Origin of the sequence: Pedobacter sp. PLR (assembly GCF_026239675.1) — a bacterium.
Taxonomy (GTDB): domain Bacteria; phylum Bacteroidota; class Bacteroidia; order Sphingobacteriales; family Sphingobacteriaceae; genus Pedobacter.
This window is the reverse complement of sequence record NZ_JAPIVQ010000002.1, coordinates 519,043-576,713: the sequence shown is the minus strand read 5'-3', so window position 1 is coordinate 576,713 and position 57,671 is coordinate 519,043. Positions and strand designations below refer to the sequence as shown.

52 protein-coding genes and 2 tRNA genes (2 of these 54 only partly in view) are annotated in these 57,671 nt (G+C 41.5%); 26 read left to right on the top strand and 28 right to left on the bottom strand.

Going from position 1 to position 57,671, the window contains the following annotated elements; genetic code table 11:
* On the bottom strand, positions 1–3,015 hold the 5' portion of the coding sequence (locus OQX61_RS06155) for an efflux RND transporter permease subunit (RefSeq protein WP_265840776.1). Its footprint begins 162 nt before the window's first position; only the first 3,015 of its 3,177 coding nucleotides appear in the window; it begins with the start codon at positions 3,013–3,015; its stop codon lies off the left edge, out of view.
* Positions 3,016–3,021: 6 nt separating this feature from the next.
* Positions 3,022–4,413 (bottom strand): TolC family protein, encoded by a 1,392-nt coding sequence (locus OQX61_RS06150; protein ID WP_265840775.1) that lies wholly within the window; start codon positions 4,411–4,413, stop codon positions 3,022–3,024.
* A gap of 102 nt (positions 4,414–4,515) precedes the next feature.
* On the opposite strand from OQX61_RS06150, the gene OQX61_RS06145 reads away from it, so the two are divergent.
* Positions 4,516–4,782, top strand: coding sequence for a hypothetical protein (locus OQX61_RS06145; protein ID WP_265840774.1), 267 nt, complete (start codon positions 4,516–4,518; stop codon positions 4,780–4,782).
* 188 nt (positions 4,783–4,970) lie between these two features.
* Here OQX61_RS06145 and OQX61_RS06140 read toward each other — a convergent pair whose 3' ends face one another.
* Complete coding sequence (locus OQX61_RS06140; RefSeq protein WP_265840773.1) at positions 4,971–5,423, bottom strand: DsrE family protein; 453 nt, start codon at positions 5,421–5,423, stop codon at positions 4,971–4,973.
* Between the two features lie 116 nt (positions 5,424–5,539).
* On the opposite strand from OQX61_RS06140, the gene OQX61_RS06135 reads away from it, so the two are divergent.
* Entirely contained in the window at positions 5,540–5,701 is a 162-nt protein-coding gene (locus OQX61_RS06135; protein ID WP_265840772.1) for a hypothetical protein, read from the top strand.
* 1 nt (position 5,702) lies between these two features.
* Entirely contained in the window at positions 5,703–6,611 is a 909-nt protein-coding gene (locus OQX61_RS06130; RefSeq protein WP_265840771.1) for a hypothetical protein, read from the top strand.
* 182 nt (positions 6,612–6,793) lie between these two features.
* Here the strand turns inward: OQX61_RS06130 and OQX61_RS06125 are convergent, their stop codons facing one another.
* From OQX61_RS06125 to OQX61_RS06110, 4 genes are all read right to left on the bottom strand, one after another.
* The gene (locus OQX61_RS06125) at positions 6,794–7,801 is read right to left on the bottom strand and encodes an LLM class flavin-dependent oxidoreductase (RefSeq protein ID WP_265840770.1); all 1,008 of its coding nucleotides are present in this window, start codon (positions 7,799–7,801) and stop codon (positions 6,794–6,796) included.
* An 87-nt stretch (positions 7,802–7,888) separates the two neighbouring features.
* On the bottom strand, positions 7,889–8,920 hold the full coding sequence (locus OQX61_RS06120) for a LacI family DNA-binding transcriptional regulator (RefSeq protein WP_265840769.1): 1,032 nt from the start codon (positions 8,918–8,920) through the stop codon (positions 7,889–7,891).
* Between the two features lie 145 nt (positions 8,921–9,065).
* Positions 9,066–9,138, bottom strand: a tRNA-Phe gene (locus OQX61_RS06115).
* A 429-nt stretch (positions 9,139–9,567) separates the two neighbouring features.
* A tRNA-Phe gene (locus tag OQX61_RS06110) sits at positions 9,568–9,640 on the bottom strand.
* 175 nt (positions 9,641–9,815) lie between these two features.
* Here OQX61_RS06110 and OQX61_RS06105 point away from each other — a divergent pair.
* The 3 genes from OQX61_RS06105 to OQX61_RS06095 are packed head-to-tail and all read left to right on the top strand — an operon-like array spanning position 9,816 to position 12,729.
* Entirely contained in the window at positions 9,816–11,111 is a 1,296-nt protein-coding gene (locus tag OQX61_RS06105) for a 4Fe-4S dicluster domain-containing protein (RefSeq protein ID WP_265840768.1), read from the top strand.
* Between the two features lie 30 nt (positions 11,112–11,141).
* Positions 11,142–11,942 (top strand): (Fe-S)-binding protein, encoded by an 801-nt coding sequence (locus OQX61_RS06100; protein WP_265840767.1) that lies wholly within the window; start codon positions 11,142–11,144, stop codon positions 11,940–11,942.
* Entirely contained in the window at positions 11,932–12,729 is a 798-nt protein-coding gene (locus OQX61_RS06095; RefSeq protein WP_265840766.1) for an MBL fold metallo-hydrolase, read from the top strand. Before OQX61_RS06100 ends, OQX61_RS06095 begins: the two co-directional genes overlap by 11 nt.
* On the opposite strand, the gene OQX61_RS06090 is transcribed toward OQX61_RS06095, so the two are convergent.
* Positions 12,695–13,180, bottom strand: coding sequence for a hypothetical protein (locus OQX61_RS06090; RefSeq protein ID WP_265840765.1), 486 nt, complete (start codon positions 13,178–13,180; stop codon positions 12,695–12,697). The genes OQX61_RS06095 and OQX61_RS06090 overlap by 35 nt on opposite strands.
* A gap of 48 nt (positions 13,181–13,228) precedes the next feature.
* Between OQX61_RS06090 and OQX61_RS06085 the strand changes: the two genes are divergently transcribed.
* Positions 13,229–13,708 (top strand): ABC transporter ATPase, encoded by a 480-nt coding sequence (locus OQX61_RS06085; RefSeq protein ID WP_265840764.1) that lies wholly within the window; start codon positions 13,229–13,231, stop codon positions 13,706–13,708.
* A gap of 54 nt (positions 13,709–13,762) precedes the next feature.
* Here the strand turns inward: OQX61_RS06085 and OQX61_RS06080 are convergent, their stop codons facing one another.
* From OQX61_RS06080 to rpsF, 5 genes are all read right to left on the bottom strand, one after another.
* Entirely contained in the window at positions 13,763–14,791 is a 1,029-nt protein-coding gene (locus OQX61_RS06080) for an isoaspartyl peptidase/L-asparaginase (protein WP_265840763.1), read from the bottom strand.
* A 76-nt stretch (positions 14,792–14,867) separates the two neighbouring features.
* Positions 14,868–15,590, bottom strand: a complete 723-nt coding sequence (gene mtgA, locus OQX61_RS06075; protein WP_265840762.1) for a monofunctional biosynthetic peptidoglycan transglycosylase — start codon at positions 15,588–15,590, stop codon at positions 14,868–14,870.
* A 110-nt stretch (positions 15,591–15,700) separates the two neighbouring features.
* Positions 15,701–16,144, bottom strand: coding sequence for a 50S ribosomal protein L9 (rplI, locus tag OQX61_RS06070; protein WP_265840761.1), 444 nt, complete (start codon positions 16,142–16,144; stop codon positions 15,701–15,703).
* A 10-nt stretch (positions 16,145–16,154) separates the two neighbouring features.
* Positions 16,155–16,418: a 30S ribosomal protein S18 gene (rpsR, locus tag OQX61_RS06065; protein ID WP_008244392.1), complete on the bottom strand. Its 264-nt coding sequence runs from the start codon at positions 16,416–16,418 to the stop codon at positions 16,155–16,157.
* Entirely contained in the window at positions 16,418–16,780 is a 363-nt protein-coding gene (rpsF, locus tag OQX61_RS06060) for a 30S ribosomal protein S6 (protein ID WP_062550348.1), read from the bottom strand. The genes rpsR and rpsF overlap by 1 nt, the downstream gene beginning before the upstream one ends.
* A 361-nt stretch (positions 16,781–17,141) precedes the next feature.
* Here rpsF and OQX61_RS06055 point away from each other — a divergent pair, with 361 nt between their 5' ends.
* Entirely contained in the window at positions 17,142–18,989 is a 1,848-nt protein-coding gene (locus OQX61_RS06055) for a DNA polymerase III subunit gamma/tau (protein WP_265840760.1), read from the top strand.
* Here OQX61_RS06055 and OQX61_RS06050 read toward each other — a convergent pair.
* Positions 18,967–19,389 carry a hypothetical protein gene (locus OQX61_RS06050; RefSeq protein WP_265840759.1) on the bottom strand — a complete coding sequence of 141 codons (423 nt, stop codon included), beginning with the start codon at positions 19,387–19,389 and terminating at the stop codon, positions 18,967–18,969. The two genes, OQX61_RS06055 and OQX61_RS06050, sit on opposite strands and share 23 nt — an antisense overlap.
* Positions 19,390–19,704: 315 nt before the next feature.
* Between OQX61_RS06050 and OQX61_RS06045 the strand changes: the two genes are divergently transcribed.
* Entirely contained in the window at positions 19,705–21,768 is a 2,064-nt protein-coding gene (locus OQX61_RS06045) for a TonB-dependent receptor (RefSeq protein WP_265840758.1), read from the top strand.
* A 65-nt stretch (positions 21,769–21,833) separates the two neighbouring features.
* Here OQX61_RS06045 and ssb read toward each other — a convergent pair whose 3' ends face one another.
* Positions 21,834–22,175 carry a single-stranded DNA-binding protein gene (gene ssb, locus OQX61_RS06040; RefSeq protein WP_265840757.1) on the bottom strand — a complete coding sequence of 114 codons (342 nt, stop codon included), beginning with the start codon at positions 22,173–22,175 and terminating at the stop codon, positions 21,834–21,836.
* 253 nt (positions 22,176–22,428) lie between these two features.
* On the opposite strand from ssb, the gene OQX61_RS06035 reads away from it, so the two are divergent.
* Complete coding sequence (locus tag OQX61_RS06035; protein ID WP_265840756.1) at positions 22,429–23,166, top strand: ThuA domain-containing protein; 738 nt, start codon at positions 22,429–22,431, stop codon at positions 23,164–23,166.
* Here the strand turns inward: OQX61_RS06035 and OQX61_RS06030 are convergent.
* The 3 genes from OQX61_RS06030 to OQX61_RS06020 form a co-directional block, all read right to left on the bottom strand.
* Complete coding sequence (locus OQX61_RS06030; protein ID WP_265840755.1) at positions 23,158–23,757, bottom strand: HPP family protein; 600 nt, start codon at positions 23,755–23,757, stop codon at positions 23,158–23,160. The two genes, OQX61_RS06035 and OQX61_RS06030, sit on opposite strands and share 9 nt — an antisense overlap.
* Positions 23,758–23,966: 209 nt before the next feature.
* Positions 23,967–24,617, bottom strand: coding sequence for an NAD(P)H-binding protein (locus OQX61_RS06025; RefSeq protein WP_265840754.1), 651 nt, complete (start codon positions 24,615–24,617; stop codon positions 23,967–23,969).
* A gap of 81 nt (positions 24,618–24,698) precedes the next feature.
* Positions 24,699–25,109, bottom strand: a complete 411-nt coding sequence (locus tag OQX61_RS06020) for an Rrf2 family transcriptional regulator (protein ID WP_265840753.1) — start codon at positions 25,107–25,109, stop codon at positions 24,699–24,701.
* A 108-nt stretch (positions 25,110–25,217) separates the two neighbouring features.
* Here OQX61_RS06020 and OQX61_RS06015 point away from each other — a divergent pair, with 108 nt between their 5' ends.
* The 4 genes from OQX61_RS06015 (at position 25,218) to OQX61_RS06000 (ending at position 30,275) form a co-directional block, all read left to right on the top strand.
* On the top strand, positions 25,218–26,261 hold the full coding sequence (locus OQX61_RS06015; protein ID WP_265840752.1) for a hypothetical protein: 1,044 nt from the start codon (positions 25,218–25,220) through the stop codon (positions 26,259–26,261).
* Between the two features lie 107 nt (positions 26,262–26,368).
* The gene (locus OQX61_RS06010; protein WP_265840751.1) at positions 26,369–28,684 is read left to right on the top strand and encodes a hypothetical protein; all 2,316 of its coding nucleotides are present in this window, start codon (positions 26,369–26,371) and stop codon (positions 28,682–28,684) included.
* Between the two features lie 23 nt (positions 28,685–28,707).
* A complete protein-coding gene (locus OQX61_RS06005) occupies positions 28,708–29,334 on the top strand; it encodes a winged helix DNA-binding protein (RefSeq protein WP_265840750.1) in 627 nt (208 codons plus the stop codon).
* 89 nt (positions 29,335–29,423) lie between these two features.
* Positions 29,424–30,275, top strand: coding sequence for a methylated-DNA--[protein]-cysteine S-methyltransferase (locus OQX61_RS06000; protein WP_265840749.1), 852 nt, complete (start codon positions 29,424–29,426; stop codon positions 30,273–30,275).
* On the opposite strand, the gene OQX61_RS05995 is transcribed toward OQX61_RS06000, so the two are convergent.
* A complete protein-coding gene (locus OQX61_RS05995) occupies positions 30,262–31,257 on the bottom strand; it encodes a DNA glycosylase (RefSeq protein WP_265840748.1) in 996 nt (331 codons plus the stop codon). The genes OQX61_RS06000 and OQX61_RS05995 overlap by 14 nt on opposite strands.
* A gap of 145 nt (positions 31,258–31,402) precedes the next feature.
* Between OQX61_RS05995 and OQX61_RS05990 the strand changes: the two genes are divergently transcribed.
* The 6 genes from OQX61_RS05990 to OQX61_RS05965 all read left to right on the top strand — a co-directional run bounded on the left by OQX61_RS05990 (position 31,403) and on the right by OQX61_RS05965 (position 42,403).
* Entirely contained in the window at positions 31,403–33,310 is a 1,908-nt protein-coding gene (locus OQX61_RS05990; RefSeq protein ID WP_265840747.1) for a 7TM diverse intracellular signaling domain-containing protein, read from the top strand.
* Between the two features lie 314 nt (positions 33,311–33,624).
* Positions 33,625–36,534, top strand: a complete 2,910-nt coding sequence (locus OQX61_RS05985; protein WP_265840746.1) for a TonB-dependent receptor — start codon at positions 33,625–33,627, stop codon at positions 36,532–36,534.
* A gap of 12 nt (positions 36,535–36,546) precedes the next feature.
* On the top strand, positions 36,547–37,974 hold the full coding sequence (locus OQX61_RS05980; protein ID WP_265840745.1) for a RagB/SusD family nutrient uptake outer membrane protein: 1,428 nt from the start codon (positions 36,547–36,549) through the stop codon (positions 37,972–37,974).
* Between the two features lie 50 nt (positions 37,975–38,024).
* Positions 38,025–40,325 carry a glycoside hydrolase family 3 N-terminal domain-containing protein gene (locus OQX61_RS05975; RefSeq protein WP_265840744.1) on the top strand — a complete coding sequence of 767 codons (2,301 nt, stop codon included), beginning with the start codon at positions 38,025–38,027 and terminating at the stop codon, positions 40,323–40,325.
* 18 nt (positions 40,326–40,343) lie between these two features.
* On the top strand, positions 40,344–41,771 hold the full coding sequence (locus OQX61_RS05970; RefSeq protein ID WP_265840743.1) for a glycoside hydrolase family 30 beta sandwich domain-containing protein: 1,428 nt from the start codon (positions 40,344–40,346) through the stop codon (positions 41,769–41,771).
* A gap of 143 nt (positions 41,772–41,914) precedes the next feature.
* Positions 41,915–42,403, top strand: a complete 489-nt coding sequence (locus tag OQX61_RS05965; protein WP_265840742.1) for a hypothetical protein — start codon at positions 41,915–41,917, stop codon at positions 42,401–42,403.
* 75 nt (positions 42,404–42,478) lie between these two features.
* Here OQX61_RS05965 and OQX61_RS05960 read toward each other — a convergent pair whose 3' ends face one another.
* Together OQX61_RS05960 and panB are read right to left on the bottom strand one after the other, a co-directional pair.
* Positions 42,479–43,165 carry an RluA family pseudouridine synthase gene (locus tag OQX61_RS05960; RefSeq protein WP_265840741.1) on the bottom strand — a complete coding sequence of 229 codons (687 nt, stop codon included), beginning with the start codon at positions 43,163–43,165 and terminating at the stop codon, positions 42,479–42,481.
* A gap of 57 nt (positions 43,166–43,222) precedes the next feature.
* A complete protein-coding gene (gene panB / locus OQX61_RS05955) occupies positions 43,223–44,038 on the bottom strand; it encodes a 3-methyl-2-oxobutanoate hydroxymethyltransferase (RefSeq protein ID WP_265840740.1) in 816 nt (271 codons plus the stop codon).
* A 285-nt stretch (positions 44,039–44,323) separates the two neighbouring features.
* Here panB and carA point away from each other — a divergent pair, with 285 nt between their 5' ends.
* The 6 genes from carA (at position 44,324) to OQX61_RS05925 (ending at position 50,488) form a co-directional block, all read left to right on the top strand.
* On the top strand, positions 44,324–45,436 hold the full coding sequence (carA, locus tag OQX61_RS05950; RefSeq protein ID WP_265840739.1) for a glutamine-hydrolyzing carbamoyl-phosphate synthase small subunit: 1,113 nt from the start codon (positions 44,324–44,326) through the stop codon (positions 45,434–45,436).
* A gap of 98 nt (positions 45,437–45,534) precedes the next feature.
* Positions 45,535–46,305: an ABC transporter ATP-binding protein gene (locus OQX61_RS05945; protein WP_265840738.1), complete on the top strand. Its 771-nt coding sequence runs from the start codon at positions 45,535–45,537 to the stop codon at positions 46,303–46,305.
* A 9-nt stretch (positions 46,306–46,314) separates the two neighbouring features.
* The gene (locus tag OQX61_RS05940; RefSeq protein ID WP_265840737.1) at positions 46,315–47,406 is read left to right on the top strand and encodes an ABC transporter permease; all 1,092 of its coding nucleotides are present in this window, start codon (positions 46,315–46,317) and stop codon (positions 47,404–47,406) included.
* A gap of 346 nt (positions 47,407–47,752) precedes the next feature.
* Complete coding sequence (gene aqpZ, locus OQX61_RS05935) at positions 47,753–48,436, top strand: aquaporin Z (RefSeq protein WP_265840736.1); 684 nt, start codon at positions 47,753–47,755, stop codon at positions 48,434–48,436.
* A 162-nt stretch (positions 48,437–48,598) separates the two neighbouring features.
* Positions 48,599–49,894 carry a phosphopyruvate hydratase gene (eno, locus tag OQX61_RS05930; protein WP_265840735.1) on the top strand — a complete coding sequence of 432 codons (1,296 nt, stop codon included), beginning with the start codon at positions 48,599–48,601 and terminating at the stop codon, positions 49,892–49,894.
* Between the two features lie 294 nt (positions 49,895–50,188).
* A complete protein-coding gene (locus OQX61_RS05925; RefSeq protein WP_265840734.1) occupies positions 50,189–50,488 on the top strand; it encodes a septum formation initiator family protein in 300 nt (99 codons plus the stop codon).
* 15 nt (positions 50,489–50,503) lie between these two features.
* On the opposite strand, the gene OQX61_RS05920 is transcribed toward OQX61_RS05925, so the two are convergent.
* From OQX61_RS05920 to OQX61_RS05890, 7 genes are all read right to left on the bottom strand, one after another.
* Positions 50,504–51,115 (bottom strand): trimeric intracellular cation channel family protein, encoded by a 612-nt coding sequence (locus OQX61_RS05920; RefSeq protein ID WP_265840733.1) that lies wholly within the window; start codon positions 51,113–51,115, stop codon positions 50,504–50,506.
* A 12-nt stretch (positions 51,116–51,127) separates the two neighbouring features.
* On the bottom strand, positions 51,128–53,212 hold the full coding sequence (locus OQX61_RS05915) for a hypothetical protein (protein ID WP_265840732.1): 2,085 nt from the start codon (positions 53,210–53,212) through the stop codon (positions 51,128–51,130).
* A gap of 275 nt (positions 53,213–53,487) precedes the next feature.
* Positions 53,488–54,231: a 3-oxoacyl-[acyl-carrier-protein] reductase gene (gene fabG / locus OQX61_RS05910; RefSeq protein WP_182957196.1), complete on the bottom strand. Its 744-nt coding sequence runs from the start codon at positions 54,229–54,231 to the stop codon at positions 53,488–53,490.
* A gap of 44 nt (positions 54,232–54,275) precedes the next feature.
* Positions 54,276–55,328: an agmatine deiminase family protein gene (locus OQX61_RS05905; RefSeq protein WP_265840731.1), complete on the bottom strand. Its 1,053-nt coding sequence runs from the start codon at positions 55,326–55,328 to the stop codon at positions 54,276–54,278.
* Positions 55,312–56,187 (bottom strand): carbon-nitrogen hydrolase, encoded by an 876-nt coding sequence (locus OQX61_RS05900; protein WP_265840730.1) that lies wholly within the window; start codon positions 56,185–56,187, stop codon positions 55,312–55,314. The genes OQX61_RS05905 and OQX61_RS05900 overlap by 17 nt, the downstream gene beginning before the upstream one ends.
* 81 nt (positions 56,188–56,268) lie before the next feature.
* Entirely contained in the window at positions 56,269–56,472 is a 204-nt protein-coding gene (locus tag OQX61_RS05895; RefSeq protein ID WP_265840729.1) for a cysteine-rich CWC family protein, read from the bottom strand.
* A gap of 526 nt (positions 56,473–56,998) precedes the next feature.
* Positions 56,999–57,671, bottom strand: the end of a protein-coding gene (locus OQX61_RS05890) for a ribonucleoside-diphosphate reductase subunit alpha (protein WP_265840728.1). The gene runs 1,706 nt beyond the window's last position; 673 of the gene's 2,379 nt are visible here — the last part of the coding sequence; the start codon falls outside the window, past its right edge — the gene reads right to left on this strand; its stop codon occupies positions 56,999–57,001.

Sequence of the window (57,671 nt, the reverse complement as noted above, 5' to 3'; positions counted from 1 at the left end):
CGGAGCAATTTGCTCTCCCCCTTCTCCCATACCAATCGCCATAGGCACCATTCCGGCAATCATCGCCATCGTAGTCATAATGATCGGACGTAAACGCGAAGAAGCGGCCAGTATTGCAGCCTGTCTTACGGTCATGCCATGCTTAAGCCGGTTTACTTCTGCCTGATTGATCATCAGCACCGCATTAGATACAGACACCCCAACCGACATGATAATCCCCATATAAGATTGAAGATTTAGCGTACTTCCCGAAGCCAGTAACATCAGCAAACTGCCACCAATCACCGCAGGAACGACCGCAAGGATCAATCCCGACAAAGCGAAAGACTGATAATAAGCGGTTAACATCAGGAAGATCACCACAATGGCTACTGCCAGTCCGGTTTGTAATCCAGACAAGGTTTCTTCCAGTAAAGGCATCAAACCTTCTGAGCTCACAATCACACCTCTAGGCGCCTCTCCAACCTTCTTCAAAACGTCCTCTACAGCTTTGGAAGCCGCTCCTAAATCTGCATCGTGCATATTTGCCAATACGGTTACATACCTGTTTGGCCCCTGACGGTTCACTTGTGCCGGTAATTTTACCATCTCCAATGTGGCCACATCTTCCAATACCGGACGCGGTTGTCCAGATTTAAGCGGCAAAGAACGCAGCTTATCCAAAGATTCCATATCCGGTTCCGGCACCTGAACCTGGACCTGGAATACCAGACCAGACTTCGGATCTACCCAAAGATTTTTATTGGTAAACCTCGTCGAGGAAGTTGCCATGGTTAAAGCTTTACTCACATCATCCATACTCAAACCAAATTGCGCTGCCAATTCCCGGTTTACATTAATTTGTACACTTGGATAATTGAGCGGTTCTGCAATCCGTACGTCTCTCAAGAAAGGAATGTTTTTCAATTCTTTTTCAATCTTTAGCGCATATTTCTCTGCACCTTTTACTTGTCCGGCGGCAACCTTAATCTGCACCGGGTTCATTGCCCCCTGGCTCATAATTTTCTCCACCAACTCCATCGGCTCGAAACTAATGCGAAGCTCCGGCAATTGTTTACCTACTTCTTTTCTAATCTGTTCTTTTAATCCGGCAATTGCCTTGTCATAGATCTTTTGATCAACCGACAATTGCAATACCGCTTCATGTGATGCACTGGTGAAAAGGAAAATCGGGTTAATAGCCATCGCAGAAGGCTGCATTCCCACAAATGCAGAGCTGATTTTCACAGAACCTTCCGGCATTTGTGCCTTCACAATGTTGGTCAGCTTTGCCAGATAATCTTCGGTAATCTCGAGTCTGCTACCTTCCGGAGCCAACATACGAATCTGAATATCCCCGCTATTACTTGCCGGCATAATGTCCGTACCAATCTGTTTACCGGAAATTCCGATCATCACCAGAACCAGGAAAGCGTACACGCCAATCACCGCAACCATGCGCTGCTGTCCGGCACGAATCAGTATCAGATAACGACGCTTAAACTTTTCAAACCTGGTCAGTTTCTTCTTGTGAAGACTAATCTTACGGTGTTGAAAAAGCTCCGGCTTCATTAGCCAGTTTGCCAGAATAGGCACAAAAGTCTGCGAAGCGATAAAAGAAGCAATCATCGCAAAGGCAACAGCCAGCGACAATGGCATAAACATATCTCTTGGAATTCCCGTCATCATAAAAGAAGGGATCAATACCGCAAGAATACAGAAAAGGATTAAGATTTTAGGAATAGAAATCTCTAATAAGGCATCCAGAATGGCCCTTTGTTTGGGCTTTTCCATTTCAAAATGCTGGTGTATATTTTCTATGGTTACTGTGGCTTCATCCACCAGAATCCCGATGGCGAGCGCCAGTCCACTGAGCGTCATCACATTGATGGTTTGCCCAAACATATAGAGCATAATCACTGCCGAAAGGATCGCAATCGGGATCGTCAGTACCACAATTAAGGCACCCCTGGAATCCCCAAGAAACAGGAATACCATTAATCCGGTCAATATCGCCCCTAAAACCCCTTCATGAATCAGGTTTTCTAAAGAGCGTTCAATATAACCCGATTGGTCAAATACATATTTTACATCTACATCTTCCGGTAATGCCGCTTTCAATTTAGGGATAGAAGCCTTTAGGTTTTCTACGACTTTAATCGTAGAAGCATCCGCTTTTTTAATGACAGGAAGGTAAACGGAGCGCTTGCCATTAATGACCGCATATCCTGTGGTTACATCTGCCGCATCCTCTACACTACCAATATCTTTCACAAATACGTTGGTACCTGAACCTGTTCTAATCGGAATATTCAAAAATTCTTCCGGCCCTGTGGCCATGGTATTTGAAGGACTCATCAGATTCTGATCGCCGATTCTTATATTTCCGGCAGGTGCAGGAAAGTTGTTCTTTGCAATGGCCATCGTCACTTCTTCTGCGGATAAACCGTAAGAAAGCATGAGTTCCGGATTTACTTTAACCACCATCGTACGGGCATTTCCACCAAAAGGTGCCGGCGCCGTTACGCCTGGAATGGTCACAAACATCGGTCTGATTTTAGTTAGTGCAAGGGTCTGCAACTCGGTAATAGAGCGCTGAGTACTTTCGAACACCAATTGTCCGATGGGCAGAGAACTACCATCAAACCGGACGACCTGCGGAGGCACTGCCCCGAGGGGCAGGAAACCCATAGCTCTGGCCACCTGTGCCGCAAGTTCTCCTGATGCCTGGGCCATATCCGTACCCGGATAAAAGGTCAGCTTCATCAAGGTGAATCCCTGCACACTTTTAAAGTCAATTCCTTTTACACCGGATACAAAAATGAGGACCTTTTGAAACTCATTGGCCATAAAGCCATCCATGTAAGCAGGGGTTAATCCGCCATAAGGCATGGCGATATAAATCACCGGCAACTCCACCTTTGGAAAAATATCTACATTGATATTCCTGATAGCGGTGAAGGAAAAATAGGCAATCGCCAGTACGGCGACCATTATTGTTAAAGGTTTTTTTAGCGCAAACCTGATCATATTCATAGTTTCTTATTTAAGTTGGTTGAACAGAAAACTGTAATCGCCGCTCAGTTCTGCTTTCGTATTGAGCTGCGTCCATAGCTCCTGATGAACTTCAATATTGCTTTTCTCTACCTGTTGTAATAAAGATTGAATTTGCAGGAGATCCGTCAGATTAATCAACCCGGCCTCATACCTCGACAAATACAGCTCATAGGCATCAGTCGTTTTGTGGACTGCCGATCCCGTTTTCGCTACCTGCTTAATCTGCGCCTGTATCCTGGAAGACACTGATTGCAGACTGGTATTCATTTGAAGTTTTTGTAGCTGATATCTGGATTGTGCGGCATCAATTTGCTTTTGAGCACGTTTCTTTTCTACCGAACCTGTATACAGGCCGGTTAAGTTCCAGCTCAGTCCAACACCAACAAGGTAATTTTGCGCCCCGTTGTTAAATCCGGATGCATAGTTATTTTGCACTGTCCCATCGGAATTAATTCCGGTGCCACGTGCAGAATATCCTGCCAGCAAGGAAATCGAAGGCAATTGTTTCTTGCCAATCACCTCTTTTTGCAGCTGCTGAACCATAAGTTGTTTGTCCAGTGCTTGCAGAAAAGGATGCGTTGCGGCAACAGAATCCGGACTTTCCAAAGTAAATACCTTCCCCATATACTGTTTAAGCGGTACAACCTGCTCGCCAACCAATGTAGGGGCAAGTTCTTTGATGTTTACTTGTCCGGCCTGATACTTTCCGTTCCAATCTTCCTGCTGTGCCTGGGCCTGTAAATAAGCCGCAGCAGCCAATGCAGTATCCGCACCCGGCTTTAATCCAGCCTCTGCCAGACTCACCGACAGGTCAAGAATTTCCTTTACACGAACCGCATTTTTATCTGCCCAGTCCCTCCCGGAACTGGTATACAGCAGCTCCAGATAACGTCGGGTAGTTTTAGCACGAAGTGACAGTTTGGAAGCATCGTAATTACTTTGTGCCTCCTGAACTTCATAACCCGCAGCCTCGATCTGCTTCTGCTGCTTACCAAACTGGGATATTTTCCAGTCCATTAATACAGAACCGAAACTGTTCATGGTGGTGCTGCCAGCTTCCTGCTGACCAGTGCCGCCAGTTCCACTCACATTAAAAACGCCTGGAACGGGAAAGAAAGCGCCACTAGTACCTTCAAAGGTGCCTAATGAGTTTTGTAATTGTAATTGAACCGTTGGGATTGCGGCATTGCGCAATTCCTTTTTCCGGTATTCGGATTCACCTATCTTCGCCTGCTTTTCAGTTAGCGATGGGTATTGATCCGCTGTCAATTCCCACAATCGGGAAAGAGAAAGTTCTTTATGCTGTTGCGAATATCCGCTGATACCTGTTAGCATCAACAACATACCCGTCAAATAAAGAGGAGTCTTCTTCATCATCAATAATTAAAATTCGTAGAAATAAAGTAATTGGGCGTAAGCTCAGAAAGAGTTACACCAGCGAGATGAACAGCGGGATTCTATATTAGGAAAAGCCTGTTTTTGAGAAACAGGGGAACCGGAGAACCGGAAGGAACCAAACCTGAAGGTACTCTTGAAAGTTTGTCTTTCTTAAGAGACAATACAGACAACAGAAAGGCTGGCAACAGAAAAAATAACATCAGGGCCGATGACGACTTCTGGATCATGCTCTGCTTAAAAATGGATTTTCCATCTTCGGAAGGTAGCGCCACCGCACAAGAAAAAGCGATATCTGTAGTCAGTAAATCTCTTGAAGACAAGATTTTATTGAGCTTCATCGCCGTATGACTGACAGGGCTAACTTCCGTAAAAAAAGATTGAAGGCCTTTTCTCACAGCACACGCAGAAAGTAGAAAACAGCCCATAAGTACAAATAGCAGCAAAGACTTACCTTTGCCGGCATTTTGATCGATTATGGGTTTTATTAATTTATGCATGTGCTGCAAACATAGCCTTTTTTAGGCTTACAAAAAAAGTTAAGGGTGAACAATCGCCCAGCCTTCTGCCTGACGGAGAATAATTTCACCATTGCCGGAAGGCACAAAACTAATGAAATCAAACAGTTCAGATTTATCGATTTTTCGCTCTTTCAACGTGTTTTCACATTGTGCTAATACCACTCCTTTAGCTTGTAAAGCCTTTAATGTGGCTTCATAACTGTTATTTTTATTGTAAACAGCTACGCCATCACCAAACACAATCAGCTCCACCTCCAGTTTACCTTTCAGGCGGGGATCTTCCAATGCATTTTTTATGTTACGTAAGCAGCCATTGATCCTTTTTTCTTCTCCGTTGTTTAAAACATATAAAGCTTTATAATGCTTTTTTGTTGCTTTTGCACCAGTAAAAACCGGTGTACTTTGAGCCATTGCAGGGGTTAAAAACGCGCTACATACAAATAAGGACAGGATCATAAGGAGATTTCTCATGTTGAATTTGGTTAAGGATTTAGAATCGCAATATATGTTTTTTAATGGGCCGGATCAAAATCCAGAGCCAGGGAGATTTTATATCTTTGGCCTGTTATACACAAAACCAATAGGTTATGACCCACAAAATAAAGATTCTGGATAAATTCAAGTTTACAGATCAGGAAACGTTAGCCCTGATCAATAATTTAATAAATTCATTAACAGAGTTGGTTAAAGGAAATCTTCCTCCGGAAGAATTATTACCAGCCCCCTCTTCTTTAAGTAACAAAACGTAATATGCCTGCTAAACGACTCACCGGCCTTTCTATTTTATTTCTTTTATTCAGCTCCTCTTTACTGCTTTTCTTCAGTTCCTGTGCTAATGAAGACCAGCAGGATAAACATCCGGAAATAAAGTACTTCCCGGAATTTAATACTTCAAATGCCAATACCCAACTGCAACAGCTCAGTAAGGAAGGAGAAGATGTGCGACGTGTCTATGTTTCCAGAGATAAAAAAAAATTGATCCTGATTGTAAGACCAGTAGAAAAATCACCTGCCGACAATTACTATTTCAGAGTTTACGATGAGTCCTTAAACCTGATTAAAGAAATCATCGAACCGGAATTAGATGGCTTATTTGGTCAGGATGACCTGGAAAATATTTATGCCGGTAAAGGATATTTTGAGCACAACACCTATCAATACCGACCAATTCAGCAATTACGAGTTACCGATAAACCAGGGAAAGACGGGAAGTTTATAGAAAAAGAGATGAAAACCTTTGAGCAGATGCTAAAAATCGGTGACACCCTACTTAGCTTCCAGCGAAAAGACTATAAAGGGAGCTTCTACTTCCTGAAAAAATCAGGAACAGTTTATCAAATCTTTTTTAAAGACTGTGCCTATTGCGAAGGCAAGTACAATGCGGCAGAGTCTGTCTCAGAATATCGTGCCGCAGACAATGGGGCTGATCAGGTATTCAAACCTTCGGAAAGAAGCTTACGCGGATGGATTCAAAAAGAGCCGCTATTCTATTACCAGCTAAAAAACGACCAGGGAACAATAGACTTTAAAATTAGCTATCCCAATGAAAACCTGTCCGCACAGCTTAAAAAAATCGACTTTGCCGGAAAACCTTTGCTCCTTTATCAATTACCTGGAAAAACATATACTACGCTTTATTTTTTCAAGGATGCTAATTAAAGTTCATCGGCATCCAAACAAAAAGGAACTCCCTTTTCAGCGAAAATCCCTGTAAAAGCAAAAACCACATAAAAAGAGGATAGGCTAAGACAAGGCCCTGGAGTAGTTCCTACCTCTTTTTATGCGGGTGTTAACACGCTTCCCTGCGAACTGTTTTTATCCGGGTAAATGGTGATTTTAAATTAAATACCTTTAAACACTTCCGAAAGCAATTGATAAGAGTTCAATCTTGCCTGATGATCGTAAATATGAGAAGTCGCCATAATCTCGTCTACCTGAGTCTGATCGAGAAACTGCTGAAGATCGTTCGCAATTGTCTCTTTAGTCCCTGTAAAAGTACAAGCCAACATCTGTCCGGCCTGCTCCTCTTCATATTCTGTCCACACTTCATCCATACTATCGACAGGAGGCTGTAAAAGCATACGTTTGCCAGTCACAATACCTCTGAACAACTGGTATAAAGAAGTTGCAATTTTATTAGCTTCTGCATCAGTATCCGCAGCCACCACATTAACGCAAGCCAATACGTAAGGTTCTTTTAAATACTCCGAAGGTTTAAAGTTTTGTCTGTAAATCTGAATGGCCGTCATGAACTGTGCGGGGGCAAAATGACTCGCAAAAGCATATGGTAAGCCTAGTGCAGCAGCCAAACGGGCACTATCGGTACTGGAACCAAGGATCCAGATCGGTATATCTAAACCTTCGCCGGGAATTGCTCTAACAGTGCTATTACAGTTTTCCGCAGAAAAATAAGCCTGAAGTTTCAATACATCCTGAGGAAAGCTATTGGCAGCATTCATTCTTTCGCCACGAATCGCCATTGCGGTAACCTGATCTGTACCAGGCGCTCTTCCTAATCCGAGGTCAATTCTACCCGGATATAAAGATTCCAGCGTACCAAACTGCTCAGCAATCACCAATGGAGAATGGTTAGGCAGCATAATCCCACCAGAACCTACTCTGATCGTCTTGGTTGCACCCGCAATATGTCCGATCACTACAGAAGTGGCAGAACTTGCCACACTAATCATATTGTGATGTTCGGCTAACCAGTATCGGTGATAGCCCCAGCTTTCCGCATGTTGCGCAAGGTCTGCACTATTTTTAAAAGTATCAGCAGGAGTTTTCCCCTCTATAACAGTCGCCAGATCCAATACTGAATATGGAATGGAAGTCAGTTCTTTCTTCATGTGAATTAAATAGACACAAAAGTACAACCAAATTGCTTCCGATATCAGCTGACTTGTGTGTTATGACTTTCAATTCACAAGTGGAGTTTAAGCCTCATCCTTTGCGAGCGTAGAGCCCCTCTCTATAAGATTTGATGAAATCTGTAATTTCGTTGTGGAGACCATATCCAACGGATTTCCTTTTATTTGGGCGAGTAAAAGATCAATCCCATATTTTGCGATTTGATAAACCGGCTGTTGAATCGTGGTAATTCCGGGAGGATAAAGACTAAAAATCTCCGTATCATCGAAACTGATGAAGGCCAGATCCTGAGGAATGCGCAAGTCCAGCTCTTTTACGCTGATAAGGCCCATTACCCCTAGATAATTAGTGGTAAACAGAATTGCGTCCATTGCTGGATGTGCTGCTATAAAAGATTTAATTTGCTGAATCCCGGCTGCTTTATCCGTCAGATAAGGCACTTTACAGATCAATTCCTTATCTTCTGTTATTCCATTCCTTCTCAATGCACCTTGATAGCCCATTAAACGTTCCTGCAATTGAACCAAATCCAGGTCTGAGGTCACCAAACCAATATTCCTATAGCCTCCTGTAATAAAACAACTGACCGCTTTATCCACGCTGTTATAATTGTCGACCAATACATGAGGGATGTTTAGTTCCGGGAAATACCCATCCACCAACACCACAGGCTTACCCTGATCAATAAGTTTCTGTACCTCGTCTTCCAACCCTTTTAAAGGAGTAATGATATAGCCGTCGACCAATTGTTGCGTCAGCATCCGGATCACATCCTTCCCTTTCTGAACATTATTATCTGTGCTGCAATAAATAATACGGTAGCCGGATTTTTCAGCCTCCGCCTCAATCACCTTACTCATTTCGCCGAAAAAAGGACCGCCAATGTTCTCCACCACCAGACCGATCACTTTAGACACGCCGGTACGCAGGCCGATAGCCATCCGATTGGGTTCATAACCTATCTCTTTGGCCGTATCCAGAATTTTCTTGCTGATTTCTTTACTAATATGCCCTTTGCCATTTAAAACAAATGAAACAGTAGTAATGGAAGTGTTGGTCAGTTTTGCGATGTCTTTAATAGAAACCTTTTTGCTCATCGTATTTATCATTAAAACCCCCTGTTATTTTTTATCATGACAAATTTCAGTGGATGAAAAGAATGATAAAATCTAAGGCTATGATAAATAACGCAAAAAAATCTATAAAACAAGAAAGCTCCAGATTTCTCTGAAGCTTTTGAAGTGGTGTGGGCCGGGATCGAACCGGCGACACAAGGATTTTCAGTCCTTTGCTCTACCGACTGAGCTACCGCACCGTTTTTAACATCTTGTCCCGTTGTTTGGGATTGCAAATGTAGGGTCTTTTTTTGAAAAACAAAATATTTTTTGAAAATACTTAAAGAAGTATAGGGCTTTAATTAAAAAAATGAGCCTAACCATTTATAAACTAGCGGCATCCGTTGGATAATGAATTTTTAAAAAAAAAGATGATTTGCTCATTCAGGCTTAACCTTCCTTTGTATATGAGTTCGACATCCGTTCGGATTGCACTTAAGATTGCTCCATATTTACAAGGACCTATCAGGGATTCATAAAATCTGACTACATCCCGAACGTTTGTTGAACTCATCCCGAAGGCAGCCTAAGCTATCAATATATTTTATGAGAATCCCGAAATAGCTAAAATCGAAATTTGAAAAGGGTATAAAACAAGAAAGCTCCAGATTCCTCTGAAGCTTTTGAAGTGGTGTGGGCCGGGATCGAACCGGCGACACAAGGATTTTCAGTCCTTTGCTCTACCGACTGAGCTACCGCACCGTTTAATAATCTTGTCCCTTATTTGGGATTGCAAATGTAGCATCTTTTTTTGTAAATCAAATATAAATCTTCTTTTTTTTATTTAAAAGCCAATAAACTTGCTTTTTATGCTTGCATAGTAATTTGTTTTGCGGTATTTCTTTTAACTTAGCAACACTATATCAGAATCAGAAAAATGGTGTTACAAATCCTATTTATAGCAATCACGCTGGCAGCAGTAGCCTTGTTCAGTTATAATTTAAAGAAAGTGATCCGCAACATCCGCATAGGAAAAGCGGCAGACCGAACTGATCAACCTCAAAAAAGGTTCATGACGATGGTCAAAGTAGCCCTCGGACAAACAAAAATGTTCTTCCGTCCGGTTCCTGCATTTCTCCATTTAATCGTCTACGCAGGCTTCATCATCATCAATATTGAAGTATTAGAGATCATGATCGACGGAGTTTTCGGTACTCACCGGATTTTTGGTGGTCTTGGTCCTGTCTACAACTTCTTAATTGGTTCTTTTGAAATCCTGGCTTTAGGCGTATGGCTGGGCTGCGTGGTGTTCCTGATCCGAAGAAACGTGCTCAAATTAAAAAGATTCAGTGGTGTCGAAATGACCAGCTGGCCCAGATCTGATGCCAACTATATCCTGATCACAGAGATCTTATTGATGACTGCCTTCTTATTAATGAACGCAGCAGATACAAAATTACAGGCTATGGGTGCCTCACATTATACGGCAGCAGGATCTTTTCCGGTGAGCCAATACCTCTCTAACCTTTTACCGAATTCGGAAGGAGCGCTTATTGCAATAGAAAGAGGCTGCTGGTGGTTCCACATCATCGGAATTTTAGCCTTCCTGAATTACCTACCCTACTCGAAACACTTCCATATCCTGTTTGCTTTTCCAAATACTTATTTCTCCAATCTGGAGCCTAAGGGGGAATTCACCAATATGCAGAGTGTTACCAATGAGGTCAAAGCAATGCTGGATCCTTCATTCAGCCCTCCGGAAGCTGAGGCAGGTAAGTTTGGCGCTAAAGATGTGAACGATCTGAGCTGGGTGAACCTGATGAATGCATATACCTGTACTGAATGTGGCAGATGTACTTCGGTATGTCCGGCAAACATCACCGGAAAGTTATTGTCTCCAAGAAAAATCATGATGGATACCCGCGACCGTTTAGAGGAAGTAGGAAAAAATATAGATAAAACCGGAAACGGGTTTGATGATGGAAAGTCATTGATTGACTCGTATATCAGCAGAGAAGAAATATGGGCCTGTACTAGCTGTAATGCCTGTACACAAGCCTGTCCAATCAACATTGACCCATTGTCTATCATTACCGAACTGAGAAGATATGCAGTGATGGAAGAGTCGCAGGCTCCGGCCAGCATCAATGCCATGCTGGGTAACATTGAAAACAATGGTGCACCATGGAAATACTCTCCGGCAGACAGGTTGAACTGGGCCAAAGAAAGTTAATCAAAATATTAAATCTGATATTGAGCTAAGATGAGCGAGCAACTAAATTTTGAAGTGCCTACAATGGCAGAAATGATAGCGAAAGGCGAAGAACCGGAAATCCTTTTTTGGGTAGGTTGTGCAGGTAGTTATGATGAAAGAGCGCAAAAGACCACTCGTGATATATGTAAAATCCTACACCATGTAGGTATCAAATATGCCGTTCTGGGAACGGAAGAAAGTTGTACCGGAGATCCGGCGAAACGCGCAGGGAATGAATTCCTGTTCCAGATGCAGGCCATGACCAATATAGAGGTCCTGAATGGCTACAATATCAAAAAGATTGTAACCGGATGCCCGCATTGCTTCAATACCATTAAAAACGAGTACCCGGGATTAGGTGGTAGTTACGAAGTGATTCACCATACTCAACTGATACAGGACCTGATCAACGATGGAAAACTCAAAGCAGAAGGCGGAGAGAGTTTCAAAGGTAAAAAGATCACTTACCATGACCCTTGCTATTTAGGTCGTGGAAACGATGTATATGAGGCCCCACGTAAGGCACTGGAAGTGCTTGATGCACAATTGGTGGAAATGAAACGCTGTAAGTCTAATGGATTATGCTGTGGTGCCGGTGGTGCACAGATGTTCAAAGAGCCTGAAAAAGGAAATAAAGACATCAATATCGAAAGAATTGAAGAGGCTTTGGAAACCCAGCCACAGGTAATTGCAGCTTCTTGTCCTTTCTGCATGACCATGCTTAGTGATGGCGTTAAAATGAAAGATCAGGATAAAAATGTACAGGTGTTAGACATTGCAGAAATCACGGCCAGAGCGAATGGCTTATAATCAACTTTCTATTGCCTCTTTAAATTCAGGCAGTAATGGCAATTGCTATTATGTGGGCAACGACGAGGATGCGATTCTTGTAGATGCCGGACTATCTTGCCGGGAGACAGAAAAGAGAATGTCAAGATTAGGTTTGAGCATGGATAAAGTGAGAGCGATTTTTATTTCTCATGAGCATACCGACCATATCAAAGGGCTGTCCGTGATTTCTAAAAAGTTCAATTTACCGGTGTACCTTACCACAGGCACTTTAAATGGCTGTAAGTTTGACCTTAGAACCGATTTAATCAGACCTTTACCAGCTCATCAGGCTATTGTTGTGGGAAACCTATCCATCATTGGTTTCCCTAAAATACATGATGCTTCGGAACCTTATAGCTTTATGGTTTCCTATGGGGAGACTAATATCGGTGTCTTTACGGATCTTGGAGCCGTTTGTGAACAGTTGACGCATTATTTTCAAAAGTGTCATGCTGCTTTTCTGGAAGCTAATTACGATGATGATTTATTGAGTAAAAGCGCTTATCCTTATTTCCTAAAGCAAAGAATCAGCGGAGGAAGAGGTCACTTGTCCAACAAACAGGCATTGGAGTTGTTTACAGCGCATAAACCCGCGTTCATGAGTCACTTACTCCTTTCACATCTTTCAAAAGATAATAACTGTCCGGATCTGGTAGCTAACCTGTTTAAGGAACACGCCAGGGAGACAGAGATTATTGTGGCCTCCAGGTATGTAGAAACCCCAGTATACACTATTTCTGAACCTGTAGCTGTTGGTTCATTTTAATCAGCCGCGAGGAGAGTTCTGATAAATCCTGTGCTTCGATTTTTTTGGTGGGGATGACCATAAAAGAAGCCATGCTGTCTACATCTCCATCCTTTTTATCATTATACGTTTGTACGATTACATCCTCGCCTTTGGTGAGGAAAAACAACCTTCCTGTGGTGTCCGTCCCGGCATAATCTAAACTTTTAAATTTCATGAGGTTAAAAGAGAAATACTCCACTTTTCCGCTGGCAAAAAAACGTTTATAACGACAGAACCCACTGTTGGTAACATTAAGTTCGTACCGCGTGACTTCCTGATTTTCCGCAGTATGGTCGTACAACTCAGTCAGCTTTTTCTGAAGATAAACAAGTTCCTCATCCAGAAAGGATTGCACCTTGAAAGCCATAAAAATCAGGCATGATAATACCCAGAGGCATATTTTCAAGTTTAATGTAAACTTTTTCATCATGATCACGTTTTAGAGAAATCAATTTAAATAAATTACTAAATTTGAGGTATGTCTTTTTCTCCACAATCAAAAGTTTGGGTATACCAAAGCAACCGTCCATTTACGGAAACTGAAGCCAATACCATTCAGCAAAAACTGAATGATTTTACGGCACAATGGAAAGCGCATGGCCATCAGTTAGCAGCCAAAGCATCCGTACTTTATAACTTCTTTATTGTATTTACAGTAGATGAAGCCAATGCAGGCGCAACGGGATGTTCTATTGATGCTTCCGTAAGGGTAGTAAAAGAAATCGAACAGGAATACGGGATTGATCTTTTCAACAGGTTCAACATGGCTTATAAGATCGAAGATCAGATCATTGTAACCAATAAAGAAGATTTTGAAACACTGGTGAGTATTAAGAAGGTCACTCCGGAGACGATTGTTTTCAACAATATGGTACAGACTCTGGAAGAATTCCAAACGAAATGGGAAGTTCCTTTTGAACAAAGCTGGCATAGCAAGGTGTTTGCACACTTGCTATAACCAACAAATAAAATATAATGATCCACCACCCGGTTTTAATTAACGGGTGGTTTTTTATTTATAGATGAATACTTCTATTTTTCCATCCGCAGTAACGGTACCACGATACATGCCTGCGGTATTGAAAGGCATAGCGACATGTCCTTGCTGATCCATCGCAATTAAACCACCATCACCACCCATTTTACCGACCTTTTCCATTGCTGCCTTTGAAGCCTCGGCCACGGTCATCTTTTTATATTCCATCATGGCTGAAATATCATAGGCTACCACATTTCTGATGTAGAACTCTCCCCAACCGGTACATGAAATTCCTGCAGTAGCATTGTTCGCATAAGTACCTGCGCCTATAATAGGAGAATCTCCTACCCTGCCGTATTTTTTATTGGTCATGCCACCTGTAGAAGTTCCGGCAGCAAGATTCCCTGCTTTATCCAGGGCTACAGCACCAACGGTACCGAATTTATAGTCTTTGTTCAGAGTACCTAATTTCTCTGTCTTCTTATTGCCATGATCCAGCACCGTCTTTACAGAATCCTGTTGAATGGCTTTTTCTAAGCCTTCCCAACGTTCTTTGGTGAAGAAATATTTTGGGTCTACAATTTCTAATTTCGCTTGTTTTGCGAAAGCTTCGGCACCAGGCCCTACCATCATGACATGCTCAGATTTCTCCATCACTGCTCTTGCAGCACTGATCGGATTTTTAATGACGGTTACGCCGGCAACTGCACCGGCCATCAATGTTTTGCCATCCATTACTGCAGCATCCATTTCATTTCTGCCATCATGGGTAAACACAGCCCCTTTTCCTGCATTGAATAAAGGGGAATCTTCCATCACATGAATGGCTGTTTCTACTGCATCCAGACTTGATTTACCCGATTTAATGGCTTCATAACCGGCCCGTAGTGATTTGGTTAAATCCGCTATATAAGCTGCTTCCTTTTCCGGGGTCATGTTCTTTTTCAGGATGGTTCCAGCACCGCCATGAATCACCATTACATATTTCTGTTGTCCATAAACTGTACTGCAAAAAAGGAGCAGTAAGCAGGATAACAGGTAGTTTGTTTTAAATCTCTTCATGTTTATTAACGTATTTAATGGGTGATTCACATGGTAATTTATAGCACCTCTGGTATTTTATGACGGCAAAGACAGTCTAAAAATCAAGTGGACCTAACCTGCGCATGTTCTTCATGATCAGGTATTGTCTATGGCGAATATAAGGTGTAGCGTGTTTTGGGGACCAGCGGATTGGATTAGGGAAGCAAGCTGCGATCAATGCGGCCTGTGCTCTGCTCAATTTCCGGCAAGACTTTCCGTAATAAGCCTGTGAGGCTGCTTCTGCACCATAAATCCCATCCCCCATCTCTATTACATTGAGGTAAACTTCCAGAATTCGTTCTTTACTCCACAAAATTTCAATGAGTAGGGTAAAGTAAGCTTCAAAACCTTTACGAACCCAGGAACGGCCAGGCCATAGGAATACATTTTTTGCGGTTTGCTGAGAAATGGTACTCCCTCCTTTGATCTTTTTGCCTTTCTTATTACCAGCAAAGGCTTTTTCTATAGCTTTAACATCAAAACCGATATGTTTCAGAAAAAGCTGATCTTCGGCAGATACCGCAGCTCTTTTCATATTGTCGGAAATCTCGTCAAAGTCCACCCAGTCCTTTTCCATTTTATAAGGCTTACCGGCAGCTTTACGCTCAATATTCCTTTGGACCATTAATAAGGTGATAGGCGGATTCACAAAGCGGTAAAACAGCACCCACAGTACAGAAACCATCAAAAACCACAGGAATACTTTGGTGATGATGCTGGTAATCTTTTTAAATAAAGGGGATTTAGTTTTATTGGGAGTACGTTTCTTTGTTGCCATTACCCAAAGGTAATAAGATTGGGCAATTCCATATCTGTTGGTTGGAAAAAATGGCAATAAAAAAAGGGCTCTGATGAATCAGAACCCTTTTTTATATCGTGTAGATAAGATTACTCAGCTACTACTGCGAAAGGAACTTTAACTTTCACTTCTTTGTGTAAGTTTAAGTTAGCGATATATTCACCAACAAATTTAGGCTCAGTTTCGAAAGTAATACGGCGACGATCAACATCAAAACCTTGTTGTTTTAATGCGTCAGAAATCATGATAGTGTTTACTGCACCAAAAATCTTTCCTGTTTCACCAGCTTTAGCACCGATAGTTAACTTCACATCTACTAAACGTGCAGCGATACCATCAGCATCTTTCTTAATTTTATCTTGTTTAAAAGCAGCTTGTTTCAAGTTTTCTGCTAATACTTTTTTCGCTGAAGGAGTAGCCAACTGACCAAATCCTTGTGGGATTAAGTAGTTACGACCGTATCCTGGCTTTACATTAACGATATCGTCTTTCTCCCCTAGGGATTTGATATCTTGTTTTAAAATAATTTCCATTTCTCAGCTCCTATTTTAATTGGTCAGCAACAAAAGGTAACAAACCAATATGACGTGAGCGTTTTACCGCTTGTGCCACTTTGCGTTGGAATTTCAATGAAGTACCGGTTAAACGGCGAGGTAAAATTTTACCTTGATCATTGATGAACTTTAACAAAAAGTTTGCGTCTTTGTAATCAATATATTTAATTCCGTTCTTTTTGAAACGGCAATATTTTTTTCTGTTATCGTCCACTTTTGGAGCAGTAACATATTGTATTTGATCTTTAGCCATTATCCTGCAACCTCCTCTTTCTTAGGTTTTTTGTTAAAAGCACCACTGCGTTTCTTCTCATTATACGCAACCGCATGACGATCTAATCTAATGGTAAGGAAACGTAGAACACGCTCATCACGTTTTAGTTCTAATTCCAATTTACTTACTAATTCACCTGAAGATTTATACTCTGTAAGGTGGAAGAATCCGCTTGCTTTCTTTTCAATCGGATACGCTAATTTTCTCAAACCCCAATTGTCCTCTTGAACAATCTCGGCTCCGCTATCAGTGATGATTTTGCTGAATTTGGCTAATGCCTCTTTAGCAACCTCTTCTGATAACAACGGGGTTAGAACGATAACAGTTTCGTACTGATTCATTGTTATGATTAATTTATGTTTATTTCCCGCATTAAATACGGGGACGCAAATGTAGCAATAAATTATTAAAAATCAAATGCCTTATCCGGTAGTCAGCAGATAATTAGCTGGATATCCTAAACTGAAGTCCGAAAGATACCTGTTAAAAAGGTCGGTTAACCAGAGATTGCTGATCGGTCATGACAAGGATTGAGTAATGCAGCCAGCACAGATTATAAATGTAACCTCGATAAGTTGTCCCAAAAACACGATTTTAACCCCTGACTTTAAAAAACATAATAATCTAAGTCTCAGTACTTGTTCATTTTATTTTCCAACAAATCCCTTCTCCTCCATAAAAAATTTATAATTTCGTTGTCGAATGGAGAATTTTATAGTTTCAGCCCGTAAATACCGTCCGGCAACGTTTGAAACCGTTGTTGGTCAACATCACATTACAGGTACGCTTAAAAATGCCATCAAGAATAATCAACTGGCTCAGGCCTTTTTATTCTGTGGGCCGAGGGGAGTAGGTAAAACAACTTGTGCAAGGATTCTTGCTAAAACAATCAATTGTACCAATCTGACTCCTGAACAGGAAGCTTGTGGCACCTGCGATTCCTGCGTTTCTTTTCAAACCGGTCATTCTTTTAACTTTCATGAATTAGATGCGGCTTCAAACAACTCTGTTGATGATATCCGTAGTCTGATTGAACAGGTCCGCATTCCGCCACAAGCCGGAAAATATAAGATCTATATCATTGATGAGGTTCACATGCTTTCCGCAAATGCATTTAATGCTTTCCTGAAAACATTAGAGGAACCACCATCTTATGCTATATTTATATTAGCGACTACAGAAAAGCATAAGATCCTTCCAACGATCCTTTCCCGCTGTCAGATTTTTGACTTCAACAGGATTCAGGTGGATGATATTTCCAACTTACTGAATAAAATTGCAGAACGTGAAAGTATCAGTGTAGAAGCAGATGGTCTACATATTATTGCGCAAAAGGCAGACGGTGGATTAAGGGATGCCCTTTCCATGTTTGACCAGATTGTGAGTTATACCAATAAGAACGTAACTTATAAATCAGTAATTGATAACCTGAATATCCTGGATTATGATTACTATTTTAAGCTGACTCAGTATTTGCTAACCGCTGATGTGAGTAATGCGCTGATCCTTTTTGATGAAATCCTGAACAACGGTTTTGACGGAAATAACTTTATCAACGGACTAGCCAGTCACCTTAGGAATCTACTGGTAGCAAAAGATCCACAGACCACGAAATTACTCGAGGTAAGTGAAAATATTAAACAAAAGTATATCAGTCAAAGTCAGCAGACACCTGTTTCTTTTGTCCTTACCGCATTAAACCTTGCTAATCAGTGCGACCTGATTTATAAGAACAGCAAGAACCAGCGACTTCAGGTTGAACTGGCACTGATAAAAATGTGTCATATTCCATCAGTCCTGCAACTTGCCCAACAACCTTTCCAAAACGCTGCAACTGATCAAAATCAGATTAAAAAAAAAACTAATGTAAGTCCGCCGGCAGCAGCTCCAACTACTGCCGCAGCACAAGCTCCTTCGTCTTCATCGGTACCGGCGCTGGCGCCATCTGCCGACAATTTACCTCAGGCAATTGAACCTGCGCCAAAACCTATTCCGGCAGCAGCGGTAAGTGCACCGGTAAAATCGGTAACCGCCCCTACTGCAAAGATCGCGCTAACTCAAAAAATCAATCTAAACGGGAGCAATACGACAGGAACATTCATCCCTTCTTTAACGGATCTGAATGCGAAATCTGGTGGTGTAGACAGCGATGAACCAAAATATATCAGTGGAGATTCCAGAGATTCCTTTTCGGAAGAACAGCTATTGAGCTTGTGGAATCAGTATGCAGAAGAGGCAAAAACAGCAGGAAAGATCAATATCTACACCCTGATGATTGGCGCAGAACCTCAGCTGGAAGGCACAGAAGTGATCGTCGCGAAGGTGGAGCATAAGCTTCAGGAAGCTCTTTTACAGGAAGAAATGGTAGATCTGATGAATTTCATCAGACCGAGACTAAAAAACTTTAACGTTTCCGTGAAAACTATTCAGGCGGCACGCGAAGTGGTGAACCGACTTTATACCAGCACAGAGAAGTATCAGTTTCTATTAGATAAGAACCCGAAGTTAGAGGAGTTACGCCGTAAGTTTAACCTTGACGTAAACCCTTAATTTTCTTAGTCGTTTCCGGAACATCATTGATGGGATAGCCCTCTTCATCCAGGTCTTCACGTTCGTCTTCGGGTGTTCTTGCCAGTAACTCATCTTCGGCAGCTAACGCAACAATTTCCCCATAATCGATATGCATACCTGCTTCTTCGAGGTTTTCGCCTATTTGTTCGTCATCATTGTACTCAGATCCAATATAAGGATTCGACTCGTCGTACGAGGAATTACTGTCCTCACCATTGGGCGCAGAAGTATCATATGGCAATGGATGATCATATTCTTTCTCCGGGCCTTTCACATCATACACAAAACTGTTTTTGTTCCTATCGTAAGTTAAATTATCAAAGTCTTTGGTCTCGCCCAAGTCTGTGGGATGAAGTTTATCCTTTTTTTCGGTACTCATAATGATCTGGTTATATCATCATAACGTTACAAAATTTTAATTGTTTTTGGATATTTCCAGAAAATGAGGCTTTAACCTCAAAATTCATAGCTATGTTAATTCAACCATTAAAATTTATATTCAGGCGATGTCTGTACAGAAAATTAAAGTACCCAACCAGCTGTAGCCTTAGATGACAGCAATTGATAGGAATCTACAGGCGAAAATAGCTTAATCTTGAAATTAAGATTAACAGAAGTCCTGATAACAATATCACTTACAAAATAGCCATTACCACATCGTTTTCTTTGGGTATAAATTATAGCTTTGTTTACGATGAGAACATTTTTAGCGGCATCGCTGGCATTACTTTCTTTTTCTGCTGTCGCCCAACAGCAGGACACGACAAACAGATTAAAAGAGGTAGAAATCAGGCCTTACTTTTCTACGCAACCTTTATTAAGGGCTACCGGATCTATTGGTTTGATTGACCGGTCTCTGCTTGAAAAACAAGCCGGAGGCTCTTTTGTCGCTGCCATGAACACTGTTCCTGGGATCCGCATGGAAGAACGCTCTCCAGGTAGTTACCGTTTATCCATTCGCGGAAGTTTACTCCGCTCCCCTTTCGGGATCAGAAATGTAAAAATCTATTTTGATGAATTCCCTTTAACAGATGCCGGAGGGAACAGTTACCTGAACGCCTTAGATGTTGCTGCCCTAAACCGCATCCAGATCCTGAAAGGACCGCAAGGAAGCCTTTTTGGTGCAAACTCCGGAGGAGTGGTACTGATTCAATCACCACAACCTGCCACAGACAGTATCCCTGCAACATTAAGACTGGAAGCTGGTTCCTATGGCAGCTTTCGCCAAAGTCTATCAGCCGGACAGCAGTTCAAGAAATACAGCATTAACATTACCCAGGCCTACCAGCGTAGTGATGGTTACCGCGACCATAGCAATATGGACCGCAAATATTTCCAGGTATCACAACAACTCGACTACAGTAAGCAAAACAAGCTGAAAGCATTGATTTTTTATTCAGATTTACATTACAATACACCAGGAGGATTAAATGCAGCACAATACCTTGATCGCCCAACTGCTTCCAGACCTGCTGCAGGTCCGATAAAAAGCGCCATTGAGCAAAAGGCAGGAATTTACAGCAATACTTTGTTCGGTGGACTGTCCAACGACTGGGTCATCAATAATCACTTTAAGCATGTCATTTCCATCTTCTCTTCTTATACCGACTTCAAGAACCCTTTCATCACGAATTATGAAAAAAGGAAAGAGCTGACTTTAGGTCTACGCTCCTATCTGGAATATCAGAAACAAACCACCATGTTCAATTACCGGTTCAACATCGGATTGGAAAGCTCGCAAACCTCTTCCGATATTGTCAATTACAACAATAACCTGGGGAAACCGGCCGAACTTAAGGCCAGTGACGAATTAAAAGCCGCGTCAAACTTTGGCTTTGTCCATTTGAACATCGATTTCCTAAATAAATGGCTATTGGAATTATCTGCAAGTGGTAATTTATACCAATACACCTATCAGAGTATTGCTCCTGTGGCCAGTGTTAAAAAAACCAACCGCTTTGATTTTCAGGTGATGCCAAGGATCGCCTTGTCTTATTTACTAAGTCCGGAGTTTTCTTTGCGTACTGCGCTCAGCAAAGGCTACTCTCCACCAACAATAGCAGAAATAAGGGCCTCAAACCAGGTCATCAATGTGGACCTGCAACCCGAAGCCGGATGGAATCATGAAATAGGCATTCGTTACCAAACTCCTGACCATAGGTTCAATATTGACCTGACCGGATTTTATTACCGCCTTCAAAATGCCATCGTCAGACGCTTAGACCAAAATGAAAATGAGTATTTCATCAATGCCGGAGGCACCAAACAATGGGGACTTGAAAGTTCCTTTGCTATATGGATTGTTCCAGCTAATCCTTCAAAATTCATCCGTGGTTTACAATTTTATAATGCCTTTACCTTAAGTGATTTCAAGTTTGATCATTATGCAGATAATGCTGCTGATTATTCCGGAAATCAGTTAACAGGTGTTCCAAAGCAAGTGTTGATCAACAGTATTGACCTCCGGTTCCCTGGAAAATGGTCCTTATTTGCACAACACAATTATACCTCCAGCTTACCGTTAAATGATGCCAATACCGTTTACGCAAAAAAGTACCATCTGATTCAAGCCAGATTAAGCTGGAAAGCACTAAAAACCGGTAATTTCCCATTAGAAATATTTGCGGGGGCAGACAACCTTTTAAACACAAAATACAGCCTTGGCAACGACTTAAATGCAATGAGTGGACGCTATTATAATGCCGCCGCAGGCAGAAACTACTATGCCGGTCTCTCCCTGCAATTGAGACGAAACTAAACATTTCGGGCTATTGCCCGAAATGCAGCTTATATTTATGCCTATGTTTTTTGTGCATCTACTTGTTAGGCGTCTGTTTGCGTGACCAGCTCCATGTGATTCACAAAGATCTCCGTGCTGGACCGCTGATCTCCCTGCTTATCGGTATAGCTTTGTGTTTTTAAGCTCCCTTCAATGCTTAACCCTACTCCTTTCTTAATGAGTAATTCTGCAAGCTCGGCTTTCTTATTCCAAAACACGAGGCTAATCCATTGCGTCTGACAAACGGCCTCTCCGCTTTGGTTCTTATAGAACTCATTAATGGCCATGCTTACTCTGGCGACTTTTCGCTCTCCGGCAAGACTAACAACTACGGGGTCTGCTCCTGCATGGCCTGTCAGGGAAACAGTGTTTCTAAAATTCTTCATCTTCTACAAATTAAATCATTGGTTAATGAACAGTAACCGCTCTGATTACCGACCTGACTAACTACCATATTATTTTAAAGACTACCAAGTTTTTAATGCTAATATTTAAAGTATTATTAATATTATTTCTCCACAATAAACAAACAGATGCTAAAAATACACGCAAAGCATTGTAAAATTCATTACATTCACATTTATTTCCTCTATAAATACAGGAGATAATTAATATATTAGTCATCAAAGCGCCAAATACATGTATAGAAACCTCATTTCCCTGCTTCTCCTCATTTTTATATGTTGCACTAATTACAGTGCATTTGCGAAGAAAAAAAAGATTCTGGTATTCTGTAAAACCTCAGGATTTCACCATTCTTCCATTAAAGAAGGGGTTATTGCCTTACAAAAACTTGCGGTCGCGCATAAATTCATAGCGGATACGACTACTGATGCTCAAAAGTTCAATCCGGCGAATTTAAAACAGTATGTGGCGGTTGTATTTTTGAATACCACCGGCGATGTATTGAATCCTCAGCAGGAAAAAGCATTTGAAGCTTACATCAAATCAGGTGGCGGTTTTGTGGGCGTACATGCAGCTACAGATACGGAATTTGACTGGCCATGGTACGGAAAATTGGTGGGTGCTTATTTTGTAAAACACCCTGCGCAGCAGTTCGCAGACTTAAAAGTCATCAATGCTAAAACAATTGCTACTGCGCATTTACCCGAAACCTGGAACAGAAAAGACGAGTGGTATAATTTTAAAGACATTTCCCCTGATATCAACATCCTGCTAAACATTGATGAAAACAGTTATAAGGGCGGTAGTAATGGCGCAAATCATCCCATGGCCTGGTACCACGATTTTGAAGGTGGACGGGCTTTCTACACTGGATTAGGGCATACTGCGGAATCTTATACTGATCCTTTATTCTTACAACACTTATGGGCTGGTATGCAATACGCCATGGGAATCAAAAAAATGCTACTTTAAGGAGGTTGGTGATACGTGTTTAGGATGCTTCCTTTTTCTAAAGAGCGGCTTTGCCGGATACTGACGATGTCTCATATTATTGAAAACTAAAGCAACTGCAAACAGGATCATAACCCCGGTAAACACCGGCGACAAAACATATAAATAGCCCATTTCCTTGATTTTCGCACCACCGGTTACCGCGATTAATGCTGTTGCTCCACCTGGAGGATGTAGCGTCTTGGTGATCTGCATAGCTACAATAGAAAGAGAAACCGCTAAAGCACCTGCAATCCAGACTTCATTGGGAATGATTTTCAAGACTGTTACCCCAATGATTGCACAGATCACGTGGCCACCGATCAGGTTTCTAGGCTGTGCAAGCGGGCTATTAATAATTCCATAAATCAATACAGAAGAAGCACCAAATGAACCAATCATAAATAAATTGTCATTTGCTACCATGTATTGGCTATTCAATAGTCCAATTAAACCAATCCCTACAAAGGAACCGATAAAAGTTAGCACATGCTCTTTTGCATCAATTAAAGTTTCCCGATACAATACGTATCTCGCTCTTCGGTAATGTTTTCTTATAATTTTTCCTGGCATCTTAATCTATATTCGCGACAAAAATACCACAATCCCATTTGAAAATCCAGTAATCCAATAGTCATGATTTTAATAAATGGCTCTCCAATGAAAAGAACAACAAAATCCCACAAAAAAACCTTCCCCTTATTTCCAGCCTGAGCTAAAATCCAGAGAAAGGTTTTTATTGATGAGGGTTAGCGACCGAAATAAATCTGCTTATCCCGGCATTAGTAACCTGCGGTAAACCTTTGTTTTAAATGTTTAGGTTGTTCCAGTTCATCAACGATAGCTACTGCTAAATCCTGTACAGAAAGTGAACTTCTTCCGGCTTCATCGAATATCGGACTCTCGCTACCTAAACGATATTGGCCGGTACGCCCGGTCGTAATTCCAGGATGCATTTCTATGGCCGGACTAAAAAAGGTCCAGTCTAATTCAGTTTCTTTTTTGATGGTATTAAGATAATCTCTGGCTGCTGTTGCTCCTGCTTTATAATCAGCTGGAAAATCAGGACCGTCCACCAGTTGATTGTCGTTAATAAATAAACTTCCGGCACCACCGATCACAATTAAACGTGACACTCCAGCATCCTTTACCGCTTTCTGAATGGCTTCTGAACCTGCAATAAAATCTTCGTAAAGATTTGGGTTAGTCCAACCTGCATTAAAAGCACTAATTACTGCATCAGATCCTTTAATCGCCTCCGATAATTCAGCTTTATTTAATACATCGACTGCTTTCACAGTCAGCTGCGCATTGTTTTCTTTTACATTAGCCACTGTCCTTACAATTCCTGTCACCTGGTGACCTCGGTTTAACAGTTCGGTTAATAAATGTGAGCCTACAAAACCACTTGCTCCAATTAATGATACTTTCATGTTTTCTATTTTATTTAGTTTTTAATGATAATCTAAGCGCCATATTGTAATGTTATTTGTTACAGTTATGGATAAAAAAAATCAAATGAACTGTTTGCTAAAATCAGCCAGTGTTTTCTTAGACAATTCCTGAATTAAAACCTGTTCTGTGCTGTCATATAAAGCGTTTAAATGATGGTTGATTTGTTTACCTACGGGACAATGTGGATTAGGATCATTTTTAGATACCCCCAACAAATTATTTTGCCTTACCGAGGTATAAACCTGGTCCAAGGTAATATTGTTTGCTGATTTTGCCAGAAAACTACCGCCATTTTTACCTTCTTTACTTTCTACAAAACCCTGATTTCTAAGGTTAATCAATTCCTTTCTTACCAAAACAGGGTTGATATTGATGCTTCCCGCGATATAATCTGAAGACAACAACTCCCCCTTTGCTTTTTCCAGCAGAGTCAGGATGTGTAAAGAAATAGCGAATCTTGCGTTGTTCATTCTGTAATTATTTTTATTACAGTACAAAGGTAAATGAATAATTGTTATTTCCAAAAAATATTTTGGAACCATACATAAGTTTAACTTTACGGCATCTACAGTTGAACCATGAAACACCCAATTTCTCCATTATATCTTTTCCGTCTCTTTTTGCTAATGCTCCATCTAACTGTTCTGGCTGCTTGCCAAAGGCCTGGTAAGGCTGACACCGCTTTCTACTACTGGAAACAGACTTTCTCTCTCGACAAACCACAACAGGAGCTACTTCAAAAAGTAGCAGGGCATAAATTATACCTTCGTTTCTTTGACATTAAATGGGATGAAAAAGCAAACCGTGCATACCCTGAGGCGGTCATTAACTTTAAGCAAAAAATAAATGCGCAGCTTACACCAGTAGTTTTCATTACCAATCAAACTTTTGAAAAATTGAGTCTGCCGGGAATAGATAGCCTCGCTGCGCATAGTCATAAATTAATAACGAAATTGGCCAGCTCCCAAAATCTCCAATACGAACAGGTGCAATTTGACTGCGACTGGAATCTGAGTACAAAAGATAAGTACTTTCATTTTCTGAAAACTTTCAAAGCAATCAGTAATAAAAAGCTGGAAGCCACGATCAGGTTACATCAGATCAAATACCAAATCAAAACCGGTGTTCCTCCTGTAGACCGCGGCATCCTGATGTTCTATAATATGGGTAAGATTTCCGCAAAACCCGGGGATCCAAACTCCATTTATAATGCAAAAGATGCAGAAACCTATATCAGTCATCTTCCTAAATATCTTTTGCCACTAGATATTGCCTTGCCCCTCTTCTCCTGGTCTATCCACATTAGAGATGGTAAAGTCATCCAGGTATATGGCAAAATCGGGAAATCCATCTTGTCAGATCAAAATAACTTCGACCCTACCTCCCATAAAAATGTCTTTAAAGCGCGCAGAAGTTTTTTCACTGAAGGGGTTTATGTCAAAACAGATGACCTTTTCAAATTGGAAGAAACAGATAAGCAACTTTTAGACGAGGCGGCCGGACAATTGGCCAGACATTTGAGCAAAGATGAGAAACGCGCTATTATCTATTATGAAATCGGAAACCTCGACCCCGCTATGTTTAAAGCCAAAGATCTTCAAGAAATATCTGCAAGATTTTAAGCCCCCTTTCTCATCCATTCGTACCTTTAGCCCATTAAATATTGAAAAGCATTACTCAGCGAAAAACACCAATACTAACCGCTGATAAACACACTACTCTACCTCCTATGAAACTGCTAAATTCAACAGCCAAATTATTAAAACGTTACGTTCCTCAAAAGTTTTTGTTCATTCTAGGCCTATCCACGCTATCCCTTGCCGGGGTGGTTTGGGCATGCGCAGACTATGGTTATGACGACGATTATTCGAGCTTCAGTCCGGAAGCTTTTGTTGCCAAAGAATACACTCCATTTTTCTACTCCGATTTTTCTGCCTATTACGGGAAAGACTATAATTATAACGATGACAATTCCAATACCCGATTCAACGAACAAATTGTGAAGGAATGGTATGATTATTTCGGACAGAAATTAAGCAAAGCCGATCTTCAATACTTGTTATTGCGAGCCAGCGAGAAAGGCATTGATTCCGTATACCAGAACTACAAAGGGAAAATTGAAGTGCTTCCAGACAGTCTGCCTCAATTGAGAAAGCTGAAAATAAATAAAAAGCAATTGAACGCCTTCTTCGGCTACCTTAACCTGGCAAAGAAAAGCGAAACCTTTGCGGCCGGTTATAAACATTATTACTATTGGGATGAGAAACAGGAGTTCAGCGCCCCTGAGGCTTTCGAAATGGACTTACTATTGGCTTTAAAGAAATCAAAAGACCCTTTCATTAAGCAGAGGCTATGGTTTCAACTGGTCCGTTATTACTATTTCTCGGAAAGAAGTGCAGGTGTAAAAACCTTAAAAGATGCTCATACGATCTCTTCTTTCAACCTATACAAGGACATTTTCCCTAAGAACATGATGTATTACAGAACGCTGGGTTATGTAGCGGGAAGACATTATTATGCGGGTGATTATGCGACTTCCAATTACCTGTTCAGCCTTTGCTATGACTATTCTAATGAGATGAAGATTCCTGCAAAATGGTCGTTCCGCCCAAATGCCGATGCCGATTGGAAACAAAGTCTGGCAATGGCAAAGACAAAAGAAGAGAAAATCACCCTTTGGCATTTAATGGGCATCTATTACGATACAGAAAGGGCCATTCCTGAAATCATCGCTTTAGACCCTAAATCAGAAAAGCTGGACTTATTACTGAGCAGAGCGATCAATATTACAGAATCTGCCTTCCGCAATTATTATGGTGGAAAGGAAGACTCTACCTCCACATTAAAGAAAAACACCGCTTTAATCAGCGGAATCGCCCTGGAAAATCAAACCAGCAAACCTTATATCTGGAATCTTGCCGCGGGATACCTGAACTTCCTGGACAGAAACTATACCACCGCAGCGAAGTTTTACCAGACCGCAAAAACACAACTTCCAGCAGATAATGAGCTGTTAATGGCCCAGTATAAAATTCTGGACTGGGGATTATATGTGCGACAATTGAAAAAAATTGATGCAGCGGCAGAAGCAAAAATGATAGAACCATTAAACTGGTTTGCCAACCTTAAAGAGGGAAAAGAAAACATTCCCGACCTTAGGTTTTACCAATCGTTAAATGAAAGCCTTGGGGTAATTTCCGATCTGTATAAAAAACAAGGGAATCCACTCAAAGCGAATATTTTCAGAAGCTACAATGAGTTTTACACCAAAAACCAACAGGTTGAGCAATTGAAAAGTCTGATGTTGAATGACAAGAAAACAGCCTTTGAAGAAGCTATGCTTCGTTATTACCCTTACAAGCTCGAAGACCTTTATTTCTATCAGGCCACAGTCCTTGTTTTTCAGGATCAACCGGAAGCAGCAATTTCCCTTTTAACCAAAAGCGGCCGTCAGACAGATACGCTGCAAGCCAATCCATTCAATATGCGTTTAAATGATTGTCACGATTGTGATCATCAAATGGCACAGTCTAAAAAATTCACTTCTCTGGAGTTACTCCGGATGATGAAAAATATGAAAGCAGAGATTAAAGCCGGCAGAAATGTATATAACAACGCTTACTTATTGGCCAACGCGTATTATAACATCAGCTATTACGGCAATAACCGGGGATTTTATGTATCCAGCCTCACTGATACCTATGGCAGCAGTGCTTTCAGCATTCCGGTACCATTCAGGCCAATATACCTTTCCGGAAAACTTGCTGAAAAGTATTACCTGATGGCCAGAATGGCGACAAAAAATAAAGAACAGCAGGCACGTTGTGCTTTTATGGCCAGCAAATGCGAACGTAATGAGAGTTATAACCGATCTTTTGATCTTCCTGAAAATAAAAAAGCCAATTACTGGAGTGTAGAAACCAGTCCGATGTATTTTGGTCAGAACTTCTCCTTATTGGCGAAACAGTACGCCGATACCAGATTTTATCAGGAAGCAATTGAAGAGTGCGGGTATTTCCGTCAGTATTTAAATTCGCTAAACTAAATTTAGTAAAGGAATTCAAGGCTATGAAACCAATTGTTGAACTGATTACGGCATGGGCCGATTATGAAAGCAAGAATCCCGCTGCTAATGCAGCGGAATTCTGTAGTCATTTTTTGATGGACCATAAAGGGCAGGATATACCGGATAAAACACCGGTTACGCTACAAGATAAAGACGTTGATCAGGAACTGGCCGGCCTTATCGGCCAGTTAAATTCCATTCATGTCATTTATGCCAAAGCCGTATTAAAAGAATATCCGGGAATTGAACTGGAATGGTTTTACTTCATGAAAGCTATCGACAGGCACAAGGAAGCCAGGAAATCTGATGTAGTTGCTGCCGTATTTTTCGAACAATCTACCGGTATTGACATCCTCAACAGAATCAAAAAAGCAGGCTTGCTAATAGAAAGAAGCGACCCCGCGGATAAAAGAGCCAAGCTGATCAAATTGAGTACGAAAGGGGAAAAACTATTGCAACTGTTGCATCAGAGTTTATTCAAAGCAGATCAATTGTTATTCCATGACCTTTCTGCATCGAACAAGAAACTCCTGGTTAATCTGCTAGATGATACCCGGAAGAAGCACCATATTTTAATTTCTGAAAACAAGCACAAACAACTGGAAGGACTAAGCAATGATGTTTCCTAAGCAGAATACAGCTATGTTTATAAACAGCGCAAGTTTCGGGTTTTATCCCTGCCTGTTATCCGGTAATTTTGAGGTATAAATTTCAAACTATGGAAACCTCAAATCAAATCGATTACCAGAGAATTGAAAAGGCTATTGAATACTTAAAGACTAACTTTAAGCAACAGCCTTCCTTAGAAGACATCGCTGAGCATGTTTATTTAAGCCCCTTTCATTTTCAGCGGATGTTTACAGCATGGGCCGGAGTTAGTCCGAAGCAATTCCTCCAATATCTGAGCATAGAATATGCGAAGGGAATCTTAAAAAAGCAAAAGGGCAACTTATCTGAGGCAGCTTATGAAACCGGCTTATCAGGTACCAGCAGGTTGCACGATCTTTTCATCAAAATTGAAGGGATGACACCAGGGGAATTTAAAAATGGCGGGCAGCAGTTACAGATTAATTATAGTTATGCTGAAAGTCCCTTTGGACCGCTATTGGTAGCTTCTACTACTAAGGGCATCTGTTACATGGCCTTTTCCGATGATCCTGATCAGGCATTTTCGGAATTGCAGCAGCTTTTTCCAAATGCGCAGTATCAACAACTACTCGATCGGATACAACAAAATGCACTTTATATATTCAGCACCGACTGGAACAGGTTATCCGAAGTAAAACTTCATTTAAAAGGAACGGATTTTCAAATCAAAGTATGGGAAACACTGTTAAAAGTACCTTCGGGAGAGCTGGCTACCTATGCTGATATCGCAAACACGATCGAAAACCCAAAGGCCAATCGTGCAGTAGGAACGGCGGTAGGTAGCAATCCGATTGCATTTTTGATCCCTTGTCACAGAGTGATCAAATCTACAGGAGAATTGGGTCAATACCACTGGGGAGCAGGCCGAAAAACGGCCATGATAGGCTGGGAAGCGGCAAAAAACGATGTTAAACCCGCGTAGAAAGGGTTCTCCAGAGATAAAACACCAAATAGCTTTCCCATTCGGGGTAGCCATTAAAGAAAGTTTCAATATCGGAAAGCTCCTTTTTATCCTTGATAATGTCCAGATTGATCAAGGCATTCAACAGCCCTGCATCGCCATGAGGAATACAGGAACGCTCCTTCAAACTCTTCATTAAGGCATAGTTTGCGGTCCAGATCCCTACCCCCTTTACACTGATCAGTGCTTTTTGACGGGCCGCAACATCCGGCATTTCACGTAATACTGCTTTACTGAGGCTCTGGTTAGCAAAAGCCTCAGCGATTTTCAACACATAACCGGCCTTACTTCTTGAAAACTGCATCGCCTGTAAATCTTCTAATGATGCATTTGCCAAAACAGCAGGATCAGGGAATAGAAAATACCGATTCCCATTAAATTCTATGGTTGTTCCATATCGTTCTACCAGTTTCCTTTTTAGTTTATAAGCGAAGGTTAGATTGATCTGTTGGCCGATGATTGCCCAGCAAATCGCTTCAAATAAATCGGGAATACCGATCAACCGAAGGCCGTAGTAATCTGCTTTCATGAAAGACAAGCGAGAATCCTGTGCAATCAACGCATAGAAAGGGTTCAGGTCCAGTTGCAGATCAAACCAATCGTCCAGGTAATTCCTCAATTCCGTTTCTTCTGTGGGAGATAATACCCTGTTCAAAACCGAAATCTTTAAATGTGGACCTTCCTTTTGAGAGCCTGGTTCCGTAACACCAGCACCGGGAACAGAACCAACGACAGCGGTGATACCAGTGGTCATAGTATCAACAGCACGATCTCCGCTTTCAATCTGAACCAGGGCCAGCCCTTCCTTCAACCGAAGTGCTCTGGTCACCTTATTGTTATCCAGCTGATACAAGCAATCATCAAATCCCCGATCTAAAAACCAAAGACACTCTCCGAAGTTAAAATCAGCAGGAACAGAAAGAAGGAAACATGTTGGAGCCATCCCACAAAAATAGTCATTTGACTATAAAATTAAATCCGATTCTTGCTAAATCAATCTCCTGAGGCTGAGTACAACAGCAGGCTTCTTGTAGGTTAAGATTATTAAGCCGACCTTCGCGCCATCATTTAATTTGCGGTCCTTAACCATGTCTTCAAAACTCTTATTTCTATATAAAGCGATCTTCCTGATTACCGTACTCTCTTTTTCGATCAATAAAAATTCGGGGGCGCAGGAAGTTGTAGAAATAAACGACAACATTGACCAGCATATCTTTTCTTTTAAACAGATTGAGATCCTTCCCGACACTTCCGGCAAACTGAGTTTTAATCAGATCCGCAGTAAAGGTATTTCGCAACAGTTTAAACCAAGCAAGACCAGTACCCCTCAAACCACTAAACTAAATTCAATTTACTGGTTCAGGATCAACATTAAAAACAACAGTAAGGCAGAAAAATACTTCTTACTGGAATTTTTCGACCAGACATTAGACCATGTTACCGGCTATATTCCACAAAAAGACGGCAGTTATAAAGTAAAAGAATTTGGAGACAAGTTTCCCTTCCACAAGCGGAAATTGCAGCATAAAAATTTCGAATTTTACCTTGCCAATGATAACGACGAAATACAAACCTATTATTTCAAGATCCAGTCCTCCCAGATTGGCGATGCGATTATCGTATTGCGTTCTGTAGACTGGTTCATCTCCTATGCCCTTGACGAGTACTTTTACTTCGGTATTTTCTATGGAATGATCCTCGTGTTCAGCTTTTACAACCTGATCATGTTCATCGCCATGCGCCAAAAGCAGTACTTATACTATGTGCTTTACAATTTGAGTGTCGGCTTCTTTGAAATGAGCACCGATGGAATCGCCTACCAGTATTTATGGCCAAACCAACCGCAATGGAACCAAACTGCTTACGCGGTAGCCCTGTATGCCGTCAGTATTTTCGCGTTGCTCTTTACCCGGGAACTGCTATTCGTAAAGTCCAAAGCACCAAAATTAAACCGCCTCATTTTAGGCGTCATTACCCTCAGAACGCTCTGGTTTTTCTACTGCTTACTATTTAACCAGAACCTGTTCAGTTATAAATTTATTGAGGCCATACCCTTATCCGTGGCTTTCTTTACCGGCATATACATCTACAAACAAGGCTATCTCCCTGCCCGATTCTTCGTATTGGGCTATAGCTTCCTGTTTTTAGGTTTCCTGCTCAAGTTATTAATCATGCTTCATTTCTCCTTTTTAAACTTTGGAGTCATCGGTTATTACAGCCTCAGCTTCTGCTTTATCCTGGAAATGGTTTTCCTTTCTTTTGCCATTGGTGATAAGGTGAGTATCCTGAGAAAGAAAAAAGACATCGTACACCGGCAGATGATCCGACAGATGGCGGAGAATGTGAAGCTGAAAGACACCTTAAACCTGGAATTAGAAGGCAAAGTAGAAGAGCGTACCAGAGAAGTCTATCACAAATCCCTGATCATTGAGGCTAAGAATGCGGAATTACTGGATGCAAACGACCGGTTAAAACAACAGGCGGAAGAGATTTCGAGGATGAATACCTTGCTGGAACAAGACAACCAGGAGCTGCAGACTAATGTAGAAAAAGTAACGCGGGACAGGGTGATGTCTACCGATGTAGATTTTGAGGAGTTCAGCAAAATCTATCCGGATAAAGAAAGCTGCAACTTGTTCCTGTCCGACCTGAAATGGAAAAACGGATACCATTGCCGAAAATGCAAGAACGACCATTTCTATAACGGACACATCGCTTATAGCAGAAGGTGCAGCAAATGCGGCTATGAAGAATCTGTGACCAGCTTCACCATTTTCCACAATACCCGAATCCCGATTGTGAAAGCTTTTTATATGGTCTTCCTCGTGTACAGTTCCAAGGGTAAAATCTCTTCACATAAACTATCGGAGATACTGGGCATCCGTCAAAGCACCTGCTGGACGTATGGATCAGGCATCAAACAGCGGATGGAAGAGCGAAAAGCGCAACTCAAAAAAGCCAGCAAAAACGGTTGGAGTCAGCTGGTTTTAGACTAAACACAGTCGATAATTCTGGAAATTCACGCTTCCACAGGATACAATCCGGTGATTTGACATTTTTTTTACCTGTTTAATCCAAGGGTACTTAAGCGTATCAGATCAGGTGAGCGTCAGTGCTGATCCATTGTCCCTATGCACTGTATATCAAGGCATAAGCCTGTTTTAAGGCTATGGTACCAAAGCGTATCAAAACCATTGCAACAATCTAATTATCAGTAGTTTAGGTGAAATAAACTATTCCAATCACTAGGAATTAACATAAAATCAACCTTAACTTTATCACATCAAATTCATTAAACAAAGCAAAAATTATGAGAAAAAAGTTTACTCTTTTTATCCTTAGCTTACTCTGTAGCATCTCTGTGAGTATGGCGCAGGAGCTTAACGTTAAGGGAGAGGTGAAAGACGAAAAAGGTCTGCCACTTCCAGGTGTTTCTGTTAAAATCAAAGGAAGTACCAAAGGTGCTATGACCGCTGGAAACGGAAAGTACACACTGACAGCTGCAGGCAATGCCACTTTAGTTTTTTCCTTTATTGGTTATAAAACTATAGAGCAGGCGGTAAACAACAACACAACTGTTAACGTGAACTTATCTGAAGACAATAATGAATTGAATGAGGTAGTGGTGATCGGTTACGGTACAACTACTAAGAAAGACCTCACCACAGCGGTGACAACTATTTCTTCCAAAGACCTGAAAAATCAGCCCATCACCAATCCCTTACAAGCGGTACAAGGTAGAGCGGCAGGTGTTCAGGTAACGGCAGAATCCGGTAAACCAGGTGCAGAGATTGCGATCAGCATTCGTGGAAACACTTCCATTACGGCATCAAACAGTCCATTATATGTAATTGACGGGGTAACTTCCAGAAATGCAGGCTTCTTAAACCCGAATGACATTGAATCCCTAACTATATTAAAAGATGCTTCTGCAGCGGCCATTTACGGATCAAGCGGTGCGAATGGTGTCGTTTTAATCACAACTAAAAAAGGGGTTTCCGGCAAAGTAAAAGTAGAATTCAATGCTTTTACCGGAATCTCAAATTTCTGGCGCAAGCAAGATGTATTGTCAGCTGATCAATACATCGGCCTGATGAAAGAATTGGGTTATACCACATTTGGTGATGGTAGCAATACCGACTGGCAGAAAGAAACTTTCGGTACTGGTACACAAAACCAGTATCAGGTATCCTTATCTGGTGGTGGTAATGGTGGAAACTTTTACCTTTCTACCGGATACCAACGTGATAAAGGAATTGTAGCTCCGGCAGAACTTGACAGGTATACTGTTAATTTCAATGGTTCACAAGCGGCAACTTCCTGGTTAAAATTCACCGCTACCGCAGCATTAACCGCAAGGAACTCTATTGATGTGAGTGACAATGCCGGTGTTGCACGTGGAGGTACCATTTTATCCGCATTAACTACGCCTTCAACGATTGGCATTTACAATCCTAACGGCAGTTATACTACGATCCCTAACTCTGGTGGATGGGACAACCCGATTGCCCAGGCTTTTGGTGCAAAAAATAAAACCAAAAACCTACGTTTTATCGGATCATTGGGTGGAGAAATCAAGTTTACTAAAGATTTAATCTTCAAATCTACCATCAGTACCAATATCAACAAAAACGACTACAACTACGATCTTGATGCATTCAAGACTACTTACGGTCGCCAGGAAGGTGGTATCTATAGAAATAACCGAACCGATGACAATGTATGGTTGAATGAGAACATTTTGACCTATACCAAAAACGTTGGTAAAAACGCGTTTTCAGCAACCGGTGGTTATACCCTGCAAGCTTCAGACTATCAATATACAGATTATGAAGAAAACAGGTTCTATAACCCACAAACAGGTGTTAAAAACGACAAGCCGGTTATCGTTCCTAAAGTACCACAAAGGGCACAATGGGCAAAACAATCTTACCTGACCAGAGTAACCTATGCTTTTGACAGCAAATACCTGTTCAGTGCGAACTTCAGAGCCGATGGTTCTTCCCGTTTCAGTGATGAGCAACGTTTTGGTTATTTTCCTTCTGCTTCCGCAGGATGGAGAATCTCCGGTGAAAACTTTTTGAAAGACAGCAAAACTATTAATGACTTAAAAATCAGAGGTAGCTGGGGTAAAGTTGGTAATGATGAAGGGATCGGTGATTATGCCTGGAGAAAACTTTATCAGGAAAATGCACAGGGTGATTATAACCTGACCAACCTGAAAAACACAGGCCTGTCATGGGAAACCACTACGCAAAGCAATATTGGTTTAGATTTAACCATGTTTAACAACAGAGTGACTTTCACTGCTGATGCTTACCTGAAAAAAACCAATGATCTGTTGATCAAAGTACAGTTGCCACCAACCTCAGGATTTGCTGAACAAGCTTACAATGTAGGTTCGATGGAGAACAAAGGGATGGAATTCACACTATCTACTAAAAACATCGAAAGAGAGAAATTCAGCTGGTCTACAGACATGAACATCTCCTTCAACAAAAACAAAGTGACTAGTTTAGGTGCTTCTACCCCATCACTTGATTTCGGTGGTATTTACTCCCGTACTTCAGCGGTGCGTGTAGTAGAAGGCAGACCGTTGGGTAGCTTCTACGGTTTCGAATATACAGGTGTAGATCAGAAAACAGGTTTGGCTACTTATGCAGACTTAAACGGTGACAATAAGATTGATGAAACTGACAGAACCTTTATCGGCTCTGCGCAACCTGATTTCATCTATGGAATGACCAACAATTTCAGCTACGGTAACTTCGGATTAAACCTCTTCTTCCAGGGTGTTCAGGGTAACCAGATGTTCAATGCTTCGAGAATTGATTTAGAAGGTCTTTACGACTCTAAAAACCAATCCGCAGCAGTATTAGACCGTTGGACACCAGAAAACACCAATACTAACATCCCAAGAGCAGTAAAAGGAAATACCGACAATAGCCGTACTTCCAGCAGGTTCGTAGAAAACGCTTCTTACCTCCGTTTAAAAACAGCTACCCTTTCTTACAACTTCGGTGAGGCATTTTTAGGCCGCATGAAAATGAGCAAGCTTACGGTGTTTGCGACTGGTTACAACATTCTAACCTTCACAAAATACAAAGGTTTAGATCCTGAAGTGAGCCAATACGGCGCAAACGGTCCAAATATGGGCGTGGATTACGGAACTTACCCACAAAGCAGAAGCTTCCTGTTAGGTGTAAACGTTGGATTTTAATAATAAAGAGACATGAGAATTAAATTATATTCAATTTTAGCAGCCGCAGCCCTTACCATGGGCTTACAGACCAGCTGCAAGAAAGATTTTTTAGATAAGAACCCATTCAACCAGGTGACGCCGGAAGAGGCTTTCGTAGACCTTAAAGGTGCAGAAAAGCTACTTTCAGGTGCTTACGGAGGAATGTACAACAACACCCATATCTGGGATTTCATGCTAAACGGTGATGTCATCGCAGATAACTCTTATGCGGGTGGTGATAACCCAAGTATGTTCCAAATGGACGAATTCCGCGTAGCTTCCACCAATGAAGTATTGGAAAGAGACTGGTCGGAGCTGTATTCGCAAATCAAAAATGCGAATGAGGTATTAGACATTGTTCCGAACATTCAGGATCCTGAATTAGATAAAGGCGACAGAAGAAGCCAGATTCTTGGAGAAGCGGCAGGGATCAGAGCCTACCTGTATCTATACCTGGTGCGCTTATGGGGCCCGGTACCAATTGTATTGAAATCTCCGGAAAAACTGGAAGACATGCAGGTTCCAAAATCCAGTGTAGATGCCGTTTATGCGCAAATCATCAAGGACCTGGAGTATGCGCTTGCCAATGCCAGAACTACCGCTCCTAACAAAGGGATTGTCACTAAAGGTGTAGCCAATGCTTTATTGGCTAAAGTATACGCTACTAAGCCTAATCCTGAATGGAATAAAGTAAACCAGTATGCGGATGCAGTAATCGGTGGTGGATACTCACTGTTCAGTAGCTATGATGGCTTATTTTCCGGCAGCAACAAAAACAACACTGAATCAATCTGGGAAATGCAATTTGATGGAGGCAATGGTACTAACCGTCGCTCTAACTGGATGCCAAGTGTGATTGTAGGTTTAGGATGGAAAAAGTTCTGTACGCCTTCCAACGATCTTTCTGCGGCATTTGATGCAGAAGGTGATCAGATTCGTAAAAATTCAAGCATTAAGTTCCTGAATGTGGCGACTGAAGGCTGGAGTGATACCTTCTGGCCAAAAACAAAATATCCATACATCAACAAATATAGAAATGACGACCAGACCAATATCTATATCCTTCGTTTGGCAGATATCCTTTTGTTGAAAGCGGAAGCTTTGAATGAAATTAGTGCAGGAGGTTGGGCGCAGTCGAAACCATTGGTAGAGCAGATCAGAAACAGGGTAAACCTTGGGGCTACTCCTGCCGCAGATCAGGCAGCAATGCGTTTGGCTATCGAAAAAGAACGTCGTCTGGAGCTTGCTTTTGAGGGGCACCGCTGGTATGACCTGGTGCGTACTAACCGTGCAATCCCGGTGATGAACGCACAGAAAGACGGAAATGGCGCTTCATTAAACTACAACCTTACTGCCGACAAGATCTTATTGCCAATGTCGCAGAAAGAGATCGATAGAAATACAAACATCAACAAATAGTTTTTTACCGGAAGCACTGCCCATGGTAGTGCTTCCTTATAAATACGCAAATGACACTAAAAAGAACCCTATCCCTGTTGCTGCTTTCCAGCACTTTCGGTACGGCCTTCGCTCAGCATAATAACGAGGCAAAAGCAGAAGCCTTGTTAAAAAAAATGACGATTGAAGAGAAAGTCGGGCAAATGGCGCAAATTACACTTGATGTAATCGGCAAAGGAAAAGGACGCTATGAGAGCGATGAACCTTTCGGCTTAGACGAGAAGGAATTACAGAGAGTATTGGTAAAATACCATGTTGGTTCAGTATTAAACACCTCAAACAATAGAGCAAGAACACCACAGGTATGGTATAACATCATCAGCAAGATTCAAAATGTGGCGATGAAACAAACGCCAAATAAAATCCCTGTGATTTATGGTGTGGATGAAATCCATGGCGCTACTTATACGGTAGGCGCAACAATGTTCCCGCAGCAAATTGGTCAGGCGGCAACGTTTAACCGTTCATTGGTAAAAACCAGTGCTTCCATTACCGCTTATGAAACCCGTGCAAGCTCGATTCCATGGAACTTTGCCCCGCTATTAGACGTTGGTTCAGATCCACGTTTCCCTCGTCAGTGGGAAAGTTTTGGTGAAGATCCATACCTGATTAAAGAATTGGGTGTAGCCGCAGTAAAAGGTTACGAAGGTGAAGATGGTAAGGTGTCTCATCCGGAAAAGGTAGCTTCCTCTATTAAGCACTTCCTGGGTTACCAGGTATCCGTTTCAGGAAAAGACAGAACGCCTGCTTTCATTTCTGACCAGGCTTTAAGAGAGTATCATTTACCTCCTTTTAAAGCGGCAATTGATGCAGGTGCAAAAACCATCATGATCAATTCCGGCCTTATTAACGGTGTCCCTGTACATGCCAATTACCATATCCTGACTGAATTATTGAAGGAAGAATTAAACTTCAGAGGTTTAGTGGTTACGGATTGGGGAGATATTGAGAACCTTTACAAAAGAGACCGCATTGCGAAAGACGACAAAGAAGCGATTATGCTGGCGATTAATGCCGGTATCGATATGTCGATGATCGCCTATAACTACGAGACTTTCTGCGATAACCTGCTTGCTTTAGTGAAAGAAGGAAAAGTTAAAGAATCCCGTATTGACGATGCGGTAAAAAGAATCTTATGGGTAAAATATGAGTTGAATCTTTTTGAGAAACCAACTACAAACCCTAAAGACTACCCGAAATTTGGTAGCAAAGAATTTGAGCGAGCTGCTTATCAAACCGCAGCAGAATCCATCACTTTATTGAAAAACACGGATCACATTCTTCCATTGGCTAAGGGGACTAAAATCCTCGTTGCGGGTCCGAATGCAAATTCTATGAGAACGTTAAACGGTGCATGGACGTATTCCTGGCAGGGAGAAAAGGTGGAAGAATTTGCCGCCCGATATCATACCATCCTGGAGGCTTTACAAAATAAAGCAGGAAAAGAGAACGTAACTTATTTCCCTGGTGTCAGCTATAAAATGGATGGCAAATATTATGATGAGTACGCGGATAAAATGGAAGAAACCATTGCTGCAGCAAAAGATGCAGACGTGATAGTGCTTTGTCTTGGAGAAAACTCTTATACGGAATCTCCGGGTAACATGAACGATTTATACCTGTCGGATTTACAAACGGAACTGGCGCAGAAATTAGCGGCAACCGGTAAAAAAGTAATCCTGGTATTGAATGAAGGTCGCCCTCGTGTAATCAGTAAATTTGAAAAGAAAATGAGTGCGGTAGTACAAACTTATCTTCCGGGTAACTTTGGTGGTGATGCCCTTGCAGATGTGTTATATGGCGTGGTTAATCCTTCAGGAAAACTACCTTACACCTATCCACAGTTCCCTAACGCCTTGTTTACTTACTACCATAAACCATCAGAAAACAAAGGCACCACAGAAGGTGTGTACAATTATGATGCAGATTACAATCCTCAATATGTATTTGGCGCTGGTTTAAGTTATACCACTTTCAAATACGATCAATTGAAACTGAGCAGCAACACCTTGAAAAAAGGAGAAACGCTGACGGTTACGGTAAACGTAAGCAACACTGGTAAAGTAGCCGGAAAAGAAAGCGTATTGCTATTCAGTTCTGATTTATATGCGACTTTGATTAGTCCCGATGTGAAACGTTTGAGAGCATTTGAAAAAATCGACCTTAAACCTGGTGAAACTAAAACAGTAACTTTTAAAATCCAGCCGGAAGACCTTGCTTTCATCAATACGGAAAGCAAAGCGATCACGGAAGAAGGTGAATTTACCTTACAGATTGCCGATCAGAAAACCAACTTTAACTACATCCCTTAAAAAGCATCCTACTAGTCTATGAGATTATTAAATCTAAGCGTTATTGCTGCCCTGGCATTGGGTTCATGTGCCTCAAAAAAAGACGTACCAGCGACAGCAGGCGTTGAATCATGGATCACCAATGGTGACCGCTCTGCCTTGTTAGAAAAGCAAAAAACACCTTTACATTTTTCTACTGCGATGAACAACAACATCAATATCGTGGTAGATGACCAGCAACGTTACCAAACCATGGACGGTTTTGGCTATACCTTAACCGGTGGCAGCGCGAGTCTGATGAACGGACTTCCGGCAGCAGAAAAAAAGGCGATGTTAAAAGAGATTTTCTCTACTGCAGGAAATGGCATTGGCATCAGTTACCTGCGTCTAAGCGTTGGGGCTTCGGATTTAAGTGCGGAGACTTTTACTTACAATGAAATGCCTGCCGGACAAACAGACCCGGAATTGAAAAACTTCTCTATCGAGAAAGAAATGAAAGACCTGGTTCCGATGTTAAAGGAAATCATTGCCATCAATCCAAAGCTCAGGATCATGGGTTCTCCATGGACGGCGCCTACCTGGATGAAAGACAATCAGGCTTACCGTGGTGGTAGTTTAAAACCTGAATATTATCAGGCCTATGCCAAATATTTTGTAAAATATATTGAGGCGATGAAAGCACAAGGCATCATCATCGATGCAGTAACGATTCAAAATGAGCCATTACATCCTGGTAACAATCCAAGCATGTATATGACGCCACAAGATCAGGCTAACTTCATCAAGACGGCTTTAGGTCCGGTATTTAAAGCTGCGGGTATCAAAACCAAGATCATTATTTATGACCATAACGCAGACCGTCCGGATTACCCGATCACGATTCTGAATGATCCGGAAGCCAACCAATATATTGATGGTTCCGCATTCCATTTATACGGCGGACAAATTTCTGCACTATCAAAAGTGCATGAAGCCTTCCCTAACAAAAACCTGTATTTCACAGAGCAATGGGTAGGTGGTCCTGGTAATTTCGCTGAAGATTTAAAATGGCATGTATCTACCTTAATGACCGGCGCCCCAAGAAACTGGAGTAAAACCGTATTGGAGTGGAACCTGGCAGCAGATCCACAGTACCGTCCATTTACACCAGATGGTGGCTGTACGAGCTGTCTGGGCGCTATTACCATCGATGGCAAAACATGGAGCAAGAACATCGCTTACTATTCTATCGGCCATACGTCGAAATTTGTAAGTCCAGGTTCTGTACGCATTGCTTCAAACCAAAATGATAAAATCCAGAATGTGGCTTATCAAACACCAGAAGGAAAATTGGTATTGGTTACGATGAACAACAGCCCTGAAACGCAAACGTTCAACATTAAATACAATGGTCAGGTGGTCAGCACTACGCTTGCCGCAGGTTCTGCCGGAACTTATACCTGGAACAGCAAAACAAGAGCTAAATAATACTTTGGTTGGTCTGTGGCCAACACAACAATAGAAACAGTTGAGGGGAGGGTGCATCATTTAATTATGGTCGCCCTCTTTCTGTTTACCCTGTTTTTTGGCAGGCCAATTGCAGTCTCCTACCCGAATCAATTCAAAAAACAATGAACAAGCATCTTTTACTATTTGCAGGATTGGCCGTTATAATGGCTTCCTGTACCAGTAATCAGGCAGAAAAGAAAGCAACGGATTCTTCAATGATTGCGTTAGATACTACTTTTAGTCCCGCAAATGAGCGTCCTGAACATTCTATCACCTGTTATCAATATGTTAAAAATAAAGATACCGCCAGCATGCAATTGCGCATCAACGGGGAAGAAATCACCGGATTTCTGAACTATCGTATTTATGAAAAAGACGCCAATAAAGGGACACTTTCCGGAGAAATGAAAGGCGACACCCTAATCGCAGATTACACTTTTGACTCGGAAGGATTAAGGTCTGTCAGGGAATTGGTGCTCCTTAAAAAGGATGGCAAATTTTACGAAGGCTATGGTCCTGTGAAAGAAGAGAAAGGGAAAGTCATCTTTGAACACCGGGGCAGCCTGAAGTTCGATCATAACGTCGTATTTAGCCCTATACCTTGTAAATAACCCCTAAAAAAACCCAATAAGAGCTCCTGAACAGGAAAATATCTTATTGGGGTTTAAAATCGCTGAATGACCAGCTTACATATTTTCAAACTTCTCCCAGAAGCCATCCACCGGAAGCTTTGCGAAAATGTTTACCGGTTCTTTTTTCACCGGGTGGATAAACTGAAGGCGGCGGGCATGAAGACAAATACTGCCTTTTCTGCTTCCTCTTGGGTAACCATATTTGTTATCCCCTACTATCGGACATCCTAAAGTTGAAAGTTGTACCCTGATCTGATGCGATCTTCCCGTAAGCGGGTCTACCTCGATCAGGTAATAACCGTTCAGTTCTCCGATCAGGCGATAGCTCAATTCGGCCCGCTGACTACCCGGTACTTCTACATTATGCGGCGTCACCACGTTCTTCTGTGGATTCTTTACCAGCCAATGTACCAATGTGCCCGAAGGTTTAGCCGGCATATTTCTCACCACTGCCCAATAGGTTTTCTTTACCTCTCTATTTTTGAAAACCGCGTTCATCCGTTCCAGCGCTTTACTCGTTTTTGCGAATAAAATTACGCCACTTACCGGACGGTCTAAACGATGTACTACGCCCAAAAACGCAGTATTGGGTTTGTTATAGGTTTTGGCAAGGTATTTTTTTACCTTTTCATCCAGGGGCTCATCCCCTGTTTCATCTACCTGTACAATATCACCTGCACGCTTACAAATCGCGATCAGGTGGTTGTCTTCATAAAGTATATCTTTTGCTGTTATTGGCATCTGTAGTTGTGGGGCTTGTTAGAGCCCTGCTTATAAAACTTTAATACTGCGATAAACTTAATATTGCTCTTTTTCGTTCGGGAAATCACTAGACTTCACATCTTTAATATAAGATTGTGCGGCATTTAAAATACCATCGTAAAGGTTCACATACTGGCGTAAGAAACGAGGTTTGAAACCTTTTGTTAAACCAATCATGTCATTTACGACCAATACCTGTCCGTCGCAATCCGGACCGGCTCCAATTCCTATCGTCGGGATAATTAAAGATTCTGACACCTCTTTACCCAATTTCGCAGGGATTTTCTCCAGTACAACTGCAAAACAACCGGCTTCCTGTAAGGCAAGCGCGTCTGTTTTCAATTTCAATGCTTCCGCTTCATCTTTGGCTCTTACCGTGTAAGTACCAAACTTATATATCGACTGAGGAGTTAAACCTAAGTGTCCCATAACAGGAATTCCTGCAGTAATAATTCTTTGTACTGATTCTACGATCTCCGTTCCACCTTCCATTTTCACGGCATGAGCGCCGGATTCTTTCATAATTCTAATGGCAGAAATCAAGGCTTCTTTAGAATTCCCCTGGTAAGAACCAAAAGGAAGATCCACTACTACTAAAGCACGTGAAGCACCTCTAACCACCGATTGCGCGTGATAGATCATCTGATCTAAAGTAATTGGCAAGGTTGTCTCATGGCCTGCCATTACGTTGGAAGCTGAATCTCCAACCAGTAAAACATCTAAACCAGCATCATCAAGGATGGTTGCCATAGAGTAGTCATAAGCAGTTAACATCGCGATCTTTTCACCATTTTGCTTCATTGCTTGCAAAATATGGGTCGTGATCCGTTTTACTTCTTTATTTACAGACATCTTTTTTTATATTTTAGTTTGGGCAAAATTACTTTTTACATCCGAAATAAAGCGAGTTTAATTGTTTTTGTGACAGAATCAGGAGCGCAACCACCGCCTTAAAAGCCCCTTCCCTCAAATTCTCAAAAAAATCCTTGATTTAAAACCTCAAAAATGTATCTTTGTATCCCGAAATGAAGGGGTTACTTAACAGCACATTTGTTAACTACAGAAGTGATATCAAAATCACGCATGATCCATCGTTTTTCTCTTTTTTCACCATAATTTCTCATTTTTATACACACAATGACTAACTACACCAAGTTACCTGCAATCTTGTTATTGGCTGATGGCACCGTTTACTACGGAAAAGCTGCGGGAAAAATCGGCACAACGACCGGAGAAATCTGTTTCAACACAGGAATGACTGGATATCAGGAAATTTTTACTGACCCTTCTTACTTCGGACAGATCATGGTTACCACCAATGCACATATTGGGAATTATGGAATCCACAGAGAAGAAATTGAGTCTGACAGCATCAAAATCGCTGGTCTGGTTTGTAAAAACTACAGCGTCGGATATAGCCGTAAAGAAGCATCAGAGTCAATTCAGGACTATTTTCAAGATGAAAATATTGTAGGGATTTCAGATATTGACACACGTGCTTTAGTACGTCACATCAGAAATAAAGGTGCAATGAACGGTATCATCTCTTCAGAGATCACTGATCTTGAAGAATTGAAAGCTAAATTAGCAGCAGTTCCATCTATGGACGGTCTGGAATTATCTTCTCAGGTATCTACTAAAGAACCTTATTTCTATGGCAACCCTGATGCAACTTATAAAATTGCGGCATTAGACCTTGGAATTAAAAAGAATATCCTTCGCAACTTCGACGAAAGAGACATTTACATTCAGGTATTCCCGGCTAAAACCAGCTTCGAAGAAATGAATAAATGGGGTGCTGACGGATACTTTATCTCTAATGGTCCTGGTGATCCATCGGCTATGCCTTATGCAATTGAAACTGTAAAACAAATTCTTGCTGCCGACAAACCAATGTTCGGTATCTGTTTAGGTCACCAGTTATTAGCAGAAGCTAATGGTATTGGTACCATGAAAATGTTTAACGGACACAGAGGATTAAACCACCCGGTTAAAAACATCATCAAAAACCACTGCGAAGTAACTTCTCAGAACCATGGTTTCGGTGTGATTGCCGAAGACGTTAAAAAATCTGATAAAGTAGAGATTACTCACCTTAACCTGAACGACCAGAGTATCGAAGGTATTCGCGTAATCGGTAAAAAAGCATTCTCTGTACAATACCACCCGGAGTCTTCTCCAGGTCCACATGACTCCCGTTACTTATTTGATGATTTCATTGAAATGATCAAAGGCGAATTGGCCTGGTAATTAGGGACAATTCTCTTTAAAACATCATTTTACCGTTATATTCGAAGGTTTAGCAGGATTAGGTTTTCTATTCTTCTAAACCTTCTTACATTTATAGTATGGACAACACCAATGCCATCATTAGTGTGAAGAACCTCGTAAAAAAATACGACGACTTTACCGCAGTACAAGGCATCAGCTTCGATGTGTATGAAAACGAAATATTTGGACTTTTAGGTCCGAATGGAGCCGGAAAAACCACCACTTTAGAAATCATAGAAACCCTTCGCGAGAAAACTTCAGGAGAAATCCTGGTAGATGGTTATGATGTAGATAAAGATGCCAGTAAGATCAAAAGAATCATTGGTGTACAATTGCAGGCTGCCGGATACTATCCGAATTTAAACCTGGTGGAGTTGATGGAATTGTTCTCCGGTCTTTATGGCGTAGACATCAATCCGATGGAAATGCTGGAAAAAGTAAACCTGCAAGACAAGGCGAAAGCCAAATATAAAGCGCTTTCCGGTGGACAAAAACAACGTTTTTCCATTGCTACAACCCTGATCAATGCGCCAAAAATCATTTTCCTGGATGAGCCTACTACCGGTTTAGATCCACAGGCCAGACGTAACCTTTGGGACCTGATCATTGAGATCAGAAAGAATGGGACTACCGTAGTGCTCACCACCCACTATATGGACGAAGCGGAGCAGCTTTGCGACCGTGTTGCCTTCGTAGAACGAGGAGAGATCATTGCAGTAGACACGCCAGACAACCTGATAGACCAGCTGATCAGCACCGGTTTTGAAAGAAAAAAAGAAGTTAAAAAAGCCAATCTGGAGGATGTTTTCATCCAGTTAACCGGCAAAGAATGGCGCGAGGACAATTAATAGAAACAAATGAGCAAACCTTACAATCATACTAAAGCTACCATGGCACTTGCGAAAGCAAGTTTTCGTTCAATCATGCGTAGCCCATCGGCCGTAGTGTTTACACTGGCCTTCCCACTGGTCTTTATCCTTGTTTTTGGATTTCTAGGCAAAGGGGGATTAAAAGTAGAACTGGCTGTTGCGCCAGGCTCCGATCTTCACAATCCAATCATCGTAGCACTGGAAGAAAATCCGGTAGTACACCTGGTTAGAGACAAAGATGCCGGAGAAATAAAAAACGGACTGGAGAAAGGAAATATTGATGGGCTCATCAATGTTCAAAAGAATACAGCAGAAAAGCCGGCTTACAAAGCCAAAGTAGAATATACATCCGCTTCTGTGGATAAAGGGAATGTCCTGAAATCGGTGATCCATAACCTGATGTACAACTTAAATTCTAAAGATGTGATGCCTACTGTGGCAGAACTGAATGAAAGTACTGTTCAAGGTCGTATCTACCGCACCATCGATTTTATCTTACCCGGACAGCTTGGGTTCTCCCTGCTGAGTACGGGCGTATTCGGAACGGCATTTGTCTTTTTCAATTTACGTCAGACTCTGGTGATTAAGCGTTTCTTTGCCACACCGGTGAGGAAATCCAGCATTGTTTTCGGAGAAGGAATTGCCAGAATTGGCTTTGCCTTACTGGGTGCCGTGTTTATTATCCTGATTGGTCATTTCTTTTTCCATTTCACATTGGTTCATGGTGCAATTACCGTGATCAATATGTTATTACTGGCCATAATCGGTCTAATCGTATTTATGGGTTTTGGATTTGTCGTTTCTGGTATTGCTAAAAGCGAAAGTACCATCCCCCCTATTTCCAATATTATCACCTTGCCGCAATTCTTATTGTCGGGCACATTTTTCTCTATCGATGCCTTCCCTTCCTGGTTACAACCAATTAGCAGAGCATTACCGCTGACTTATCTAAACGATGCGATGAGAAAAGTTGCTTTTGAAGGTGCCGGATTATGGGATGTGAAACACCAGATCATGATCATGATCATATGGGGTATCTGTATTTATGCAGTAGCCGTCAAAGTATTCAAATGGGAATAACCGGTTTTTAACCGGGGAATAAGCGATTTTCGAATCTTCTCAAAATCAACTTATACAAAGCGTTCTTCCGAAAGGGAGAACGCTTTTTTGTTAACAACATTTCTGTAATAAACAGACTTCAAACAGCGCAGATTACAGCGGAATCCTGCAGAGAATCATTAAAAAAAACGCGGTATCCCCTAAAAAGCACCTTGATTTTGGCTAAAAAATTGCGCTGAATTATATAAAAAACAAAATTATAGCAAACTAAGGATCAGCATTATAACATATAATATCAGCATTAGGAATATTAAAAATATACTGGTAAATTTCAGTATAAATACCATCAAACTAAACCTATAGAAAAATGAAAAAACTTGCTGCTGAATTTATTGGGACCTTTTGGCTGGTTCTTGGCGGTTGCGGAAGCGCCGTACTAGCCTGTAACTACCCTGGTGCCGGCATCGGCTTTCTGGGTGTTGCCCTCGCCTTTGGCCTAACGGTGGTCACGATGGCCTATGCCGTAGGACACATCTCCGGCGCGCATTTCAACCCTGCTGTATCTGTCGGATTATGGATGGGCGGTCGTTTTGATGGCAAAGACCTCGTTCCCTACATCGTTTCCCAGGTTTTAGGCGGGACTTTAGCCGCTGCCGTCCTTTATGTGATCGCCACTGGCAATGGCAGCGAAATTGGTAGTTTTGCCTCCAACGGTTACGGGGAGCACTCTCCCGGAAAGTACAGCATGACCGCAGCATTAGTCACAGAAGTGGTGATGACCTTCATCTTTTTACTCGTTATTCTGGGTGCTACCGACGAAAGAGCACCTAAAGGCTTTGCCGGTTTAGCCATCGGTTTGAGCTTAACGCTCATCCACCTGATTAGCATTCCAGTCACCAATACTTCTGTAAATCCAGCCAGAAGCACCAGTCAGGCGTTATTTGCTGGTGGAGAAGCCATGGGCCAGTTATGGTTGTTCTGGGTAGCCCCAATTGCTGGCGCAATTCTCGCCGGATTAGTTTACAAAGCTATTTTTGCCAGTAAACCATAGACAAAACCTTTTTTAAACCACTATAAACTAATTATATACGATTTAAAAAGCCGTAATTAAATTAATTACGGCTTTTTTGTGTTTAATTTTTAACTTTGGATATCGCCATAGTAATTGTATGATTTACACTAAGGCTGACTAACAAAATAAAATCCAATAAAAATGAGTTTAATAATTGATGTTCATGCCCGCCAAATCCTTGATTCAAGAGGAAACCCTACTATTGAAGTAGATGTAATGACAGAAAATGGCGTTCTTGGTCGTGCTGCTGTACCTTCTGGTGCTTCAACAGGTATGCATGAAGCTGTAGAGCTTCGTGATAACGACAAGTCTGTATACTTAGGTAAAGGTGTTTTGAAGGCCGTTGCTAATGTAAATGATAAAATTGCTGATGAATTAAGAGGTGTTGATGTATTTGAACAAAATGCAATTGACAACTTAATGATCAAACTTGACGGAACAGACAACAAAGCAAACTTAGGCGCAAATGCGATTTTAGGTGTTTCTTTAGCAGTAGCTAAAGCAGCAGCTCAAGAGAGCCGTCAGCCTTTATACCGTTATATCGGTGGTGTAAATGCGAACATTTTACCTATCCCGATGATGAACATCGTGAATGGTGGTTCTCACTCTGATGCTCCTATCGCTTTCCAGGAATTCATGATCATGCCAGTTGGTGCATCATCTTTCTCTGAAGCATTGAGATGGGGAACAGAAGTTTTCCATAACTTAAAAGCAATCTTACATAGCCGTGGTCTTTCTACTGCTGTAGGTGATGAAGGTGGTTTTGCACCAACATTCGACAGCACAGAAGATGCAGTTGAAACGATTATCCAGGCGATTGAGAAAGCTGGTTACAAAGCAGGAGAGCAAATCTTCTTAGCATTTGACTGTGCAGCGTCTGAGTTCTTCGTGAACGGTAAATATGACTATACTAAATTTGAAGGTGAAAAAGGTGCGATCCGTACAAGTGCTGAGCAAGCAGAATACCTTGCACAGTTAACGGAAAAATACCCTATTATCTCTATTGAAGATGGTATGGATGAGAATGACTGGGATGGATGGAAAATGTTAACAGACAGAGTTGGCGACAAAGTTCAGTTGGTTGGTGATGATTTGTTCGTAACTAATGTAACTCGTTTACAAGATGGTATTGACAAGAAAACTGCAAACTCTATCTTAGTAAAAGTTAACCAGATCGGTACTTTAACAGAAACTATCAATGCAGTTAGCCTGGCACAAACCAATGGTTATACTTCTGTAATGTCTCATAGAAGCGGAGAAACTGAAGATACTACGATTGCAGATTTAGCAGTAGCTTTAAACTGTGGTCAGATCAAAACAGGTTCTGCTTCACGTTCAGACAGGATAGCAAAATACAACCAATTGTTACGTATTGAAGAAGAATTAGGTTCTGCAGCACGTTTCATTGGTAAAGATTTCAAATATTTGAAAAAATAATCTGAGTAGGGTGCTTTAAACGAAGTGCCTTAAGCAGAACAATAAGAGCGCGTAACAAAATAAAATCCTTTTCGTCCTCAAATCTTTTGAAGGAAAGATTTGTAGGTTCTCAAATGACATTTATTTTGTTTGCCTGTAAAAAAAGAAAACATCCGGAGCGTTAAACCTTCGGATGTTTTTTTTTGGATTGCGCTTTTACCTTGATTTTTAAGCGTAAATATTTTCATATGAACATATTTTCATATGAACATATTTTCATAGGTTTATACTTTTATATGTTTATATATTTGTAGCATGGAACGTTTGCTGGAACTTATACGTAATAAATACTTTCTGTCTGTCGCAGCTTTCATAGTGTGGATGCTGTTTTTTGACAGGAATGACATGGTATCTCAATACGAATTCCGTTCTGAGGTGCACAAACTTCAGGAGGAAAAGGATTTCTATGAAAAGGAAACGGCGCAGGTGAAGAAAGACCTGAGTGAGCTGAGTACTAATCTGAACATGGCAGAGAAATTTGCACGCGAGAAATACTTCATGAAAAAAGACAATGAGGATGTTTTCGTCATTGTAAAGGAAGCCCCTAAAGACTAATAGCCGACCTAAAAATCAATAACCGAATTTAGGTAACGTGAGTCTGTATTTAACCACCACTACCCTCAATACAAAGATAAAGGCGATCACAGTGATGTTTGCCATATCATCTTCCATCTTATAATGTTTGAGTCCAAAATAGAGGGAACCACCCAGAATACAGGCAGTGGCATAGATCTCCTTCCGGAAGATCAATGGGATCGTGTTTAAGAACGTATCTCTAAGCACCCCACCAAAGCACCCGGTAATTGTCCCTAATGCGATACAGATACCCGGACTGAGCCCGAAAGCAATTCCTTTCTGAATACCCAGCATCGTAAATAAGCCCAAACCGAGGGAGTCAAAGAGGAAAAGCGTAATTTTAAGTTTCTTGATGTGTGTTTTAAAGAAGATGGTAGCCAGTGAAGTGGCCAGAATCAGCAGGCAGTAATTTACATCGCGCATCCAGGCTACCGGAGTATCCCCGAGCAGCATATCCCTTACGGTACCGCCACCAATGGAAGTCACAAATGCGATGATCAGCACGCCAAATGGATCGAGCCTTCTTTGCATAGCTGCAAAAGAGCCTGAGATTGCAAAGGCAACCGTACCCAATACCTCAATGGTTTCCATTGTACCAATCTGCATATGTTGTGGGAATTAAATTTCGCCGTTTCTCTTTCTGAAAAACCACTCCAAGCTAAGCAATAAGATGATCATCGCAAACAACCATTTAAAATTTATCAGCTCTTCGTATTTCAGGTCTTCATAACTCAGGGTTTTGATACTTTCATTCTTTTCAATATCCTCCTGAATTTTCAACAGATTTGCCGGCATATATAGTTTACCATTGGTCTGTAAGGCCATATTATGGAGTAACTGGTGATTGGCAATAGTTTGCTGGTATTCCGCAATCATCGCATTGACAAAAAAAGCCCCCTTTGCCTGGTATTTTTTATCTCCCAACGTGGTACTGGCAGTATAGGTATAATTTCCGGCAGGTAGCATTCCCGCATCCAGCTGATAGGTCGCTGCTGTTCTTGAAAACAAGAAATTGTACAGTTTTCCGGCTTCATTTTTTAGTTGCAGACTTACATCAGGTGTATTTACCGCCACATAACTATCATTATAAAGCACCGCATTGATCAATACGTTTTCATTTTCCTCAAAGGTATTTTTCGAAGGCACAACCTTGAACTTACGTTTATCATCCTTTACTGCAAGATATTGTACCGTTTTAGAGATCAGGTCATTCAATACCGGATTGCTCAGTCCATCTTTTGCTTCCGATAATTTCCAGCGCCATAACCCCTCTCCGATCAGATAACCTGACTTACGACCGTTATCATTCACAAAAAACAATTGCGGAGCATCAGTTTTAATCTTTCCAATCCGCTGTTTCAGGGCTACAAAACCAGCACCATTAACCAGCACCTTTCCGAAAGGAGCCAGTAAAGGATCAAAATCATTAATGATTTTAACTGCAGCAGGATCAATATCAAAGGTGGTAAAATCGGTATTCACCATAGGAAAAGCTTCCTGAATAGTACTGTTCGCTCCGTTAATACTAACCAGTTTTTGCAGTGCATTAAACCTGCTAATATCCGTCTGTGCACCAACAACATACCATACCGGTACATTTACCTGAGCCAACTTGCCCATAAAGGCTGCCCCGGTACGCTGCATATCCGGCAATTGATATACTATCAGCAAACCATAATCATTCAGATTCAGCGCATTCAGATCCTCCCCTGTTACGACCTTTAAATCATAATTCTTATTGGTACTCAACGCCTGTTTAATGACCGAAATATCCGGGTGCGGTCCTCCGGCAGCAATTAACACCTTCTGACGGGCATCAATCACCTCTATAAAAACATGCTGTGTATTGTTCTTCTCAGAAACCTCATTGGCCAGCGGAACCAATTGCACTGTATATTTTTGAAGGCCCAGCGTTTTGGCCTTTAATTTCACTGGAATGGTCGCTGCAAAAGCATTGCTATTAACCGGCACTGCCTGTTCAGCTACCTGCTTCCCATTTTCAAATACTTTCAATTTTGCCTGCCCGCCTTTACTTTCAAAAGCCTCCAGCTGCACCTCAATCGTAAAGTCATTGTTCAGGTAAACCAGATTATTGTGATTTACATTGGCCAGCCTCAAATCGCGCTTAGGGATGGTATCTCCCAATGCAATGGTATATACAGGTGCCTTTAATCTGTTTAAATCATAGAGTGGACTCCCACCACGGTTAAATATGCCGTCTGAGGCCATAATAACTGCGCCGACGTTTCTATTCAGGTACTCGTCATTTAAGCGGTTAAACAGCGCCGTAGCATTACTCAGCTTGCCCTGATTCGAAAAATCAAAGCCTGTCTCTATACTATCACTAAAATGATAAACTTTTAATTCATACTTCGCGGAAAGCTGATCCCTTAATTTCTGCAAATCTGCTTCATATTGTCGCTTGTTAAAACCAGCTGGCTGTACATGTCCGACAGACAGTGAATTGTCCTGGGCAATAATAATTACCGGTTTCTCCAGCTGATAACTTAAATTCTTTACCAACGGAAAAAACAGCAGACCAGCAATCACTGCAACCACAAACGCCCGCAATGAAGCTAAAAATAACCGGAGCTTAGGCTCCAGATGTGCCATTTTACGATAAGCAACGTAAGCAAAAAGCAATCCCAACAGCAGACAGCCGATCAAAGTCAATATTGTATAAAAATTAAAGGAATTGCCCATAAGTACATGGCTAAGATGCTAAATTTTAAAAAATAAAATCAAATTATTTCCATAAAACCAGCGGGAAGCAGAATGGCACAAAAACAGAGCCTGAAACAGCTAATAAAATCAGCGCCATTCTGGTTTTTCGCGCATAAAAAAGGAGTATCTGTGTGAAGGCATAGGAATTTTGCCCCTTCAGGCAAAGGTTCCAGCCAGAACACAGATACTCCTTTTGAAAAGCTCTTCTTCTAAAGCGGTTACTTTAAAACGAAATAAACGCTTTAAAGATTATCTTACAACATACCTCCGCAAACCGACAATACCTGCCCGGTCACATAAGCACTCATATCAGAAGCTAAAAACACGCAAACATTTGCAACATCTTCCGGCTCACCTGCTCTTTTCAAAGGAATTCCTTCTTCCCATCCTTTTACTACTTTCGGATCTAACACATCTGTCATTTCCGTACGGATAAAACCTGGTGCGACCACATTCGTACGAATGTTACGAGAACCCAGTTCTTTTGCTAAAGACTTAGAAAAACCGATGATACCTGCTTTAGAAGCGGCATAGTTCGCTTGTCCTGCATTTCCCTGAACCCCTACTACTGAACTCATATTGATGATGGAACCTTTACGGGCTTTCATCATTACTTTAGAAGCAGCTTTAGAAATGTTAAATACAGATTTAAGGTTCACATTGATTACATCGTCCCAGTTTTCTTCGCTCATACGCATTAGTAAACCATCTTTAGTAATCCCTGCATTGTTCACAACGATATCCAGTGTACCGAAATCGGCAACGATGTCATTGATCAATTGATCTGCCTGATCGAATTTCGAAGCATCTGAGCGGTAACCTTTAACTTTGGTACCGAAGCTTTGCAGCTCTTGCTCTAATGCCTCACCTTTTTCAACGGAAGACAGGTAAGTAAAAGCAACGTTTGCACCTTGCTCCGCAAATTTCTCCGCAATCTTACGGCCGATTCCTTTTGAAGCACCGGTGATCAATGCTGTTTTTCCTTCTAATAATTTCATTATAAATATGTTTGGTTAATATTTTGTTCTTAATAAATCAGCCTTTAAACTGCTGGTTCCTGCTGACTCAGGCAATGGAAGCTACCTAATCCCCAGATGATATCTGTTGAATCGATGCCTACTACCTTTCTATCCGGGAAAACATCCTGAATAATTTTCAAAGCCTTCTCATCATTCACATCTCTGAAAGTAGGAACGATTACTGCTGCATTGGCAATGTAAAAGTTGGCATAAGAAGCTGGTAAACGAGTGTCTTCATGAATTACAGGCGAAGGCATCGGCAATTTCACGATGTTTAACGGTCTGCCATCCAATAAACGCATCGCTTTCAGCGCTTCCAGGTTTTCCTGTAAAAGAATGTAGTTTTCATCCAGCGGATTGCTTTCTACCGCCGTAAGTACGGTATCTTCATTTACAAAACGGGTAATATCGTCGATATGACCATCGGTATCATCACCAACAATGCCGTCACCTAACCAAAGGATCTGCTCAGCACCGTAGAACTCCATTAAATATTCTTCTATCTGTTCCTTTGTCAAATGAGGGTTTCTGTTCTCATTTAATAAGCAGGCTGTAGTGGTTAAAATCGTACCGGCACCATTAAATTCTACCGAACCACCTTCCATAACAATTTCAGGAAGGTAAAGTGGCAAGTCATAATGTTGCGCAATTTTAGTTGGAACCACATCATCCAGATCGAATGGCGGGTATTTACCTCCCCAGGCATTATAGCCCCAATCCACGATCACTTTTTTATCTTTTGCAGCATTCAATAAAAACGCCGGACCATGATCTCTGCACCAGGCATCATTGGTCGGGTTCCTAAAAAACTCCACCTGACTTAAATCAGCGCCTACTTTTTCAAGTTCTGCGATGGCAAAAGCTTTAGTTTCTTCATCATTGATGTTGATTCTTACCTTTTCGCCTGTGGCTACAATTTTGATGAATTCGCAATAAGGACCGTAAATGGTTTCCAGTTTACCCGGCCATGATTCTTCCTTATGTGGCCAGCTCAACCATGTTGCTTCGTGTTTTGCCCATTCGGCAGGGAAACTGTATCCTGCTTTTTTGGGACTATTATTAAATAGATTCGTCATCTATATATCTTTTGGTGATTTGTGAATAACTATCGATACGTCTGTCGCGTAAAAACGGCCAGTGCGTTCTGTAGTTGTCAGATTTTGACAAGTCAAGTTCAACAACTTTCAACTCTTCCTTACTATGGTCTGCCTGATACAACAGCGTTCCGAAAGGATTGGATACGAATGATCCACCCCAGAATGCAACGCCGGCTTCTTCTCCAACGCGGTTGATGCTCACTACGGGAATACCGTTTGCGATTGCATGGGAGCGTTGAATCGTTTGCCATGCATTATATTGTTCTACATTGGTCGCCTCATCCTGAGTGGTTGCCCATCCGATAGCGGTAGGATATACCAAAAAGTCTGCGCCCATTAACGCAGTTAAGCGGGCAGCTTCCGGATACCACTGATCCCAGCAGATCAATACCCCGATTTTTGCGAATTTAGTGTTGAATACTTTATAACCTAAATCACCAGGGGTGAAATAGAACTTCTCATAAAATCCAGGATCATCCGGAATGTGCATTTTGCGATATTTACCCAGGTAGGCACCATCTGCGTCTAATACGGCAGTGGTATTATGGTAAAGGCCTGCTGCTCTTTTCTCAAATAAAGAAGCTATGATCACTACATTTAACTCTGCTGCTACTTTCGACAGCACATCTGTTGATGGGCCGGGAATAGTTTCAGCAAGTTTAAAGTTCTCATAATTCTCTTCATCGCAGAAATACAATGAAGTAAATAATTCCTGTAGACACACGACCTGTGCGCCCATAGCGGCGATTTCTCTGATCTTAACGATCGCCTTATCTAGATTCTCTTGTTTATTACCGGTACAACTCATCTGCACCAATCCAACCTGTACTTTAGCCATTCTATGAAATTTTGTGATACAAAGTTAACAGAAAATAATTTCTGCTCTAATTGTTATTTGAAAGATGTGTGGACAATTCAATTAAGCAGATACGATCTCCTTATATTCCTGTTGAAGTTCGAATAAACATTTGGCGCAAAGACAGCTTTCATACTGTTCGCTGATGTATTGCACTTCATTCAGGTTCAATTGTACCACGCTACACTGACATTTTGTGTAGGAGTTGGCCTTACACTCTATAGGTGTACCGCAACGCTCGCATGGAATTATTTCGTGTTTGGCCATTATTTCACAAAGATACGAGATCGTAGATTAAGGTGTGTAAACGTTAATAAATATGACAAATGACTTATTTAGAGGCCTAAAGCATGTGGATAACCCTGTGAATAACCTGTGGGAAACGCGTTAGTAACCTGTTAGCAAGCGGTGGAGAAGCTGTTTGTAAGCTACACCACTGCTGTTGGAAACCTGTGGGCAACTTTTTATCTTCGTGGATAAGTCGGCCAAAGCTGTGGGAAACGCGTGGATAACTGAAAGCGTAGCGACCGATCCCTGCTTTGTTTTATGTGGATAACCCTGTGTAAAACCTGTTGGTAAGCTGTGGGTAACACGTTAGGAACCTGTTGGAAATTGACCAGAAAACGTGGAGAATAGTGGATAATGGCTGTTCAATTGTGTAAAACAATGGCCCAACCTGTGGACAAGCTGTGTAGAACTGCAAATTAAAATGTGGATAACCTACCTGAGCAGGACATAAAAAAAGGGGCAGGAATGAACCTTACCCCTTATGGTTTATGCGTTTAGATTGGAATTAACCAGAGCAACTAATACAACCTTCTTCCATTGAACAAACCGGACCATCAGTAATTTCTTCTACTACCTGATCGATATGCTCAGGAATTACCGGCTCCATGTTTTTACCAGCCTGATTCTCTACTGTAAATTTAACCGCTTGAGAAGCAGCTTGAGTACGTAAGTAGTACATACCGGTTTTCAATCCCTTTTTCCATGCATAGAAGTGCATTGAAGTAAGTTTCGAAGTATTTGGTGCATTGATAAACAAGTTTAGCGATTGAGACTGGCAGATGTAAACACCTCTGTCGGCAGCCATATCAATAATGCTACGCATTTTGATCTCCCAAACTGTTTTGTACAATTCTTTGATATAATCCGGAATCTCAGCGATTTCCTGAATCGAACCGTTTGCAAGAATAATTCTGTCTTTCATTGCCGGAGTCCATAGACCTAAAGCAACAAGATCTTTCAGTAAGTGTTTGTTTACGACAACGAATTCACCACTTAATACCCTTCTGGTATAGATATTAGAAGTATAAGGCTCAAAGCACTCATTATTCCCCAAGATCTGAGAAGTAGAAGCAGTAGGCATTGGCGCTACTAAAAGCGAGTTATAAACCCCGTTTTTAACTACATTGGTACGCAATGTTTCCCAATCCCAACGGTTACTGTCTGGTTTCACATTCCAC

Bases quoted from the DNA above. Each gene is read 5' to 3' on its own strand.
- OQX61_RS06055 (WP_265840760.1), top strand. From the start codon at position 17,142: ATGGAGAATTTTATAGTTTCAGCCCGTAAATACCGTCCGGCAACGTTT.
- OQX61_RS06000 (WP_265840749.1), top strand. From the start codon at position 29,424: ATGGAAACCTCAAATCAAATCGATTACCAGAGAATTGAAAAGGCTATT.
- rplI (WP_265840761.1), bottom strand. From the start codon at position 16,144: ATGGAAATTATTTTAAAACAAGATATCAAATCCCTAGGGGAGAAAGAC.
- rpsF (WP_062550348.1), bottom strand. From the start codon at position 16,780: ATGAATCAGTACGAAACTGTTATCGTTCTAACCCCGTTGTTATCAGAA.
- OQX61_RS06105 (WP_265840768.1), top strand. From the start codon at position 9,816: ATGGTGTTACAAATCCTATTTATAGCAATCACGCTGGCAGCAGTAGCC.
- OQX61_RS05980 (WP_265840745.1), top strand. From the start codon at position 36,547: ATGAGAATTAAATTATATTCAATTTTAGCAGCCGCAGCCCTTACCATG.
- OQX61_RS05965 (WP_265840742.1), top strand. From the start codon at position 41,915: ATGAACAAGCATCTTTTACTATTTGCAGGATTGGCCGTTATAATGGCT.
- OQX61_RS06125 (WP_265840770.1), bottom strand. From the start codon at position 7,801: ATGAAGAAAGAACTGACTTCCATTCCATATTCAGTATTGGATCTGGCG.
- OQX61_RS06100 (WP_265840767.1), top strand. From the start codon at position 11,142: ATGAGCGAGCAACTAAATTTTGAAGTGCCTACAATGGCAGAAATGATA.
- OQX61_RS06120 (WP_265840769.1), bottom strand. From the start codon at position 8,920: ATGAGCAAAAAGGTTTCTATTAAAGACATCGCAAAACTGACCAACACT.
- OQX61_RS06050 (WP_265840759.1), bottom strand. From the start codon at position 19,389: ATGAGTACCGAAAAAAAGGATAAACTTCATCCCACAGACTTGGGCGAG.
- fabG (WP_182957196.1), bottom strand. From the start codon at position 54,231: ATGAAATTATTAGAAGGAAAAACAGCATTGATCACCGGTGCTTCAAAA.
- OQX61_RS06010 (WP_265840751.1), top strand. From the start codon at position 26,369: ATGAAACTGCTAAATTCAACAGCCAAATTATTAAAACGTTACGTTCCT.
- OQX61_RS05990 (WP_265840747.1), top strand. From the start codon at position 31,403: ATGTCTTCAAAACTCTTATTTCTATATAAAGCGATCTTCCTGATTACC.
- OQX61_RS06005 (WP_265840750.1), top strand. From the start codon at position 28,708: ATGAAACCAATTGTTGAACTGATTACGGCATGGGCCGATTATGAAAGC.
- OQX61_RS06085 (WP_265840764.1), top strand. From the start codon at position 13,229: ATGTCTTTTTCTCCACAATCAAAAGTTTGGGTATACCAAAGCAACCGT.
- OQX61_RS05995 (WP_265840748.1), bottom strand. From the start codon at position 31,257: ATGGCTCCAACATGTTTCCTTCTTTCTGTTCCTGCTGATTTTAACTTC.
- OQX61_RS06045 (WP_265840758.1), top strand. From the start codon at position 19,705: ATGAGAACATTTTTAGCGGCATCGCTGGCATTACTTTCTTTTTCTGCT.
- OQX61_RS06035 (WP_265840756.1), top strand. From the start codon at position 22,429: ATGTATAGAAACCTCATTTCCCTGCTTCTCCTCATTTTTATATGTTGC.
- OQX61_RS05940 (WP_265840737.1), top strand. From the start codon at position 46,315: ATGAGCAAACCTTACAATCATACTAAAGCTACCATGGCACTTGCGAAA.
- OQX61_RS06080 (WP_265840763.1), bottom strand. From the start codon at position 14,791: ATGAAGAGATTTAAAACAAACTACCTGTTATCCTGCTTACTGCTCCTT.
- OQX61_RS05925 (WP_265840734.1), top strand. From the start codon at position 50,189: ATGGAACGTTTGCTGGAACTTATACGTAATAAATACTTTCTGTCTGTC.
- OQX61_RS05960 (WP_265840741.1), bottom strand. From the start codon at position 43,165: ATGCCAATAACAGCAAAAGATATACTTTATGAAGACAACCACCTGATC.
- OQX61_RS06030 (WP_265840755.1), bottom strand. From the start codon at position 23,757: ATGCCAGGAAAAATTATAAGAAAACATTACCGAAGAGCGAGATACGTA.
- OQX61_RS06140 (WP_265840773.1), bottom strand. From the start codon at position 5,423: ATGAGAAATCTCCTTATGATCCTGTCCTTATTTGTATGTAGCGCGTTT.
- OQX61_RS05895 (WP_265840729.1), bottom strand. From the start codon at position 56,472: ATGGCCAAACACGAAATAATTCCATGCGAGCGTTGCGGTACACCTATA.
- OQX61_RS06025 (WP_265840754.1), bottom strand. From the start codon at position 24,617: ATGAAAGTATCATTAATTGGAGCAAGTGGTTTTGTAGGCTCACATTTA.
- mtgA (WP_265840762.1), bottom strand. From the start codon at position 15,590: ATGGCAACAAAGAAACGTACTCCCAATAAAACTAAATCCCCTTTATTT.
- carA (WP_265840739.1), top strand. From the start codon at position 44,324: ATGACTAACTACACCAAGTTACCTGCAATCTTGTTATTGGCTGATGGC.
- OQX61_RS06020 (WP_265840753.1), bottom strand. From the start codon at position 25,109: ATGAACAACGCAAGATTCGCTATTTCTTTACACATCCTGACTCTGCTG.
- eno (WP_265840735.1), top strand. From the start codon at position 48,599: ATGAGTTTAATAATTGATGTTCATGCCCGCCAAATCCTTGATTCAAGA.
- rpsR (WP_008244392.1), bottom strand. From the start codon at position 16,418: ATGGCTAAAGATCAAATACAATATGTTACTGCTCCAAAAGTGGACGAT.
- OQX61_RS06135 (WP_265840772.1), top strand. From the start codon at position 5,540: ATGACCCACAAAATAAAGATTCTGGATAAATTCAAGTTTACAGATCAG.
- OQX61_RS06095 (WP_265840766.1), top strand. From the start codon at position 11,932: ATGGCTTATAATCAACTTTCTATTGCCTCTTTAAATTCAGGCAGTAAT.
- OQX61_RS06130 (WP_265840771.1), top strand. From the start codon at position 5,703: ATGCCTGCTAAACGACTCACCGGCCTTTCTATTTTATTTCTTTTATTC.
- OQX61_RS06090 (WP_265840765.1), bottom strand. From the start codon at position 13,180: ATGATGAAAAAGTTTACATTAAACTTGAAAATATGCCTCTGGGTATTA.
- OQX61_RS06015 (WP_265840752.1), top strand. From the start codon at position 25,218: ATGAAACACCCAATTTCTCCATTATATCTTTTCCGTCTCTTTTTGCTA.
- ssb (WP_265840757.1), bottom strand. From the start codon at position 22,175: ATGAAGAATTTTAGAAACACTGTTTCCCTGACAGGCCATGCAGGAGCA.
- OQX61_RS05970 (WP_265840743.1), top strand. From the start codon at position 40,344: ATGAGATTATTAAATCTAAGCGTTATTGCTGCCCTGGCATTGGGTTCA.
- OQX61_RS05985 (WP_265840746.1), top strand. From the start codon at position 33,625: ATGAGAAAAAAGTTTACTCTTTTTATCCTTAGCTTACTCTGTAGCATC.
- OQX61_RS05920 (WP_265840733.1), bottom strand. From the start codon at position 51,115: ATGCAGATTGGTACAATGGAAACCATTGAGGTATTGGGTACGGTTGCC.
- OQX61_RS05915 (WP_265840732.1), bottom strand. From the start codon at position 53,212: ATGGGCAATTCCTTTAATTTTTATACAATATTGACTTTGATCGGCTGT.
- OQX61_RS06150 (WP_265840775.1), bottom strand. From the start codon at position 4,413: ATGATGAAGAAGACTCCTCTTTATTTGACGGGTATGTTGTTGATGCTA.
- OQX61_RS05975 (WP_265840744.1), top strand. From the start codon at position 38,025: ATGACACTAAAAAGAACCCTATCCCTGTTGCTGCTTTCCAGCACTTTC.
- panB (WP_265840740.1), bottom strand. From the start codon at position 44,038: ATGTCTGTAAATAAAGAAGTAAAACGGATCACGACCCATATTTTGCAA.
- aqpZ (WP_265840736.1), top strand. From the start codon at position 47,753: ATGAAAAAACTTGCTGCTGAATTTATTGGGACCTTTTGGCTGGTTCTT.
- OQX61_RS05905 (WP_265840731.1), bottom strand. From the start codon at position 55,328: ATGACGAATCTATTTAATAATAGTCCCAAAAAAGCAGGATACAGTTTC.
- OQX61_RS05900 (WP_265840730.1), bottom strand. From the start codon at position 56,187: ATGGCTAAAGTACAGGTTGGATTGGTGCAGATGAGTTGTACCGGTAAT.
- OQX61_RS05945 (WP_265840738.1), top strand. From the start codon at position 45,535: ATGGACAACACCAATGCCATCATTAGTGTGAAGAACCTCGTAAAAAAA.